47 protein-coding genes (1 of these 47 running past the window's edge) are annotated in these 57,671 nt (G+C 64.4%); 26 read left to right on the top strand and 21 right to left on the bottom strand.

What is annotated here, in order from left to right:
- The 3 genes in view from IPU70_RS13360 to acnA are tightly spaced (at most 33 nt apart) and all read right to left on the bottom strand, a layout consistent with a single transcriptional unit that may run on beyond the window.
- A protein-coding gene (locus IPU70_RS13360) for an isochorismatase family protein (protein WP_207467905.1) crosses the window boundary here: on the bottom strand, positions 1-694 show its 5' portion. Its footprint begins 35 nt before the window's first position; the window shows 694 of its 729 coding nt (coding positions 1-694); the start codon lies at positions 692-694; the stop codon falls past the left edge of the window.
- Positions 695-727: 33 nt separating this feature from the next.
- Entirely contained in the window at positions 728-2,089 is a 1,362-nt protein-coding gene (locus IPU70_RS13355) for a dihydroorotase family protein (RefSeq protein WP_207467903.1), read from the bottom strand.
- A gap of 30 nt (positions 2,090-2,119) precedes the next feature.
- Positions 2,120-4,819, bottom strand: coding sequence for an aconitate hydratase AcnA (acnA, locus tag IPU70_RS13350; protein ID WP_242702487.1), 2,700 nt, complete (start codon positions 4,817-4,819; stop codon positions 2,120-2,122).
- A gap of 297 nt (positions 4,820-5,116) precedes the next feature.
- Between acnA and IPU70_RS13345 the strand changes: the two genes are divergently transcribed.
- The 5 genes from IPU70_RS13345 to IPU70_RS13325 are packed head-to-tail and all read left to right on the top strand — an operon-like array spanning position 5,117 to position 9,333.
- Positions 5,117-5,839 carry a GntR family transcriptional regulator gene (locus tag IPU70_RS13345; protein WP_207467901.1) on the top strand — a complete coding sequence of 241 codons (723 nt, stop codon included), beginning with the start codon at positions 5,117-5,119 and terminating at the stop codon, positions 5,837-5,839.
- A 21-nt stretch (positions 5,840-5,860) separates the two neighbouring features.
- Positions 5,861-6,757: an oxaloacetate decarboxylase gene (locus tag IPU70_RS13340; protein WP_013396604.1), complete on the top strand. Its 897-nt coding sequence runs from the start codon at positions 5,861-5,863 to the stop codon at positions 6,755-6,757.
- A gap of 10 nt (positions 6,758-6,767) precedes the next feature.
- Positions 6,768-7,487: an SDR family NAD(P)-dependent oxidoreductase gene (locus IPU70_RS13335; protein WP_207467900.1), complete on the top strand. Its 720-nt coding sequence runs from the start codon at positions 6,768-6,770 to the stop codon at positions 7,485-7,487.
- Positions 7,484-8,257: an SDR family NAD(P)-dependent oxidoreductase gene (locus IPU70_RS13330; protein WP_207467899.1), complete on the top strand. Its 774-nt coding sequence runs from the start codon at positions 7,484-7,486 to the stop codon at positions 8,255-8,257. Before IPU70_RS13335 ends, IPU70_RS13330 begins: the two co-directional genes overlap by 4 nt.
- A gap of 56 nt (positions 8,258-8,313) precedes the next feature.
- A complete protein-coding gene (locus tag IPU70_RS13325; protein ID WP_207467898.1) occupies positions 8,314-9,333 on the top strand; it encodes a tripartite tricarboxylate transporter substrate binding protein in 1,020 nt (339 codons plus the stop codon).
- 52 nt (positions 9,334-9,385) lie between these two features.
- Here IPU70_RS13325 and IPU70_RS13320 read toward each other — a convergent pair whose 3' ends face one another.
- Both IPU70_RS13320 and IPU70_RS13315 read right to left on the bottom strand, forming a co-directional pair.
- The gene (locus IPU70_RS13320) at positions 9,386-11,641 is read right to left on the bottom strand and encodes a TonB-dependent siderophore receptor (RefSeq protein WP_207467896.1); all 2,256 of its coding nucleotides are present in this window, start codon (positions 11,639-11,641) and stop codon (positions 9,386-9,388) included.
- A 312-nt stretch (positions 11,642-11,953) separates the two neighbouring features.
- The gene (locus IPU70_RS13315) at positions 11,954-12,400 is read right to left on the bottom strand and encodes a hypothetical protein (protein WP_207467895.1); all 447 of its coding nucleotides are present in this window, start codon (positions 12,398-12,400) and stop codon (positions 11,954-11,956) included.
- A gap of 117 nt (positions 12,401-12,517) precedes the next feature.
- Between IPU70_RS13315 and IPU70_RS13310 the strand changes: the two genes are divergently transcribed.
- The gene (locus tag IPU70_RS13310; RefSeq protein ID WP_013396610.1) at positions 12,518-12,907 is read left to right on the top strand and encodes a hypothetical protein; all 390 of its coding nucleotides are present in this window, start codon (positions 12,518-12,520) and stop codon (positions 12,905-12,907) included.
- Positions 12,908-12,914: 7 nt separating this feature from the next.
- Here the strand turns inward: IPU70_RS13310 and IPU70_RS13305 are convergent, their stop codons facing one another.
- The 7 genes from IPU70_RS13305 to IPU70_RS13275 form a co-directional block, all read right to left on the bottom strand.
- Positions 12,915-14,777: a 7TM diverse intracellular signaling domain-containing protein gene (locus IPU70_RS13305; protein ID WP_242702486.1), complete on the bottom strand. Its 1,863-nt coding sequence runs from the start codon at positions 14,775-14,777 to the stop codon at positions 12,915-12,917.
- The gene (locus IPU70_RS13300; RefSeq protein ID WP_207467893.1) at positions 14,774-15,484 is read right to left on the bottom strand and encodes a response regulator transcription factor; all 711 of its coding nucleotides are present in this window, start codon (positions 15,482-15,484) and stop codon (positions 14,774-14,776) included. The genes IPU70_RS13305 and IPU70_RS13300 overlap by 4 nt, the downstream gene beginning before the upstream one ends.
- A 105-nt stretch (positions 15,485-15,589) precedes the next feature.
- A complete protein-coding gene (locus IPU70_RS13295) occupies positions 15,590-16,375 on the bottom strand; it encodes an EAL domain-containing protein (protein ID WP_207467892.1) in 786 nt (261 codons plus the stop codon).
- Positions 16,376-16,454: 79 nt separating this feature from the next.
- On the bottom strand, positions 16,455-16,853 hold the full coding sequence (locus tag IPU70_RS32985; RefSeq protein WP_207467891.1) for an Hpt domain-containing protein: 399 nt from the start codon (positions 16,851-16,853) through the stop codon (positions 16,455-16,457).
- 25 nt (positions 16,854-16,878) lie between these two features.
- Positions 16,879-17,508 (bottom strand): response regulator transcription factor, encoded by a 630-nt coding sequence (locus tag IPU70_RS13285; RefSeq protein WP_207467890.1) that lies wholly within the window; start codon positions 17,506-17,508, stop codon positions 16,879-16,881.
- A gap of 11 nt (positions 17,509-17,519) precedes the next feature.
- Complete coding sequence (locus IPU70_RS13280) at positions 17,520-19,199, bottom strand: ATP-binding protein (protein ID WP_207467889.1); 1,680 nt, start codon at positions 19,197-19,199, stop codon at positions 17,520-17,522.
- Positions 19,200-19,222: 23 nt separating this feature from the next.
- Positions 19,223-20,851, bottom strand: coding sequence for an ATP-binding protein (locus IPU70_RS13275; RefSeq protein ID WP_207467888.1), 1,629 nt, complete (start codon positions 20,849-20,851; stop codon positions 19,223-19,225).
- Positions 20,852-20,993: 142 nt separating this feature from the next.
- Here IPU70_RS13275 and IPU70_RS13270 point away from each other — a divergent pair, with 142 nt between their 5' ends.
- The 11 genes from IPU70_RS13270 (at position 20,994) to IPU70_RS13220 (ending at position 33,808) form a co-directional block, all read left to right on the top strand.
- Entirely contained in the window at positions 20,994-21,428 is a 435-nt protein-coding gene (locus IPU70_RS13270) for a hypothetical protein (protein ID WP_207467886.1), read from the top strand.
- Positions 21,429-21,603: 175 nt separating this feature from the next.
- On the top strand, positions 21,604-22,134 hold the full coding sequence (locus IPU70_RS13265) for a fimbrial protein (protein WP_207467884.1): 531 nt from the start codon (positions 21,604-21,606) through the stop codon (positions 22,132-22,134).
- Positions 22,135-22,245: 111 nt separating this feature from the next.
- Complete coding sequence (locus tag IPU70_RS13260) at positions 22,246-23,028, top strand: molecular chaperone (RefSeq protein WP_242702485.1); 783 nt, start codon at positions 22,246-22,248, stop codon at positions 23,026-23,028.
- Between the two features lie 17 nt (positions 23,029-23,045).
- The gene (locus IPU70_RS13255) at positions 23,046-25,550 is read left to right on the top strand and encodes a fimbria/pilus outer membrane usher protein (RefSeq protein ID WP_207467882.1); all 2,505 of its coding nucleotides are present in this window, start codon (positions 23,046-23,048) and stop codon (positions 25,548-25,550) included.
- Between the two features lie 41 nt (positions 25,551-25,591).
- A complete protein-coding gene (locus IPU70_RS13250; protein WP_207467880.1) occupies positions 25,592-26,605 on the top strand; it encodes a fimbrial protein in 1,014 nt (337 codons plus the stop codon).
- 35 nt (positions 26,606-26,640) lie between these two features.
- On the top strand, positions 26,641-27,447 hold the full coding sequence (locus tag IPU70_RS13245) for a winged helix-turn-helix domain-containing protein (protein WP_207467878.1): 807 nt from the start codon (positions 26,641-26,643) through the stop codon (positions 27,445-27,447).
- Between the two features lie 326 nt (positions 27,448-27,773).
- A complete protein-coding gene (locus tag IPU70_RS13240; protein WP_207467876.1) occupies positions 27,774-28,328 on the top strand; it encodes a fimbrial protein in 555 nt (184 codons plus the stop codon).
- Between the two features lie 13 nt (positions 28,329-28,341).
- Entirely contained in the window at positions 28,342-29,088 is a 747-nt protein-coding gene (locus IPU70_RS13235; protein ID WP_242702484.1) for a molecular chaperone, read from the top strand.
- Positions 29,089-29,169: 81 nt separating this feature from the next.
- Positions 29,170-31,800 (top strand): fimbria/pilus outer membrane usher protein, encoded by a 2,631-nt coding sequence (locus tag IPU70_RS13230; RefSeq protein WP_242702483.1) that lies wholly within the window; start codon positions 29,170-29,172, stop codon positions 31,798-31,800.
- A complete protein-coding gene (locus IPU70_RS13225; protein WP_207467872.1) occupies positions 31,797-32,576 on the top strand; it encodes a molecular chaperone in 780 nt (259 codons plus the stop codon). Before IPU70_RS13230 ends, IPU70_RS13225 begins: the two co-directional genes overlap by 4 nt.
- A gap of 35 nt (positions 32,577-32,611) precedes the next feature.
- Positions 32,612-33,808 (top strand): fimbrial protein, encoded by a 1,197-nt coding sequence (locus IPU70_RS13220; RefSeq protein WP_207467871.1) that lies wholly within the window; start codon positions 32,612-32,614, stop codon positions 33,806-33,808.
- A 107-nt stretch (positions 33,809-33,915) separates the two neighbouring features.
- On the opposite strand, the gene IPU70_RS13215 is transcribed toward IPU70_RS13220, so the two are convergent.
- Both IPU70_RS13215 and IPU70_RS13210 read right to left on the bottom strand, forming a co-directional pair.
- Positions 33,916-36,942, bottom strand: a complete 3,027-nt coding sequence (locus tag IPU70_RS13215) for a GLUG motif-containing protein (RefSeq protein ID WP_207467869.1) — start codon at positions 36,940-36,942, stop codon at positions 33,916-33,918.
- A gap of 81 nt (positions 36,943-37,023) precedes the next feature.
- Entirely contained in the window at positions 37,024-38,604 is a 1,581-nt protein-coding gene (locus IPU70_RS13210; protein ID WP_242702482.1) for a ShlB/FhaC/HecB family hemolysin secretion/activation protein, read from the bottom strand.
- A gap of 541 nt (positions 38,605-39,145) precedes the next feature.
- Here IPU70_RS13210 and IPU70_RS13205 point away from each other — a divergent pair.
- The 4 genes from IPU70_RS13205 to IPU70_RS13190 all read left to right on the top strand — a co-directional run bounded on the left by IPU70_RS13205 (position 39,146) and on the right by IPU70_RS13190 (position 45,266).
- The gene (locus IPU70_RS13205) at positions 39,146-39,844 is read left to right on the top strand and encodes a response regulator transcription factor (RefSeq protein WP_207467865.1); all 699 of its coding nucleotides are present in this window, start codon (positions 39,146-39,148) and stop codon (positions 39,842-39,844) included.
- 319 nt (positions 39,845-40,163) lie between these two features.
- Entirely contained in the window at positions 40,164-43,457 is a 3,294-nt protein-coding gene (locus IPU70_RS13200) for a hybrid sensor histidine kinase/response regulator (RefSeq protein WP_207467864.1), read from the top strand.
- A 184-nt stretch (positions 43,458-43,641) separates the two neighbouring features.
- The gene (locus IPU70_RS13195) at positions 43,642-44,103 is read left to right on the top strand and encodes a PaaI family thioesterase (RefSeq protein ID WP_207467862.1); all 462 of its coding nucleotides are present in this window, start codon (positions 43,642-43,644) and stop codon (positions 44,101-44,103) included.
- A complete protein-coding gene (locus tag IPU70_RS13190; protein ID WP_305827151.1) occupies positions 44,103-45,266 on the top strand; it encodes a CaiB/BaiF CoA-transferase family protein in 1,164 nt (387 codons plus the stop codon). Before IPU70_RS13195 ends, IPU70_RS13190 begins: the two co-directional genes overlap by 1 nt.
- Here IPU70_RS13190 and IPU70_RS13185 read toward each other — a convergent pair.
- Positions 45,243-46,034 (bottom strand): IclR family transcriptional regulator, encoded by a 792-nt coding sequence (locus IPU70_RS13185; protein WP_207467860.1) that lies wholly within the window; start codon positions 46,032-46,034, stop codon positions 45,243-45,245. The two genes, IPU70_RS13190 and IPU70_RS13185, sit on opposite strands and share 24 nt — an antisense overlap.
- Positions 46,035-46,160: 126 nt before the next feature.
- On the opposite strand from IPU70_RS13185, the gene IPU70_RS13180 reads away from it, so the two are divergent.
- Complete coding sequence (locus IPU70_RS13180) at positions 46,161-47,177, top strand: acryloyl-CoA reductase (protein ID WP_207467859.1); 1,017 nt, start codon at positions 46,161-46,163, stop codon at positions 47,175-47,177.
- Positions 47,178-47,241: 64 nt separating this feature from the next.
- Here the strand turns inward: IPU70_RS13180 and IPU70_RS13175 are convergent, their stop codons facing one another.
- The 6 genes from IPU70_RS13175 to IPU70_RS13150 form a co-directional block, all read right to left on the bottom strand.
- The gene (locus IPU70_RS13175) at positions 47,242-48,276 is read right to left on the bottom strand and encodes a tripartite tricarboxylate transporter substrate binding protein (protein ID WP_207468128.1); all 1,035 of its coding nucleotides are present in this window, start codon (positions 48,274-48,276) and stop codon (positions 47,242-47,244) included.
- Between the two features lie 62 nt (positions 48,277-48,338).
- Positions 48,339-49,106: a glucose 1-dehydrogenase gene (locus tag IPU70_RS13170; protein ID WP_207467858.1), complete on the bottom strand. Its 768-nt coding sequence runs from the start codon at positions 49,104-49,106 to the stop codon at positions 48,339-48,341.
- A 20-nt stretch (positions 49,107-49,126) separates the two neighbouring features.
- Positions 49,127-49,600, bottom strand: a complete 474-nt coding sequence (locus IPU70_RS13165) for a MaoC family dehydratase N-terminal domain-containing protein (RefSeq protein ID WP_207467857.1) — start codon at positions 49,598-49,600, stop codon at positions 49,127-49,129.
- A gap of 22 nt (positions 49,601-49,622) precedes the next feature.
- A complete protein-coding gene (locus IPU70_RS13160) occupies positions 49,623-50,777 on the bottom strand; it encodes an acyl-CoA dehydrogenase family protein (protein WP_207467856.1) in 1,155 nt (384 codons plus the stop codon).
- Positions 50,753-52,015, bottom strand: coding sequence for a CaiB/BaiF CoA-transferase family protein (locus IPU70_RS13155; protein WP_207467854.1), 1,263 nt, complete (start codon positions 52,013-52,015; stop codon positions 50,753-50,755). Before IPU70_RS13155 ends, IPU70_RS13160 begins: the two co-directional genes overlap by 25 nt.
- Positions 52,016-52,216: 201 nt before the next feature.
- On the bottom strand, positions 52,217-53,191 hold the full coding sequence (locus tag IPU70_RS13150) for a tripartite tricarboxylate transporter substrate binding protein (protein WP_207467853.1): 975 nt from the start codon (positions 53,189-53,191) through the stop codon (positions 52,217-52,219).
- A 193-nt stretch (positions 53,192-53,384) separates the two neighbouring features.
- Here IPU70_RS13150 and IPU70_RS13145 point away from each other — a divergent pair, with 193 nt between their 5' ends.
- The 4 genes from IPU70_RS13145 (at position 53,385) to IPU70_RS13130 (ending at position 57,646) form a co-directional block, all read left to right on the top strand.
- Positions 53,385-54,155, top strand: a complete 771-nt coding sequence (locus IPU70_RS13145; RefSeq protein WP_207467852.1) for an enoyl-CoA hydratase/isomerase family protein — start codon at positions 53,385-53,387, stop codon at positions 54,153-54,155.
- 49 nt (positions 54,156-54,204) lie between these two features.
- A complete protein-coding gene (locus IPU70_RS13140) occupies positions 54,205-56,223 on the top strand; it encodes an NADPH-dependent 2,4-dienoyl-CoA reductase (RefSeq protein ID WP_207467851.1) in 2,019 nt (672 codons plus the stop codon).
- 96 nt (positions 56,224-56,319) lie between these two features.
- Positions 56,320-57,129, top strand: a complete 810-nt coding sequence (locus IPU70_RS13135) for an enoyl-CoA hydratase/isomerase family protein (RefSeq protein WP_207467850.1) — start codon at positions 56,320-56,322, stop codon at positions 57,127-57,129.
- A 67-nt stretch (positions 57,130-57,196) separates the two neighbouring features.
- Positions 57,197-57,646 carry a MarR family transcriptional regulator gene (locus IPU70_RS13130; protein WP_207467849.1) on the top strand — a complete coding sequence of 150 codons (450 nt, stop codon included), beginning with the start codon at positions 57,197-57,199 and terminating at the stop codon, positions 57,644-57,646.
- The last annotated feature ends 25 nt before the right edge of the window (positions 57,647-57,671 follow it).

Raw genomic sequence — 57,671 nt, 5'->3', positions numbered from 1 at the left:
TGCGCAGGTAGTCCTGCACCTCGCGCGACGGAATCACGTCGGCGTACTTGCAGTTCAGGTCGAACAGGCTCATGGCATGGCTGGCCTGGAAGCGGTCGAACGCGGCCTCTTCGGGGATGATGACCTTGAAGTTGTACGAATAGGCGTCCACCGTGGTGGCGCGCAGGCACCCCGACGAGGTGCAGCCCACCAGGATCAGCGTGTCCACGTCGAGAAAGTTCAGGTGGCTCATGAAGATGGTGCCGAAGAAGCAGGACGGCTTCTGCTTGGTGATGCGGATGTCCTGCGGCCGCGGCGCCAGCGGCTCCACGGTCTGGGTGGCGTGGGTATTGGCCAGCACGGTCTTTTCACCGCCGCGATGGTTCTTGCCCACCTGCACGCCGCTATCCAGCAAGTCGGCGCGGCGGCCGCTTTCGGTATAGAAGACCGGAATGCTCTTGTCGCGCGCCAATTCCAGCAGCGGCACGATATGCGCGACCGCGTCCCAGGCTTCGCGGCCGCAGTGGGTGCGGTACTGCTTCAGGCCTTCCAGGATGTCTTCGGGCGTGTCGCCGCAGAAGTTGTACTGCACGTCGATGATGAACAGGGCCGGACGCTTGCCGAAGCCGCCGCGTTTGCCGTAGCCGGCTTGCGCCAGTACCTGCTTGTCGCGCTCGGTCAGAAAATCGTCCCAGATTCGCTTGGTTTCGCTCATGGTAATGCCTGCCAGAAAGAGAGTAGGTTCAGTTCAAAGACGCTTGAGATAGCGGCCGCCCGGGTTGCTGCGCGCGGCATCGGTGATGCGGCCGTCCAGCGCCACGGTGCGCCCGCGCACCAGGGTGCGCACGGGCCAGCCCTTCAGGGTCATGCCCTCGTAGGGCGAGTAGTCGGAATTGGATTCGAGCGTGGCGGGATCGACGGTGCGCTCCAGGTCCGGGTCCACCAGCACCAGGTCGGCGTCCTTGCCGATCTCGATGCTCCCCTTGCCGGGCATGCGATAAATGCGGGCGGAGTTTTCCGTGCAGACCTTCATCAGGGTTTCCAGCGGCACGCCACGGCGGTGGTAGCCCTCATGCAACAGGACCGGCAACATCAGGCCGGTGCCAGGGAAGCCGTTGCTGGCGGCCCAGATGTCCGTGTCCTTGGTGGCGCGCTTGCGCGGCACGTGATCGGTGCCGATGGTGGTGACGGAACCGTCCAGCACGCCTTCCCACATGGCGTCCACATCGCTTTGGCCGCGCACCGGCGGGTTGACCTTGGCATAGGTCCCGGCAGGCGATTCTTCATTCAGGAACAGGTAGTGCGGGCAGGTCTCGACGTAGATGGGCGGCGCGTCCGGCGTGCGGCGGTGGCGCCGCGCCTCGTCCAGCGCTTCGCGGCTGCTCAGGTGCACGATGTTGACCGCGGCGCCGGTCTTGGCCGCGAAGTAGCAGACGCGGTGCACGTTTTCCGCTTCCAGGAAGTCCGGGCTCTGTTCGTTCCAGGCCTTCAGGTCGTCGCGGCCGGCGGCGCGCAGCGGGTCCCGCAGGACCGGAATCACTTCGACGTTTTCGCAGTGCACGCCCATGATCGCGCCGGGGATCGCGGCGGTGGCGCGCAGCGCCGAATACAGCAGGCCGTCGTCAATGTCGGTAAAGCCCTTGGACAGGCCCGCCGCGCCCTTGTACATCATGTAGAGCTTGTAGGAATTCACATTGAAGCGGCGCGAGATTTCCTCCAGCGTCTCCACATGCAGATTGCTGGTGATGCCGAAATGGAAGCCGAAATCCACGCAGCTTTGCGACAGGGCGCGGTCGCGCACCTTGTCAAAGGATTCACGGATGTCCGCCGAGCGATGAAACGACAACACACTGGTGGTGCCGCCCAGCGCGGCGAAGCGCGACTCGGTTTCGAAGTCGGTCTCGGGCGAGCCAAAGCCGAAATGCACGTGCGGATCGATCAGTCCCGGCAGTACCCACAGCCCTTGGCAATCGATGGTCTCGCGAGCTTCCAGCGGCGTACCCGGCTCGGCAATGATGGCGATGCGGCCATCGATGACGCCAAGCACGCCTTCGGTCAAGCCCTGCTGCGGCAAAAACAGTCTTGCATTGGTGAGTAGCAGATCCAGCATGATGTCGTGTGTCCTGAGTGATGCGCGTTGTCAGCAATGGGCCGCATCCGCGGCCTCCGTGTCGTTCAAGAAGCCGTTGAGGACGCTGGCCGGGATGCCGCCTTCCGCCATGAGCTTGCGTTCGGCGTGCGTGAGGACCTGGGCGTAGGCCTGGAAGACGATGCGGCGCTCGCCGTCCTCGGCGATGACGGCGATGGGCTCGCCCTGGAGCACGCCCTTGGCCACGTTCTCGAAGCGCAGGATTTCCGCGCCGGTCAAACCCAGTTGGCGCCAGCCTTCGCCCGCCACGAACGCCAGCGGCAACACGCCCATGCCCACCAGATTGGCGCGATGGATGCGCTCGAAGGATTCCGCGATCACGGCGCGCACGCCCAGCAGCGCCGAGCCCTTGGCGGCCCAGTCGCGGCTGCTGCCCATGCCGTAGTCCCTGCCTCCCAGGATCACGCTGGCCTCGCCCGCGGCACGATATGCTTCTGCCGCATCGACCACCGCCATACGACGGCCGCTGGGGTAATGGCAGGTCAGGCCGCCTTCCTCGCCGGGCACCAAGGCGTTCTTGATGCGGATGTTGGCGAAGGTGGCGCGGGTCATCACATGGTGATTGCAGCGGCGCGCCACATAGGTATTGAAGTCGCGGGGCGCCACGCCCTTGTCGATCAGGTACGCGCCGGCCGGCGTGTCCACCGGGATCTCGCCGCTGGGCGAGATATGGTCGGTCGTCAGCGAATCGCCGAACGCGGCCAGCACACGGCCGCGCGCCAGGCTGGCTTCGAGATCGGCCAGCGCATCGCGGCCCGGCTCAGCCTTGAAGAAGGGAGGCTCGACCAGGTATTGCGATTCCGGATCCCAGGGGAAGCGCAGGCCCGAGGGCGCCGCCAGGTCGCGCCAGATCGCGCTGTCCAGGCTGGCGGGATCATAGACCTCGGCGAACAATGCCGGGTCCGCGGCCAGCGGCAGCAGTGCCGCTATCTCCTCCTGACTGGGCCAGACGTCGCGCAGATAGACGGGCGCGCCATCGGCACCAGGTCCCAGCGGCTCGTGCTCGAAATCCACATCGATCCTGCCGGCCAGCGCATACAGCACCACCATTGCGGGCGAGCCGATGTAGTTGGCGCGCAGCAGCTTGTGGATGCGCCCTTCGAAATTGCGGTTGCCGGACAGCACTGCCGCGGCCACCAGGCCACCTTCGGTGATGGCATCGGCCGCCGCGGCATCCAGCGGGCCGGACTTGCCGCCGCAGGTCGTGCAGCCATAGCCGATCACGTGGAAACCTTGCGCCTGCAAAGCCTGCAGGAGACCAGCGGATTCCAGGTAGCGCGTCACCGCGCGCGAACCCGGCGCCAGTGAACGCTTGACCCAGGCAGGCGGCGTCAGGCCCCGATCCAACGCCTTTTGCGCGACCAGGCCGGCGGCCAGCATCACGCTGGGATTGGAGGTGTTGGTGCAGGAAGTGATGGCCGCCAGCGTCACGGAGCCGTGGCCCGGCGTTGCGCGGCTGGGTGGATGCGCGGCCAGGGCGGCCGCGTCCACGCCGAACCCGCCTTCGGCCAGGGACATGCCCAGGCGAAGGCGGAAGTCCGCCGCGACATCGCCCACGTCCATGCGGTCCTGCGGCCGGCGCGGACCAGCCACGCTGGGACGCGCCGCCGACAAGTCGATCTCTATCACCCGGCTATAGGCCGGCGCGGCTGCGCCGGCTTCGCGCCACAGGCTGTTGGCGCGCGCATAGGCTTCGATCAACGCCAGTTGCTCCTCGCTCCGCCCGGTCATGCGGGCATAGTCCAGCGTGCGGGCGTCGATCGGGAAAAATCCGCAGGTGGCGCCGTACTCGGGCGCCATGTTGGCGATCGTTGCGCGCTCCGGCACGCCTAGCGCCTCTGCCGCGGGGCCGAAGAATTCGACCATGCAACCCACCACGCCCGCCGCGCGCAATTGCTGTGTGATCAGCAGGGCGGCGTCGGTGGTGAGCGCGGGCGCCTCGATGGCGCCACGCAGCCGCACGCCGACCACCTCCGGAATCGGAAACGTGTAGGCATGGCCCAGCAAAGCCGCCTCGGCATCGATGCCGCCCACGCCCCAGCCCAGCACGCCCAAGGCGTTGACCATCGGGGTATGAGAGTCGCCGCCGATAACGAAATCGGGGTAGGCCCAGTCGCCATCTGGCCGGGATTGGCGCGCGACCACCGGCGCCAGGTATTCCAGGTTGACCTGATGGATGATGCCGATGCCGGGCGTAATGACGCGCAGGCCCTTGTAGGCCTGCTGCGCCCATTTCAGGAACCGGTAGCGCTCGTCGTTGCGCTCGAATTCACGGCGCAGGTTGCGCTGCACCGCGCCTGCATCGCCCCAATGGTCGACCTGCAGGGAATGGTCGACGATCAGGTCCACGGGGATGCGGGTGTCCACCCGCGCCGCGTCCCCGCCCGCCTGGGCCACTGCATCACGCAACGCCGCCAGGTCCTGCAGCACCGGCAGGCCGCTGGAATCGGGCAGGATCACCCGCGCCACATGCAGCGGCAAGTCGGCGCCGGGATGTTCGCGCCAAGCCCAAAGCCTGCCGATTTCTTCCTCGGAAACGGCAGCGCCCCAGGCGCGGTGGCGCAGCAGGTTCTCCAGCAATACGCGGATGACGTAGGGATACGCGGCGATGTCGCGGCCCGCCGCAAGGGCGGCAGCGGACAGGTCCGCGTAGCGCAGCGTCCTGCCGCAACAGGGGAAAGACTGGATCATGGCAGCGGTAATCGGGAAAATCTCAACTGAGTTCATCTTACGGCTTGCGAAACAATAGTGTCAACACTACAGCAGAAACATGGAGCAGAAAAAGACTCACCAAAAACAGTTTCGTGAAGTTCTGACGCAAGTGTAGATAGATTAATCCTTCATTCAGCCCCAGGGATAACCCGTAAATTTCTCGTTAAAATAGATAAATTATCCGTACAGGCTAGGCAATCCCGGCCTGCGCTCAAAACAATCCCAACTCCAAAAGAGTTGACACTTTTTAGATCTCTTTGATAGGCTGTCAACACTATGAACACTGTCACGACCTCCATCGCCATCAAGGAAGACGCCACCGGCCCGCTGGCCGACGTGGTCTTCGACCAAGTGCTGGATGCCATCTACCAAGGCCGGCTGGCCCCGGGCAGCGTCATCAATGAAGTCGCGCTGGCCCAGGAGTTCGGCGTCAGCCGCGGCCCGGTGCGGGAGGCGGTGCGCCGCCTGCAAGGGATCCAGCTGATCACGCGCGAGCCCTACATCAAGGCGCGCGTGGTGACGCTGTCGGCGGAGTCCGCGCTGGAACTGTTCCAGATGCGCATGGCGCTGGAAGGCGTGGCCTGCAACCTGGCCACCCGCCGCATGAGCGACGCAGAAATCGCGCAGTTGCTGGTCGAGCTGGAGCAGGATCGCCAGCGCCGCCTGGAGGCCGCCAATGGCGGCGCGCCGGCGCCGCGGGTCTTCGACTTCCACGAGCGCATCGTGCGCGCCAGCGGCAACAACCGCATCATCAACGCCCTTTGCGGCGACCTATACCACCTGCTGCGCGTCTACCGCCGGCACTCCGGCACCGTGCTGGAGCGCAAGGACGACGCCTACGCCGAGCACTGGCAAATCCTGCGCGCAATCCGCGCGCGCGACGCCGAACTGGCTGAATCGCTGATGCGCTCGCACATCGAACGCGCGGCGCAACACCTTTTTGAACATCTGGCGGAAGGGGCGTCCGGCATCGCCGGGCACCCCGTCTCCGCTGCCTGACACTCTTTGGAGCAGTACGACATGAACAACCCGCGCCACCAGTTCCGGCAATTGCTGAAGAACGAACCTTTCATCGTTTCCCCCGGCGTATACGATGGATACAGCATCCGCCTGGTCGAAGCCGCGGGTTTCAAGACTGCCTGCACCAGTGGCGCGGCCGTGTCGAACGCATTGCTGGGCATCGCCGATATCGGCGTGATGGGGCTGTCGGAAAACGTCACCCACTGCCGCCACCTGGCTCGCTCCGTCTCAATCCCCCTCACGGCCGACGCCGACACCGGCTATGGCAACCCCGTGAACGTCTATCACACGGTGCAGATGTTCGAGGAAGCCGGCGTCGCCGGAATCAACCTCGAAGACCAGGTCAGCCCCAAGCGTTGCGGCCACATGCCCGGCAAGGATGTGGTGAGCGAGGCGGAAATGGTCAAGAAGATCGAGGCCGCCTGCCTGGCCCGGCGCGACGATGACTTCGTCATCATCGCCCGCACCGACTCCCTCGCGATCGAAGGCATCGAAGGCGCGGTCAAGCGCGCCCGCGCCTATGCCCGCGCCGGCGCCGACATGCTGTTTCCCGACGCCGTGCGCACCGAAGACGACATCAAGCGCCTGGTGGACGCCGCCGGCATCCCGGTCAGCGTCAATATGGGATTCGGCATCCGCAACCGCCCCACCACGCCCCTGATCCCCCTGCCGCGCCTGAAGGAAATCGGCGTCAAGCGCATCAGCCTGCCGCGCATGCTGCCGGCCGCCGCCATTTATGGCATGCGCCAGGCGCTGCAAGTGATGCAGGGCGTGATCGCCAGCGGCGAGCCCGCGGACCGCCCCGACCTGCTGGTGGGCATCGAAGACATCATGCAGTTGATGGGCTACGAGCAGATGCGCGCCATGGAAAAGCGGCTGACGACGCTGGCCGACTGAGTACCTCGCCATGACTGAGCGGAATGCGCAGGCGCATTGCGTCCTGACGGGTTCATCGTCCGGCATCGGCCTGGCGTTGGCCGAACTGCTGCTGGCGTCCGGCTGGCGGGTGACGGGCGTGGACATCGCGCCTGCCGCCATCCTGGGCCATGGGCTGTATCGCCATCTGCGTTGCGATCTGGCCGACGCCACCGCCCTGCGCGGCCTGTGCGCCCTGCTGGACGATTGCGCCCCGACCGCGCTGGCGCATTGCGCCGGCGTGGTACGCACCGGCGGCGCGCTCGATACGCGCCCGGAAGACGCGGCATTGCTGTGGCAACTGCACGGGGCCGCGCCGATGGCGCTGGTCCGCGCGCTGGCGCCGCAACTGCCGGACGGACGCGGCCGCATCGCACTGGTGTCCAGCCGCGCCGTGCTGGGGCGCGCGCAGCGCCTGGCCTATGCCGCGACCAAGTCCGCGCAGATAGGCCTGGCGCGCAGCCTGGCGGCCGAACTCATCGTCCGCGGCATTACCGTCAACGTGATCGCCCCCGGCGCGGTCGACACCCCAATGCTGCACGACCCGCAGCGCGGCGCGCCGCCACGGATGGACCTGCCGCTGGGACGCCTGATCGAAGCGCGCGAAGTCGCCGCGGCCATCGCCTTCTTCCTGGGCGAGCAGGCCGGCGCCATTACCGGACAGACGCTTTATGTCTGCGGCGGCGCCTCGCTGGGAACGATGCCGCTATGACGACGACAGCCACACCGGCACTGGATGGCAAGACCGTGATCGTGACCGGCGCGGCCGGCGGACTGGGCCAGGCGATCGCCGCGCACTGCCTGCTTGCCGGCGCCCGCGTGGCCCTGCTGGACCGGGATCTGGAATCGCTCGCGCAATGCCGCCAGACACTGGGCGCGCCGGATGCCCGCGTGCTGACGCGCGTCTGCGATGTGACCGACGCGGACGCCACCCGCGACGCCGTCGAGCATGCCGTCGCGCACTGGGGCGCCATCCACGCCCTGGTGAACAACGCCGCCACTGTCACGCCAGGCAACAAGGTCGCGGACTTGACGCTGGAACAATGGCGACAGGCGCTGGACGTAAACCTGACCGGCGCATGGCTGATGAGCAAGTACACCATCCCTCACATGGCGCGGGCCGGCGGCGGCGTGGTGCTGAACATCGCGTCGCAGCTGGGCAGCGTGGCCGCGCCAGGCCGCGGCGCCTATGGCGCCAGCAAGGCCGGCCTCATCGCACTGGCGCGCGCCATCGCGGTGGACCATGCCGCCGACGGCATCCGCGGCCTGAGCCTTTCTCCAGGCGCGGTGCTCACCAGCCGGCTTGTCGCACGCTACGGCAGCGCGCAAGCCGCCGGCGCCGCGCTGTCGGCCAAGTATCCCGCCGGACGCCTCGGCACCACCGACGAAATCGCGCAAACAGCAGTTTTCCTGATCAGCGATGCCGCCTCGTTCATCACGGGCGCGGACATACGCGCGGACGGCGGATACACCGCGCTGTAGCGCGGCCGCCGCCAACTTCACGCAAGGCTTACATCACACTACAAGGGGCTTGAACCATGAAGTACTCAACTATCTCCGCCACGCACTCGCGGCCGACCACCCGCCGCACCATGCTGGCGCTGCTCGCCAGCGCCATCGGGCTGGCCGCCGCCCCCACCTTTGCGCAGGGCACGGACAATTTCCCCAACCGCGCGGTCACCATCGTCGTGCCCTTCCCGGCCGGCGGCGCCACCGACATCACCGCGCGCCTGGTGGCCGAAGGACTCTCCAAGAAGTGGGGGCAGCCGGTCGTGGTGGAAAACAAGCCCGGCGCGGGCGGCAACGTCGGTTCGGAATACGTGGCGCGCGCCGCGCCCGACGGCTACACCCTGGTGCTGGGCGTGACGGGTTCGCACGGCATCAACACCTCGCTTTACAAGAACATGCGCTATGACCCGATCAAGGATTTCGAGGCCATCACGCAGGCCACGCTGTATCCGAACGCCATCATCGTCAACAACGACGTGCCGGCCAACACGCTGCAGGAACTGATCGCCCTGCTGAAGAAACCCGATGCGCATTACTCGTATGGCTCGGACGGCAACGGCACGGCCTCGCACCTGGGCATGGAACTGATCAAGAATCAGGGCAAGTTCGAAATCGCGCACATTCCTTACCGCGGCAGCTCGCCAATGGTGACCGACCTGCTGGGCGGTCAGATCCAGGTGGGCATCACGGGCCTGCCCGCCGTCCAGGCGTATGCCAAGAGCGGCAAGCTGAAGATCGTGGCGCTGACCACGGGCGCACGCTTTGCCAGCGCGCCCGACTACCCCACGGTGGCCGAACAGGGCTTCCCCGGCTATGCCGCGCCGCCCTGGTCCGGCTTCTTCGCCCCCAAGGGAACGCCCAAGCCGCTGGTAGAGAAAATCTCGGCCGACATGCGCGAAGTCATGGCCGATCCGAAGACCAAGGAGAAGATCGTCGCCTCCGGCAGCGAGTTCACGCCGTCCACGCCTGAACAGTTCCAGGCTTTCGTGCAGCAGGAAATCGCGAAGTGGGCCGAGGCCGTCAAGATCTCCGGCGCGCGCATCGACTGACACGCGCAGCCGGAGCGCCAGCCCCGCAGGCGCGGGGCTGGCGCGATCGGCGTCAGTTGTACCGGAACGTGGCGGTCAGCATCGCCGAACGGCCCGGCGCGACGTAGCTGAACAGACCCACGTGCGAAGCCTCGTAGATGGTCTCGTCGGTCAGGTTGTTCAGGTTCAACTGCAGGCCGAAGTTCTTGTTGAACTGATAGGCCGCCATCGCGTCATAGCGCCAGTAGGAAGGCAGCTGGTAGACGTTGGCGTCGTCGACGTAGCGCTTGCCCGTGAAGGTTGCGCCAGCGCCCACCGTCAGCTCGGGCAGGAACTTGTAGGTCGTCCACAGGCTGGCGCTCTGGCGGGCGATGAACTTCATCTGATTACCGCTGAAGTCGCTGCCGCCGCTCTGGTAGCTGGTGACCTTCGGATCCATGTAGCTATAGCCGCCCCACACCTGCCACTTGGGCGTGATGGAACCCGCCACGCCCAGTTCGATGCCGCGCACGCGGTTGCTGCCGGACAGCGTCACGTCGCCGGTGATGGGATCGGAGCTGCGCGCATCGGTCTTGCGGGTTTCGAACACTGCCGCGGTCAGCGACAGGCGCTCGTCGAACACATCCCACTTGGTGCCCACTTCAATGCTGCGGCTCTTCTCGGGCGCCAGCGCCGCGGTGCCCGCGGTCAGGCGACCGCCGGCCGCGCCATCCGCGCCGCCAGACTGGCCGGCCGTTTCGCCGGAGGGGTTGGACGAAGTGCCGTAGGACACGTAAATGCTGCCGTTGGGCGCCGGCTTGTAGACCAGGCCCAACTGGTAGTTCCACATATTGTCGGTGCGCTCGACGTTGCCGCTGGTCACGCGGTAGTTGTCATAGCGCAGGCCGGCGTTGGCCTCCCATTGCTCGCTGAACTTGACCGTGTCGAAGACGTAGGCCGCGCGCGTGATGGTCTTGGCGGCGTCGTAGCGCGGCCCCCAGCTCAGGCTGCCGGTATACGGCTGGCGGGGATTCGGGTTGTACAGGTCGTCCTGCAAGGTCCTGTCGAAGCCGCCCGACGGCACGCCATCGCGCTTGCTGATGGTTTCCGTGCTGAACTCCAGGCCGGCCACGTAGCTGTGCCGCAGCCCGCCAGCGGTGAATTCGCCGAACATGTCGGTCTGGTTGATGAAGGACCGGTTGGTCTGGTTCAGGCTGCGCAGGGCCTTGCTCATCTTCACGCCGTCCGCTTCGTTCGAGCAGGGCGCCACGCCGTAGGCGGGGTTGGGCCTGCCGCCCACGCGCGCCGCGCAGTTGTCGAAGGACGGGCGCGTCATCACGTATTCGTTGGTGGACTCGCTGTAGCGCGTGCCGTTGCGCAACTTCAGCTTGTCGCTGAACTTGTGCTCGACCATCAGGGTGGTCATGTCGGCCTGGTTCTTGCGGTAGTCGCGGCCGATCAGGCCGTAATAGTTGTCGCGGTCCACCTTGGGCGGCGTGACGCGGTCGGGGCGCGATTCGTTCTTGAACGGAATGCCCAGGTCGGGCGTATCGTCGTTCTGCAGGTGGTAGTAGCTGAGCGTGACTTGCGTCGGCGTGCCCAGGCCCCACGAGAACGAGGGCGCCACGCCCCAGCGGTCGGTTTCGACGTGGTCGCGGCCCGGAATGTCGCCGCCCTGCTTCATGAAATTCAGGCGGAACGCCGAGCTCTCGCCCAAGGCCCAGTTGCCGTCGCCGGTCAGGCGCCAGTTGTCGTCGGTGCCGACGCCGACAGTGCCTTCCGCGAAGTTCTCCAGCTTGGGGCTCTTGCTGACCAGGTTGATGCTACCGCCGGTCGACCCGCGGCCGGAATAGGCGGAGCTCGGCCCCTTCAGGATCTCGACCGACTCCAGGTTGAAGGTCTCGTGCGAGAAGCGGCCCAGGTCGCGCATGCCGTCGACCATCATGTCGGTGCTGGCCTCGTAGCCGCGCACGAACGGCCGGTCGCCGGTGGGCGTGCCGCCTTCGCCGGCGCCAAAGGTAATGCCCGGCGCGGTGCGCAGCACGTCCATCAGCGAGGTGGCCGCCCGGTCGCGCATCAGCTGTTCGGTGATAACCGTCACCGACCGCGGCGTATCCAACAAGGGCGCCGTCATCTTGGGAGAGGAGGCGATGTTGGCCTCGTAGCCGTCGCTGACCGCCTGCCCTTGCACATGGACGGGCGACAGTTCGTGCGCGGCGCCTGGCGCCAGGCTGCCCTGGGCCAGGACCAGGCCCGGCGACATCAGCGCGCCGCACATCGCGGCATAAATGGAGGCCGAAGGGTTGCCACCGGCCTTGGCATGGGCCGTCGATCTATCTGCTTTGCTCATTGGACTCTTTCAGGAACCGCCCCGCGGCGGATGCGCCATGCGCGCTCTTGGTTTTATAAGAGCGCCAATGATATTCATTCCTATTTTTACATTCAACAAACAGTCAGCTTTTATTCAGAAAAATGTCAATTTCATGGAATTTAGCGGCCGGGGCAGCCGCCAAAGCGGCGTAATAACAACACTCCAGCTACGGAAACTGCTTTCAGCGCGCAGCCATCGCCGCGCATCCGCTGGCTTCAGACGGTAAAAAGCCCCTTGCTCCGATGGCCTGTCATCGGAACAAGGGGCCGGCCGGCCAGACGGAACGTCCAGCTACAGCGAATACCGGTATTCGCAGTTCAGCGTGGCCTTCAGCGGGGTATCCGCCTGCACACCCGACGCCGAGCGCGGCCGCGCGGACGTCAGCTTGGCCAGGAACTTGCCGGCGACGTCGCCGTTCTCGCGCTTCGTTACCGCGACGCTGGACGGCAGGGCGTACAGCGTCAACGGCACGTCCTTGCCCGTCACCACCAGGGTGAACACCGACTGCGGGAAGTCTTCCGCCAGGTAACTGTCGTTCTTGCTCGAATTGAACGACAGGCCGCCGTCGGCATAACGCAGCTTCAGATCCAGCTCCTCCGAAGACGGCGAAGGAATCGAGCCTTCCAGCGCGACCTTGCCGCTATCCGAGACACAGCGCAGCTCCGCCGGCGCCGATCCCGCATGGGCCACGCCCGCCAGCAACAAGCCAGACAACAACCAGATTCCGCGCACTGCCATGAAACTCTCCTTGGTGGCGGCTCTGTCCGGAGCCGAGGCGCAATATTAGACCGCGCGGCCGGGCGCTGGCGCGACATGGGCTAGCATGGAGGGGCTGTCCATCGGAAGGAGCTTGCCATGCCATCAATGAGACAACTCGGCCGCGCGGCCGTGCTCGCCGCGCTGCTGCCCTGCGCGGCCTACGCTGAAACCGTCGTGCTGCAGGTGGCGCGGGCCACCGCCGGGGCCGACCCGCAAACCTCCGCCAGGACGGTGGATGTCGAACTCAAGCCCGAAAGCCGCCAGGCCCTGGCCGACTTCACGCGAGACCGCGTGGGCAAGCGCATCCAGCTGCGCTCGGGCGGCGTGCTCCTGTCCTCGGCCACGCTGCAGAGTCCGCTGGAAGGCGACAGCTTCCGCATCACGGCGGGCGAACACGGCTTCGCCGGCAAGTCCGCCGAAGAGATCGCCCAGAGCATCATGAAAAGCGGCGGACTGACGGTGGACGACGAAAACACCGCCAAATAGGCTCGCCTCAAGCCTGAGCGGCCCGCAGCTCCAGCGTGGCGGTCAGCACGGTCTGTCCCGGACGCGACGCCACGTCGAGCGCGCCCCCTACCCTGGCGATACGGGTGTGCATGCTGCGCATGCCCACGCTGATACCGGCCCGCAACACTGCAGCCACGTCAAAGCCGACGCCGTCATCCTCGATGCGCAGCTCCAGGAGGTCGGATTCAGACTGCCGCAGCTCCAGCTCCACGCGGCGGGCACGGCTGTGCTTGAGCATATTCACCAGCGACTCCTCCACCAGCCGCGTCAGCGCCATGCATTGCAGGGCGCTGGGCGGCGTACGCCATAGTTCAGGCACCCGCCAGTTGGCACTGATGTCCAGTTCGTCGAACAGCTGCATGAAGCGGTGGCGCAAGGGCGCGATCCATTCCCGCGGCGTGGCCGGCACCTTGACGCCCGCGCTGGAGCCGCTGTCTATGGTCTGGCGCAGATCATCGCGCAGCAGCTTGAGCATCGACAGAAACTGCTGGCTCTGCAAGGGTTCATTGGCCTGCTCCACCATGGCCATCATACGGACCAGGGAGCCCCCCAGACCATCGTGCAGATCGTGCGCAATCTGCAGCCTATCCTGCAGCCGGGCGTTCGCGAGCGCCAGGCCGTGCTCGCGCTCCAGCGTCGTGGCAAGTTCAGTGCGCGCCTGCTCGATGCCATCGGCCAACTCCTGGTTGAAACGCTCGATGCGGCGCACACTGCGCGCATGGCGCAACCCCAGCACCGCGGACATGCACAGCGTGACCACGACGCTGGTGAACGGCGTGTATGAACTCTGGCTGTCGGAGAGCTTTAACAGCCGCAGCAGATCATGGACGCTGGCGGCAAGAAAGATCAGCAGGCACACCGCCAGCATGCCGTGCTCCGGCCGGCGGGTCCGCCACGCATGCACTTGGAACTGCAGGCAATTGGCGAAGAAAATCGCCGACACGATCAGCACGACCGCCAACTGCACCTCGGCCAGATACACCTGCGGCGTGAAAGCTTCGAGCCCCAGCAATACGACTGCCAGCATCCACAGCGCCTTTTCGATGCGCGGCAATGACTGCCCGCCGAAGCGCCACGTAAAGATGCAAAAGCACACCACGTACAACACCAGGACCATGATGTTGGCCCGGGCCAGCATCATGCTGTTCGGGAACGGCCAGGGACTGGTCATCAGCACATTGGCGATGAACAGCACCCAGAACAAGGCCATGAGCGCGTACCAGCCATAGGTGCGTTGCTCGCGGCGCATGAGCCAGATGCAGAAGCACAGCCCACCCATGACGGCCGAAACGATCAGGTTTAGCGTGAACAGGGTGCGATTGCGCCACCACAGATCTTCGTACTGCTGCAATACCTGCCATTGGCCGCCCAGATGGACGGCCCCCAGGCCCGGTGACTGCCCCGCCACGCCGACCACCCGGATCCACAGCGCATTCTCGCCCGGACGCACCAACGCGTCGGGAATCAACCAGTAGCGCGGCATGTTCCAACTGCGCGAAAGAGGTTCGGTCAGTTGCAGATCGCTCCAGATGCGTTCGTCATTGATGTAGACCTCGCCCGCCATGATGATTGATTCCAGCGCCAATGCCACCTGCCCGGTGGCCCCGCCGGCGCAATCGCGCCGCCAGCCTATCCGATACCAGGCCGTACCGCTGTATCCCGGCCAGCGGGCGCTCCAGTCATCGGGCAACTCGACCGTCTGCCACGGCGCCGTCTCGGGCCGCCGGCCATCATCGCCGCCCTTCGCGACCTGTATGGACAGCACTTGCGCCGTGCAGGCGCCAGCGGGCTCCTGGGCCCATGCCGGCGCCAGACACAGCGCCAGCCACAGGACGGCCAGCCACTTCAATCGAGCAAGCCGCGCGTGCGCGCCGCGTGTATGGCCCGCGTCCGCGAAGAAACGGCGAGCTTGCGGTAGATGTGCTTGACGTGGCATTCGACGGTATAGCGCGACAGGTGCAGTTCCTCGGCGATCTCGCGGTTGCCCAGCCCCTCGGAGACCAGGCGCAAGATCTGACTTTCGCGCGGGCTCAGGGTTTCGCCCGAATCAGCGGACTCGGCCGGGTCGCCCGCTGCCGCATCGGACGGCTCTACCCGCCTGGGGCGCAGCTCTTCGATGATGCGACGGGCCACGAAGGGATCGATCGGCGCCCCACCCCGCAGCACGCTGCGGATGGACAAGGACACCTCCAGGTCGTCGCGCTCCTTGAGCACATAGCCCGTGGCGCCCGCGCGCAACGCGGCAAGGATTGCGTCCTCTGTGCTCCATGCCGAAATCACCAGGATCGCCAGGCTGGGATCTTCCGCGTGCATCTCGGCGATCAGATCCGTGCCGTTGCCGTCAGGCAGGCCCAGATCGACCAGCGCCAGCGCGAACGGCTGGCTGGCAAGCCGCTCGCGCGCCTGCGCCAAGGTGGCGGCGTACACCAGCGCCTCCGGCGCGTAGCCAAGCTGCAGCAACAGGCCTTCCAGCCGGCGGCAGATCAGGGGCTCGTCCTCCACCAGCAGCACCGGGGCAGGCAGGGTCGACTCGGAAGCAAGCATGTGGGCGGTCATCGGATGAAAGCGGGCGGAATTGCCCAGCCTGAACTATGTCTCAGCCGGGTGAAACCGCATATCCCTGGAAATGGGTATTTTCACAGGAATTCGGCCCTGGCGCCGCTACCGCCTGCAGCTTTCGAGAAACTCGGAAAGCAGAATGGGCGGAGACAGCACATAGCCCTGCCCATGGCTGCACCCCATGGACTGGAGCAGGGCGATATCCGGCGCGTTTTCAATGCCTTCGGCAATCACGCGCAGACCGAGCCGCTCTCCCAGCAGCACCGACAGCCGCGTGATTTCGCGCGCCTTCCTGTCGCGGCGGATGCGACGCACGAAACGGCCGTCGATCTTCAGTTCGGCGATGGGCAGCGCGTTCAAGAGCTGCAAGGACGCATACCCGGTTCCGAAATCATCCATGCTGACCTGGCAGCCCGCCTTCGCGAATTTCTTCAGCGACTTGCGCAACGGTTCGATACGGGTAATAGGCTGGTCCTCGGTCAACTCGATGCGAAACCGCGTCAACGGGATGTTCGCGGCTCCCGCATGGCGCGCCAGGGCATCGATCGCGTCCTGGCTGGACAAGGTCGAAGCCGAGGCGTTGATCGCCAGGGGCACGTCGATTCCCTGCGCGCTCAGCGCGGCCGAAGCAGCGACCGCCAAGCGGCATATTTGTTCGAAAAAAGGCAGATCCACGCCAAGGCGATGAACGGCGGGAACAAATTCGGCCGGTCCGACCTCACCCCTGACAGGGTGAGTCCAACGGGCCAGGCATTCCGCGGCGACCATTTCGCCATTCAGCAGATTGAACTGCGGCTGCAGCACGACGCTCAAGCCGTCGCCGCGCCGTGCCATCAACATGACTTCCTCGTCGCCAAGCTGCTGGCTTTGCGCTATGGCGCGTTTCATACATCATTCCTGGTGGGCTTGGGGCGAAATTACATCTCGCCACTCTACGGCGCTTTGGGAACGAAAAATGTAGGATGATTCAGAATGTGCGCCTCACGCGCGCCAGGATTGCGCTCAAGTTTTGGACAACCGGCACATAGTCGTCCAACAGTTCCGCACGCGCCTGGCCGCCTTCCCTGGCAAGCATCCCTTCGACGCGCAGGCAAAGCTCAACCAAGGCGCCACAGCCCAGCAATTGCGCGGTGTTCAGGATTCGATGCGCATTGCGCTTGACCTCCGTCCATCGCTCCTGCTCGATCGCCAGCAGCAAGGCATCGACGTCCTCCCCATGGTTCTGATCCAGGCTTCGAGCCAGCTCCGCGGCGATATCCAGATCGTTGCCGACCTTGGAAAGCAGCTCGCCGCGCAGCGCCGCCACGGCCTGGGCCTGCGCGTCTTCATGCACGGGATGATTGGCTGGAGCCGATGGATTGTTCACGCGGGAATACGCCGTATTGAGATATTTACATCGAAATTTTCGACTTTCTTGCAAAATCGACCAATTCAACCAGAGAGCCGATCTGCAATTTGTTCATTATCCTGGTCTTGTGCGTGCTCACCGTTTTGTTGCTGATGAACAGCGCGTCGCCGATTTCCTTGTTGCTCAAACCCTGCGCCAGCATCTGGGTGACGACCATTTCCTTATTGGAGAGCAGGTCGAGTTTTTTCTGGTAGGCGTCCACCAGATCCGCGTTGCCGGCCGCCTTGGCCGAGTTCGGAAATACGCTATAGCCCGCCAGCACGGATTCGATGCAGCGGACCAGTTCCTTGATTTCCAGACGCTTGCTGGCGTAGCCACAGGCGCCGAGTTCCGCCACGCGCGACGCGAAGACCGAGGGATCATGCGCCGACACCACCAATATCCGCAAGTCCGGATTAACGGCAAGAATCCGGGAAATCGCCTCCAGACCGCCCATTTTTGGCATATCCAGATCAAGCACGATCAAATCCGGGCGCTCGCTCTTGGCCAGCGCCAACGTGTCGACCCCGTTATCCGCCTCCAGTATCCGGCTTGCGCTGGGCAACAGCGCAATCTGCGTCCTCAGGACCAGACGAAACGCAGGATGATCATCAACAATCAGGACAGTCGACATCTCGTCCTCCTTCAGTGAATCGTAGTCCCACGAGCCGGCGGTCGCCTGCCGTGCGCGAGGATGAAGGATTGCAGCGTCTGCAAATCCACAGGCTTTATCAGCACGGCGTTCATGCTGGTCCGCGCGCCGGAAGCCAGATCGAGTTCAAGTTCGCTCGCGGTATAGCCCAGCACCGGCGTTGCCGCATTGAGGCCGCCGCCGGCCCTCAGGGCAGCCGTGAAGGCGGCGCCGTCCATGACGGGCATGACGCAGTCGCAGATGATCAGATCGAACTCCAGCCGCTGCGCCAATGCCAGGCCAGCCGCGCCGTTCTGCGCGAATTGCGCGGAATGCTTCAACATTCGCAGCTGATGCTTGAGCAGCAGCCGGTTGGCTTCATGGTCGTCGATGACGAGTATGCGCAGGCCGCCGGCGTCGGCCGTCGCGAGCGCAGGAGCCGTCGCCACCGCAGCGTGTGCGGAAGGCGGCAGCGCCAACGGCAACCGCACCGAGATCCTTGCGCCCTGCCCAGCGGCGCTAGACACTTCCATGGATCCGCCCATCAAGCGCGCGAGCTCGCTACATATGGACAGCCCCAATCCGATGCCTGCGCCCTGCTCCCTGAGCGCAGGCTCAAAGTGCGGCGCAGCCAGCCTGGCCTGAACATCCGCGGCGATCCCGGGACCGGTGTCCGCCACGCAAAGCGTGATCCACTGGATCTCCTCCGTCAACCGCGCGGCTTGCAGCGCGACATCGATGCGGCCATGGTCCGTAAAGCGGACCGCATTGGACAACAGGTTATCCAGCAGTTGCTTGAGACGGATCGGATCCGAAAAATGGCGCTCCGCGAGCTCACCCTCGATGTCCAGCGACAACTCCAGGCCCTTCGCTTCCGCGGCGGCCCTGAATGGCGCCAACGCGTCGGCCGCCAGCGCGCGCAGATCGACATTCTTGCGCCGCAGCTGGAAATGGCCGGTCTCCAGCTTGGAGATATCGATCAAGCCGCTGATCAGGGACAACAGCGATTGGGCCGACTGGCGCGACACCGCAAGCTTCTCACGCGTGTCGCCGGACAGGCCGCCGCGCCCCAGGATCAGCTCGAGCATGCCGATGATCGCATTCAAGGGAGTGCGGATTTCATGGCTGATGAACGCAAGGTACGTCGACTTCATCAAATTGGCCCTCTCCATGCCCAACCTGGTTTCGGACACTTGCCGCAGCATGTCGGGAAATCCGCGAAAACGCGCGTTGCCCCCAATCAAGCCGATGACGGCGCCGTCCGCCCCGCGCAAGGGTGCGGCCCACGCCGCCACCCCGGATGCGGGATCATGCTTGAAAGCATGCTCGCGCACCAGCGTTTCGCCGCTGGCCAGCACCTGGCGATAGTCGCGGATGATCTCTTCCAGATGGGGAGGCTGATCGCTTCCAGGGGCCGGCGCGGTCAAAGACTCCAGCGCGGCATGCAGGGGACGGCTCCAGCCCTCACGGCGGCAAGTGGCCCCGTACTCCTTGAGCGAGTCATTGCGCGTCACGAGGTTGAGGTCGAGATCCCGGATGAAAAGGGCGACAGGCAGCTCATCCGCCAAGCGCGCCAGTCCGGCCAGTTCGCCGCGCGGCATACTGGCGCCACGGATGCGCAAGACGATCCAGACCAGCGCGGTGATCAGCGCCGCTGCCAACGCCATGTTCAGGAACACGGAAAGCGTGAGCATGACGCTAGCCTCGCGATGGACCACTATGCCGCTCCGTCGCACGCAAGCCCGCTTGGGGTGCGTGCCTCTGGCAGGCAGAAGGCCAGCGCCTGTTGCAGGTCCCTCAGGCTGGCAGGCTTCACCAATACCTCGACCATTCCCGCGCGCCGGCCCCCCTCCCGATCCTCGATGCGCACGTCGGCCGTGTAGCCCAACACGGGAACAGTGGCGCTTTCGCCGGCACCCGCACGCAGCATCTGAATGAACCCGGCACCATCCATGTCCCGCAACGCGCTATCGCAAATAATCAGGTCGAACCGGCTTTCCCTGGCCAGCGCCAAACCCTGCTCGCCGTGCTCCACCAGCTGGACCTCATGGCCGAGCAGTTCCAATTGGCTTTTCAGCAACAGGCGGTTGGCGGCGTAGCTTTCGACAACCAGCATCCGCAGCCCGGTGAAGGGCCGTTGCACCAATTCGGACTCAGCCTCCTGCGCCACGTCGCTCAATTCTCCGGAGCCAAGCGCCAACGGCACGCGGACATGGACATGGGTACCCTCGCCGACAGCGCTGGAGATGTGGATGGTTCCGCCTATGCGGTGCACCATCTGCTGGCAATAGTGCAAGCCCAGGCCGGCGCCATCGGGAGAAGCGCTCAGACCCGCTTCATAGCGGGACTCCGTCAGCTTCTGTTGTATGTACGGCTCGATGCCGCTGCCGGTATCGATGACGGACAGCGTGACCCATTGCTGGCCATTCGCCACTGGCGCGCCGTCCAGGTGTATCCGGACCCCGCCGCGCGCCGTATAGCGTATGGCGTTGGACAGGAAATTGTTGAGCAGCTGATTCACCCCTTGCACATCTATCAAATGACTGGCCGCTACTTCCGGGGCCACCTCCAACGTCAGGCTGATGCCTTTCTCATAGGCGCTGGGCGCGAACAGCGCAATCACGTCCGCAGCAACCCTGCGCAGTGAAATGGGTGCGCTCGTGCACAAGAGGTCGCCCGTCTCCATGCTGTGGATATCGACGATGGACGGCAGCAACTGAAGCAGCGACTGGGCAGAGGATCGCACGGTCGCCAGCATCTCTTTCGACTGGCGGGGCATCGCGAGGTCGAGCGCAGCCATCTCCAGCAGCCCCGCCATGACGTTCAGGGGATTGCGCACATCGCGGCTGACCGCCGCGAGGAATCGGGTCTTCATGTCGTTGATGCGCTCTGCCCTGCGATGCGCACTTGCCGAATCGTCCAGCGATTGACCATGGCCGAGAAAATACATGCCCACAGACAACATGCCTATGACTTGATCGTCGGCGCCCCGCAGCGGAAAAACCCATGCCTGGTGTGCCGCCTTGATGCCAACAGCCTCTACCTCGTGGGTGAAGTCATACGCTCTCGGCTCGCCGCTGGCCACCGCGGCCTGGAACTCGCTCACCATGATGGCAAAGTTGGGCGCCATCGGGATCCGGTCCTTCTCGTCATCGGACAGGAAGGCCATGTCGAGGTACTCCGGCTTGCCCCAGCCATTCTTGACGGCGATGTCGGCAAAGCGCTGCAGGCCCGCGCTGGGCCCGACCAGTCGCAGCGATTTTTCCCGCACGCCCATGTCCACGGGCGCCGCGGCGATAAGACTGGCGACCTGCTTCAGACGCCGCAGCGGGTCGCGGTCTTTCATCAAGGCGCGTCGCATTACCAGAGCGGCCGACAAAAGCCCAAGAAATAGAACTCCGTTCAATACCCAGGACCAGGTTTCGGCCGATGCCAACTGTTGTTGCAAGGACCCGGCAATGATAGGCGCGCCAAACGCAAATAGGACTATGAGAATCGCGGCCGCTACAACCGGCAGCCGGGTGCGGACGACGCCGCTGCGCTGCATAGCGCTCGCAAGAACTTCCGGCTTCATTCTGGGGAGTGTCGGTGGTCGTGCCTGTGGCGGGATTTGGTATGCGCTGCGCAGCCGCGATTTTATCGCAGAAGGCATATTGCAAGCCCTTTGCACACATCTGCGGCCCAACAAAATCCACGAAACGTTGCTTTCAAATCACGGCCCAAATCAGTCCAATAAGCACCAATTAAATCGCCTCATTCGGACAACATTGGCAATTATTGGCAAGAATTGCCAATCGTCTTTTTCATATGAAATTTCATACAACAAGAAGGGAGGATTCATACATTTCACAAATCCTGATTCTTTTAACTTTCGTTTGCCGACGAAATGCAGCATGCGGGATCCGGAGGAGCAGACGAATTGATTATCTGGACGCATCTTTTCGTCAATATCCGAATTGAATGTTGATAACAACCGGATCAAACGGAAGTTAATTCCTGAAAACCGATAGACAGCATTTCGAAAGTCGGCCGCCATCTGTTTTCAATCGTCTCCAGGCGGCGTTTTTGATTATTAATCGACTCAGGATATTTACTTCCATGAACAAGAACACCATTGCCAAGTTTGCCCTGCTCGCCACGGCGGCCGTTGTTTCCCAAACAGCCCTGGCCGAAGACGGGCGCATCAATTTCGTCGGCGAAATCGTCGATGCGCCGTGCGACATCTCCCCCCAAGCAACCAACCTGACCGTCCCACTTGGAAAAGTGTCTAGAACCACCCTGGACGGCGCCGTCGGCAAGTACTCGACGCCCGCGCAATTCGAACTCCAGCTGGCCAACTGCAGCGCCACGGCCAAGGGTGCAAGCGTGACGTTTACCGGCACGGCAGACACCATCAATACGGACACGCTGGCCATCGGCATCGGCGAACTTGGCAGCGCCACCGGCGTGGCCGTCGAACTACGCGACGCCGCACAGAAAAAAATCAAGTTGGGAGCGGAGTCCCCCGACTACACGCTGCGCGCAGGCACCAACAATCTGAAGTTTGGCGCCGTCTACGTCTCGACCGCCAACACGGTCACCGTCGGCCCCGCCAACGCCACTGCGCAGTTCACGGTGAACTACAAGTAGGCCACTTTGCCAGACCGCCGGCCCCTCTGGAAAGGGGCTGGCCGCCAGCATCCTCGCAGCACGCGGTTCTTCGGGAACCGGCTGGCTTGCGAGCAAAACATCGAGACTCTCATGCTGAAAGACATCGCGCAACGGTTCGTCCTCAAGGCGCGGCCCTTCATGATTTTCGCCCTAGCGGCCACGCTGGCCCACGCCAATGCGGCAGCCGGCGTGCTGGTCGGAGGCACCCGCGTCATTTTCAACGAGAAGGACCGCGAGTCCTCCATTCCCGTCAAGAACACGGGCGTGTCTCCTTACGTCGTGCAGGCCTGGATCGATGCCGGCGAAGGCAATACCAAGGCGCCGTTCGTGGCCAGCCCGCCGCTATCGCGCTTGGATTCGGGCCAGGAAAACATGCTGCGCATACTGCGCCTGGCCGGCAATCTGCCACTCGATCGCGAATCAGTGTTCTGGCTGAACGTCAAGGAGATCCCGGAAAAGAGCCAGGACGAAAACGTGCTGCAGATCGCGGTGCGCACCCGCATCAAACTGTTCTACCGGCCCTCGGGCCTGGCAGGCAAACCTGGCGAACAGCGTCAGCAACTGCAATGGGCTGTCGCCTCCGGCGGCAGGGGTGCCGTGCTGAAGATCGCCAATCCGTCCGCCTATCACGTCACCTTCGCCACGCTGACGATCAACGGCGGCCAACAAGAAATCAACGGCGGAATGGTGTCGCCTGGCGGTGTGCTCGAGTACCCCTTGTCCGGGCTATCCGCGCCCCGGGACGTGGACGTCGTGTTCACGACCATCAACGACTACGGCGCCGAGACCCCCGAGGAAAAAGTCCGCGTGCCCAGCGCGCAAGTCCCGGTCCACGTCAAGGCCGAGCCCGTCGCGCCTGCCACAAGCCGTTAATGCCCGGAGCTAATGCAATGATTGGCGTATCGCAGGGCCGCATGCCCCCTACCGCGGCATTGGCATCGCTGTTGCTGGGTCTCGCCTCATTCTCGGGCCAGGCCGCCGAACCGACGGGTACCGTTTTCAATCAGGAATTCCTGGGCACAGGCGGAGACCAGCCGCAGGCAGACCTGTCCATCTTCAGTTTCGGCAATAGCGTGCTGCCTGGCGAGTACCTGGCCGACGTGTTCGTCAACGATCAGTCCATGGGCAGGAGCAGAATCCTCATCGAGACCCAGGAAGGCCAGAAGCAGCCCTCGGTCTGCCTGACCCGTAGCCAACTGGAGACCTGGGGCGTCAACATGGCCGCATTGCCCGAATCCGCTGGCGCGGATGGCGCCTGCGTGGACCTGCCCGCCCTGGTGCAAGACGCAGCCGTGAGCTTCGACGGCGGCAAGCAACGGTTGCATCTGAGCATTCCGCAAGCCGCGCTCAAGCGCTCGGCGCGGGATTCGGTCGATCCGTCACGCTGGGACAAGGGCATTACCTCGGGTCTGCTGGATTATCAGCTCAACATGTCGCGCCAGGGCGGGGAAAATTCGTCCAGCCGCGGCGCCGAATCGCCCTACATGGCCTACGCTGGATTGCGCGGAGGCTTGAACTTCGGCGACTGGCGCCTGCGCCACGCCTCCAACTACAACCGCGGCTCCAACGGACGCGGAGAATGGCAGTCGCTGGAAACCAATCTGCAGCGCGACTTGCGCTCGATCAACGGTCAACTGCTGCTCGGCGACGGCTATACGCCAGGCAATTTTTTTGACAGCGTGCCGTTCCGCGGCGTGCAAGTCTATTCGGACGACTCCATGCTGCCGGACAGCATGCAAGGCTACGCGCCGACCATACGCGGCATTGCCCAGACCAACGCCCTCGTCACCGTCAGACAAAACGGCTACATCGTGTACAACGCCTATGTCGCGCCCGGCGCCTTCGTGCTGGACGACCTGTACCCCTCCTCCTCCGGTGGCGATCTGGAAGTCACCATCACGGAATCGGATGGCCGTCAGAACCGGTACGTGCAGGCCTATGCCTCCGTGCCCACGTTGTTGCGCGAAGGCACCTGGCGCTACAGCGCCACCGCCGGACGTTACCGCAACGCCTACGGTTCCAACGAACGCGAGCCCACCTTCCTTCAGGGAACGGCAGCGCGCGGCCTGGTCCAGGAGTTCTCGTTGTATGGCGGTGTCACTGCGGCCAGCATCTATCAATCCGGCGTGGTTGGCGTGGGCAAAAACCTGCGCAGTTTCGGTGCGGTCTCTCTGGACCTGACGCATGCGCGCACCTCCACCGAGCGCTTGAAAACCCAGGGTCAATCCATACGCTTCCTGTATGCCAAATCCCTCGAAGAATCCGGAACCAACTTCAGCCTCGCCGGCTACCGCTATTCCACCAGCGGCTACCGAACCTTTCGCGAATCGACCGGCATCGACGATTTCGAGCGCGGCAGCAGGATACCCAGCCGTCGTAACGAACTACGGTTCGACGTGAATCAGTCGCTGGGCTCATGGGGATCGATCTACGCGACGGCGCGTCAGCAGTCGTACTGGCAGACGAATCAGAAGGAGCGGATGATCCAGGTCGCCTACGCCGGCTCCTACAGACAGGTCAGCTACAACGTCATGGTCGACATGAACACCGGTGTCAACAGTTCGAGAAACCGCCGGGTCATGCTGTCGCTATCGATTCCGCTGGGTGCCTCGCGCAGCAGCGCCACCTATTCCCTGACCACCGGCAACAATGGCGAGACCAGTCACGCAGCCGCGGTTTCCGGCTCCGCGCTCGAAGACAACCAGCTCACCTACCACCTTACGGCCACCACTTCCAACCAGAACGGCGCCAACAGCACCGGCGACGCCAGCTACCTTTCCAGGATTGGCCGCTTCGACCTGGGCGCGTCGCAGGGACGGAATTTCAACCAGATCAACGCAGGCCTGTCAGGCGGCATCGTCGTGCATGCCGGAGGCGTAACGCTTGGCCAACCCCTGGGCGAAACCGTGGCGCTGGTGCGCGCACCGTCGGCCGACAATGTGCGCTTCGAATCGCATCCCGGCGTCAGCACCAACGCCAGCGGCTACGCCATCGTGCCGAGCCTGAGCCCGTATCGCTCCAATCGCCTGGCAATGCGCACCGCCGACCTAGGCGACACCATCGAAGTCAGGAACGCGGCGGTGAATCTGGTGCCCACCCGCGGCGCGGTGATACAGGCAGGGTTTGAGACGGTAGTGGGCTATCGCTTGATGATGACGCTGACCCGCAAGGACAACAGCGTGGTGCCGTTCGGCGCGCGCATCGACAACGAGGCGGGCGAGGAGATCGGCATCGTGGGGCCGGACGGCCAAGCCTTCGTGACCGGAGCACGGCAGTCAGGAACGATGCGCATCGTCTGGGGCCGTGGCGCCAGCGACAGTTGCGGCGTGTCGTACCGCCTGCCTGAAGAAGACCGTCCCACTCCCATACGCGAAGTTAGCTACACGTGCCTGTAAGGCGTGCTCCAGAAAATTGCATGCGATAGGAAGAAGCAAGAATGAAAAACACTCGGGCCGTCAAAGGACGACAGAAAGCCGCAATGCTGGCGCTCTCGTGCCTGGCGTTGATGCTGGGCGCGTATGCGCCGCAGAGCCAAGCGGCATGCACCCTGGGACCAGGGATCGCTCAGAATGTGATCAATATCAACCTCGGCAACATACTCGTGCCACCGGGCAGGGGACAAAGCAAAGTCGACCCCATCGCCGACAGAAAATACCCCATCAGTCATAAGGACGGCGCGCTCCTCAGATGCAGTGACGGCGGCGGAAAGGCGATGGGATCCATTCACATGGGCTCACGGGTGGACGACACCTCCATCTACCGGACAAACATCCCAGGCATCGGCATCCGTATCGGGCTGCGTCCAGGCGACCATGTCGGGAGCTTCTATTTCCCTTACAGCTGGGGCCTGGATCACGCAGGCACGGAAGGCACTATCGGCCCCAAAGGCTGGATTCACGTCCAACTTTTCAAGATCAGCCCCACCACCGGCAACGGCGCTCTCGAAGCAGGACTTTACGCCAGCTTGTACGCGCAAGACGCGCCAGGAGAGGCCTTGCGCGTGCGGATCGACGGCAGGACAACCTCGATCATCACTCCTTCGTGCACCGCCGCTCCCACTCCTCCCGTCCGGCTGGGCAAGGTCTGGAAAAACCTGTTCAGCTCGGTCGGCAGCACGGCGGCGGAACAGAGCTTCAACATCAAGCTGAATTGCCGCGAAGCCAAGCCGGAACTGAATTCCGTGTACCTGCGCATGGACGCCAAGCCCGACGCTTCGGGCACGCCGGGCGTGATCGCCCTGAGCCCCGATGCCAATGCCGCGACCGGGGTCGGCATCCAGATCCTGGACAAGGACCGCCAGCCGGTCGCCTATGGCCAAAGCGCCCTGGTGGGCGTCTCCAAGGACGGCGTCTATGACGTGCCTTTCCATGCCCGCTATTACCAGACCGCAAGCCAGGTGACCGCGGGTGTCGCAAACGGCACGGCAACCTTCACGCTTGAATACAAATGAGCCCCTTCGAATCCACGAACCACAGGCCATCGATCATGAAGAAAACCGCTTTCAACCACACCGTCCATGTCTGCGTCGATGCGATAGAACCGGCCGCGGCGCTGGTGCAGGGGTTGGGCGATCGCGCCCAGATGGTATGCCTGACTCAGTCCGCCGCCAGATTGCAGGAGCAGCTTGCCGAACCCGGCCTGCACTATGTCGTCATGCACGGCAGCGCGGAATGGCTGGCCTCGATGATGTACGCACGCCGCGGCCCCTACGTCGCCGGGCTGGTATTGATGATCACCGCCCATGACTCCTCCAATACCAGGGCGGAACTGATATGCGCCGGCGCCGACGCCTGCCTGTCCTCGGACGCGGGCATCGACGAATTGCTGGCGGCGCTGAGCAGCCTGGAACGCCTGTCGTCGGCGCTGCGCACGCGCCTGCAGCGCGAAGCCATGCCCGCGCCGGAGGCGCAGGCCCAGGCACGACAGCGGCGGGCCCTGGCGGGGACCGTCGCGAGCGTCCGCGTCACGCCGGTTCGCGAGTGGGCGCTGGTCGAGGCTGAGAAGACGCTGCGCGCGCCGGACAGCGCCGGCATGATTGCGCTGAGCAACAAGGAATACGCACTGTTGTCGTGCCTGAGCGGCCACGACTTCCAGTACCGCAGCATTGCCGACCTGCACCGCGAGGTCTGGCCGGATGCCGCAGGCCGCCCCGTGCATCTGCAGCGCGCCATCGTCTCCAGCGTGGTCGGCCGCTTGCGCCGCCGGGCGCGGCTGGCGGGAATCGAACTGCCGCTGCGCACGAGCTATGGGCAGGGCTATACCTTTGTTCATCCGCTGAGCAACGCAAACTAGCAGCGGCCGGCCAACGCGACGCCGCAACGGCGACGATCGTTTCCTGCCCGACAAAATTTCGTATTCCTCAGACGCGGAAATCGATGTCTTCCGACTAAATTTCCCGGCCCTGCCCCATACAGTACCCGTACTCGCCGGCATGCGCAGATTCGCGCATGTCGCCGGCGGGTACGAACCGCCTGGATGCCGACGTAAAGCGGTGTCCGGTCTTAAAGAAATCCCGACAGATCGTTCCAACTCCAACGCCCAAGGACCCCCGTCCGGCCTGCGTCGGGGTCGATTCCGATCGCCCTCGGGAAAGCCAAGCCTCTAAGGAAATACACAACATGAAACGCAGTATCGTCGCCTCCCTCCTGGCATCCGGAGCGCTGTTCTCCATGCTCGCCCCGGTCCCCGCCCACGCTGTCGATGGCGTCATCAACTTCATGGGCGTGATCCGCGCTCCCGGTTGCGACATCAACGGCAACACGCCCGGCCTGGGCAACACGCAAACGGTCCAACTGGGCACGCCCACGCCGGAGGAAGTCACTCTGGGCAACGCCGTCGAGGCCGAGTTCCAGCTGAATCTGGCGGGTGGCGCAGGCTGCACCGACGGCCGCAAGGTTCGCATCATGTTCGATCCGACCAACGGCACGCCCGCGGGCAACCTGGCGCTGCTGGACGGCGACCGTGCCCCCAACGTCGAAATTCAGATCCGCAACAACGGCGCTGGCAATACCACGCTCATCCCCATCGGCGGCTCGGAAACCACCCCCCAGGTCGCCACGATCACCGGCGGCACGGCGCAACTGAAGTACGCCGCCAAGTACGTCCCCGTCGGCGGTTCGGCAGGCGCGGGTTCGGGTGCTTCGAGCATCAAGTACCTGCTGTCCTACAACTAAGCGCGAGCCGGTCATGGCGTCTGTAGCACGCATCGTTTCATCCCTGGCGGCCGCTTGCGCCATGACCCTGTGCGCCTGGGCCGCTCCGGCCCAGGCGGGGCTTGTGCTGCAAAGCACCCGCCTGGTCGTTTCACCGGATACCCGGGACGTGACATTGGCCATCCGCAATGCGGGCAGCGGTCCTGTCCTGGCCCAGAGCTGGCTCGACGACGGCAGCGCGGACACCCCGCCCGCCGATATGCGCGTGCCTTTCGTCCTGGCACCCGCTGTCGTGCGCGTGGACCCGGACAGCGGCGCGGTACTGCGGCTTTCTTATACCCGCGAGCCCTTGCCCACGGACCGCGAAAGCCTCTTCTATCTGAACATCCTGGAAACGCCGCCGCGCGACCCCAATGACACCAATGTGCTGATTTTCCAGTTCCGGTCCCGCATCAAAGTGTTCTTCAGGCCAACCTCGCTGCGCCCCCATGTGCAGGCCGCGCCGGGTCTGTTGACCTGGAAGCTTCAGCCTGGCCCGCGGGGCGGGCAGGCGCTGGAAGTCACCAACCCGACCCCCTACTACGTTTCCTTTGCGAGCATCGATCTGGTCGCGAGCGGCAAGCGCACCGAACTTTCCGGTGGCATGGTCGCGCCGTTCGACAAGACGCGCTTCGACATACCGTCGCACGCAAGCAGGCCGACAGGAAAGGTGACGGTCCAGTACGAAGTCATCACCGATTACGGCGGCGCCAACAAGGCCGAAAAAGTCGTTTCCGAATAAAGACCTGGCGCGGCTTGCGCCGGCGCACCATAGAACTGACACGTCCCAATGGAATATCCACACGCAAGGGCTTGGGCCCGCTTGCCAGACCCCGCTCGTCTCTCGAGACGGCGCGCGACACCCTCCAGATCCGCGCCCGGCGTCTGGGCCGCCCTGCTGGCGGCGGCAGCCTGGACCGCGCCGGTACACGGCAAGCAAGCGTTCTTCGATCCGCAGATGATGTTCCACGGCGCGGGCGGAACGGCCATCGACACCGCCCGCTTCGAACGCGGCAATTTCATGGAACCGGGCTTGCATCGGCTGGACGTGTACATCAACGGCCAGTGGCGTGGCCTGGAAGAAGTTCTGTTCCGCCAACAAGCTGGCAACGATGGCGCCACGGCCTGTTACGACAGCGCCCTGCTGCAGCGCCTGGGCCTGGACGTGGAAAAGGCCGCGCGCGGTGACGGCATGCTCGCTCTGAGCGATGAGACAGCCTGCGGCGAACTTGCGCGCTACGTGCCCGGCGCACAGGTAAAACTGGAAGTGGCCGAGCAGAAGCTATACCTGACCGTGCCCAAGTACTACCTGCGTCTTTCCAGCGCTGGCGCCTACGTGGACCCGTCGAACTGGGAAAGTGGCGTAACGGCGGCGCTGCTGAATTACAACAGCAACATCTTCACGTCGGAAAGCAGAGACACCCGGACCACGCGCGGCTATGCCGGCCTGAACGCCGGCCTCAACGTGGGCGCATTTCGCCTGCGCCACTATGGCAGCGCCACCTGGTCTCCCGGACATGGCGCCAGCTATCAGCGCGGCTATACCTACCTGAAGACCGACGTGCCGGCATGGAAGTCGCAGCTGCTGCTGGGCGAGAGTTCCACCGACGGCGACCTGTTCGAATCCGTGTCGTTCCGCGGCGTGCAGCTCGCCAGCGATGAACGCATGCTGCCCAGCTCGCTGCGTTCCTATACGCCGGTCGTGCGTGGCACCGCCAACAGCAACGCTCAGGTGTCGGTGTACCAACGCGGCTACCTCGTGTACGAAACCACGGTGGCGCCCGGCCCCTTCGCGATCGAGGACCTGCAAGCCGCGGGATATGGCGGCGACCTGGACGTGCGCATCGTCGAGGCGGACGGCAGTTCGCGCAGCTTCGTCGTTCCCTTCGCCACCACGGTCCAGCTGCTGCGGCCTGGCGCCACCCGCTACAGCCTGACGGCGGGACGGGCGATAGACCTGGGCATGGGCAGCAGCTCGCAATACGTGATACAGGGCACGCTCAAGCGCGGATTGGGAGACATGTACACGGGCTACGGTGGCCTGGCGTTCACAGGACACTATGGCTCCGCGCTGGCGGGCGCCGCGGTGAATACCCAGATAGGAGCGTTCGCGGCGGACGTCACGCTATCCCGCGCCGACTTACCGGACGAAGGCACCCGCACCGGCGCCAGCTACCGTCTGTCGTACAGCAAGAACCTGCCCAACAGCGGCACCAACTTTTCGTTGCTGGCCTACCGCTATTCCACCAGCGGCTTCGTAGGCCTGCGCGAAAGCATCGCACTGCAAGGCACGCCGCAGCGCTACCGTTGGTACGGCGACGTGGGTCGCACGCGCGGCCGGCTCGATGCCAACATCAGCCAGCAATTGGGCGCGGACGGCGGCAACATCTATCTGTCCGGCTCCGCCATCCAATACTGGCAAGGCCACGGCAATACCGTCAACTTCGCGCTGGGCTATAGCAACCGCTGGCGCGATCTCACCTATTCCCTGGGGGTGCAGCGCATGCAGAACCTCGGCACCCGGGACTCCTATACGGGCGGCGGCCGCGACACTTCCACCCTGGTCACGGTGAATTTCTCCATTCCGCTGGGCCCGGCCGTGCGCGGCGCCCCCACGCTCAGCACCTACTACAGCGGGGATTCCCGCGCAGGCTCCAACATCACGACTTCGGTTGCCGGCAGTATGGGCGAGTCAGACCGGGGCACGTACTCCGTGTCGGCTTCGCACGCCAGCAGCGAGAACGCCAACTCTGCAAGCGCGAACATCGGCTACAGACTGCCGCAAGCCTGGGTCGCCGCAGGCGTCTCGCAAGGATCCGGCTACCGCCAGGCATCACTGAACGCGTCCGGCGGCGTGCTCGCCCATGCCGGCGGCGTGACGTTCTCGCAGACGCTGGGGGAAACGGTGGCGCTGGTGCGCGCCGACCACGCCGCAGGCGCGCAGATCGGATACGGCGGCGACAGGCTGGACGGCCGGGGCTATGGCGTCGTCGCCAGCCTGAGCCCGTACCAGCTCAACACCATCGACATCGATCCTCTCGGCATCCCGGACGACGTGGAGCTGCAGGCCAGTTCCCGCAACGTGGCGCCCCGCGCCGGCGCGGTCGTGCTGTTGTCCTACCCCACCCGCGTGGCGCGTCCCGTGTTGATCACCGGCCGCCAAGCCGACGGCGCTGTGCTGCCGTTCGGCGCGGAAGTCATCGACGCCGACGACGGCAAGTCGGTGGGCGCGGTGGGTCAGGGCAGCCGCATCGTCATGCGCGTGGAAAAGGACCAGGGCCGCATCACCGTGCAATGGGGACCCGGGGCGCAGCAGCGCTGCGCCATCGACTATGTCCTGCCCGAACGCGCACCGCAACGCGCCCGGGGCTACGACGAGCTCTCCCTGACCTGCGAATCGATTCCGGCGGACGCGGTCAAGTCCGCCCCCCCCGGCCCGCTGGCGCAGCGATGACAGGGCTGAGATCGGGCGGCGCGATTGCCCGCAAGAGCGCCGCAGGCCTTGCCGCCTGCCTGCTGATGACCGGCATGGCCGCCTCGGCGCAGGCCGGCCTGACCGTGATCGGAACGCGCTTCGTCTATCCGGCGCAAGCCAAGTCACTGACGATACGCACCGGCAACTCGGAGGATGCGCCCATCCTGGTACAGGCTTGGTTGGACCAGGAGCGCGCGCAAACGCGCACCGACCCCAGCGAGTTGCCCGTCCCCTTCGTGCTGACGCCTCCCGTCTACCGGCTGGACCCGGGTGAACGCAAGGCACTGGAACTGCGCTACACGGGCGAGCCCCTGGCGACAGACCGCGAGTCGGTGTTCTGGATCAATTTCCTCGAGATCCCGTCGCAACCGGCAGCACAACGCAATCGGCTGCAACTGTCTTTCAGGCTGCGGATGAAGGTGCTATTCCGGCCGCCGGGGCTGAAAGGCAGTCCTCAGGAGGCGCCCGCGCAAATCACGTGGAAATACCAGGCGACAGGCAACACCGACGAGTCTTGGCAGCTGGAAGCTCGCAACCCGACTCCCTTTTTTGTCTCGCTGGCACGGATCGAGCTTCCCGCCAGGGACGGTCCGCTGCGCATGGACGGATTGACGCTGGCGCCCTACGCCACATCCCTATACACGCTGCCCGCAGGGCACAAACCCCAGGCGGGGACCGCCACGCTGAGCTACGAGGCCGCCGGCGATGCCGGTGACCTGGTGCGAGGCGCCGCGACGCTCTCGGCCGCAGATTGAGCCAGGGCTGGTCCCGGCATCCAGGAGAAAATCGTATGTGCAGACACAAGAAAACAGGCGCCCGTCCACGACGCGCGCCCAAGCCTTCTGGCCGGCCCGCCACGGTGTTGCTGGCCGTCCTGATGGCGTTGCAGAGCGCCCCGTCCCGCGGCGAGATGAACATGACCCATCCGGCCATCAAATGCACCCAGTCGAACCAGGGCGGGGGCCCGTGGCGCGAGGTGAAGCCGCTGACCAGTTCATCCCAGGTCGGCGACGTCCTCTTCGAACGCGGTGCCGGACTTTTCAACAGCTTCCAGTTCGGTTCCGGCATATCCGTCAACGTGCTCCACGAGTTGGTGGCGGCGGCACAGTGGGGACCCAATGTCGGCGTGACGTCCGACGGCACGGCGCGGACCAATGTGCCCGGCATCGGACTGCAGATATCCGTCATGGGCGCGGACGGGGTAGAAAGAAGAATCCGGCCGAGCGCGGCGCCCGCCGTCACCGACAAGCGTCCCGTCTACTACGACACCTCCGGCTCGCCATCGCAGACGAACTCAACCGTTACCGAGTACATCCAGCGCCTTGTGCTGACCGACGCCCCAGCCAACCTGCCCAGCGGGGAATTGAAGGTGACGGGGGTGGATCCCAACATCACCCTGATGCTCTATACGGTCAACTACCAACAGGGCATGGTGGGATACGGCGATCTCATCCTGAACTTTCCCTCGTGGTCGCCCGCCATTCCCAACGTCTGCGGCAGCCAGCCCTTTACCTATCAGGGCACGGGCATCATCGGACTGGGAGGAGGCTCCGGCGTGATCGTGCCCAACAAGTGCGAGGTAGGCGCCTACCGGACGATTCCGGTGGCGTTGGGGGAGTGGCCGATCTCGACCTTCGACGCGCCTGGAGCCACCTCGCCGTCCAAGGAGTTCTCCATCGCGCTCAGCCAATGCAGCGCCGCAGCCAAGCCGACCATCACCTTTGCCGACAAGAACGGCCAGAACCCGGACCCGCAGGTGCTGAACTTGAAGCCGGGTCCTGAGACGGCTCAAGGCATAGGTATCGCCATGGTCAACGATCTCAGCAATGCGCCGATCAGATACGGCACCGCCTACGACATGCGGCGCATCGGCGACCAGGCGGTGTTGCCGCTGCGAGCGCACTACATCCGCACGGCGCCCAGCAATGGCACGGTCGCAGGCGGCATCGCCGATGGCAGCGCCGAATTCACCTTCGAGTTCCCCTGAAACCCGCCGCGGGCCGCGACGTCGGAAGGCTATCCATCCGACGTCGCGACAGCCATGAAAAAGGCCATGGACGTTTCCGTCCATGGCCTATTTTCATGCCCTGCTGATTAGTACTCGACGATTCCGTAGTTCAGGCCGACAGGCTGCACCAGAGACGCCAGTCCAGACGCGCTGCTGGAAGTCAGGAGTCCATAGTTCAAGCCAACCAGGCCCCCGTAGGTCTGGCCATAGCCGTTCAAGAAGTTCACTTTCCCGCTGGCGCTGGAATAGGAAACGAGGCCCTGGTTGTACCCCACGATGCCACCGAGATAAGCGTAGCGGTCGCCGCTCACCGCGCCCCCGCCAGACGACTGCAAGACCTCTCCGGTATCGCCGTTCTCGCCCACCACGCCGCCAATGCGGCCATAGGCGCCGCCGCGGACATTGCCGCTGGCCGTGGCCGAAGTAATCACGCCGTGGTTGGAACCAACCAGCCCACCCACCGCGCCGCTCTGCCCGGCCGTCACGTCACCGCTGGCGTTGACCACCCGCAGCGCGCCAGCGTTGTAGCCGACCAGGCCGCCCGAATGTCCGGAGCTGCCGCCCGTGACCTGGCCGCGCGCAACCGAGGCTTCGATGGTGTCGATGTTGTAGCCCACCAGGCCGCCCACCTTGCCCCCGGCGCGGTGATAGCCGGCATTTACGTTGCCGCTCGCCTCTCCGGTATCGATGAGACCGGCATTGACGCCAGCCAGGCCGCCCACATTGACGCCGTAGTAGTCCGTCACGGCGCCGCTGGCCTTGACGTTGAGCAGGGATCCGCCGCTGAGGTTTTGTCCCACCGCTCCCCCGGTGGCATTGCCGGTCGAACCCGTGACGGCGCCATAGGCGATCGAATCGGAGATTTTCCCGCTGCTCAGGCCCGCCAGACCGCCTGTGTTGCCGCTGGAGCCGCCCTGGACGCGGCCTGCCGTGAACGAGCGTTCAATGTCTCCGCCGATGTTGTTGCCGGCCAGGCCGCCAACATTGGCCCCGGTTCCGGAACCCGTCGTATCCATCAGACTCGACGAATCCTCGATCAAGCCGCGGTTCACGCCAACCAATCCACCCATGCCGCCCAGATCGCCGCCCAGGATGGTTCCCGAAACCGCGTTACGCGCCGTACTGCGGGTGATCGTGCCCCGGGTCAGGCGTGAATTCAGGTTTTCGCCCACCAGTCCGCCAATGGCAACCGTCTGGGATCCGGCCCGCACCGTGCCGGCGACCGTCGCTCGATCGATGCTGCCGCCGGCATTGGTGCCAACCAGTCCGCCCATCACGTTGCTGCGATACGAACTGCCGGTAAGGTTCACCAGGCTCGTCGATACGTTCTGGATCGAACCGGTGTTGCGTCCCACTAGAGCGCCGATAGACATGGGCGCTCCGCCGCCGGAAGGAACGTTGACCCGCAGCGATGCCAGTTTCAGATTGCTGATGTCGCCGGAGGACGCGGCGAACAGACCCACATGGGGGCCCGATCCGGTGATATAGAAGCTGCTCAGCGTGTTGCCCAGGCCGTCGAAGGTACCCGAGAAGATGCCGTTGGCGCCGCCCAAGGATTGGATCGTGGACGTTCCGGTCAGATTGACACCCAGGACATACAGCCCGGCGAGGTTACTGTCGATGCCCTGTAATTGAGCGGCGTTCTGGATTACCGAGTAGCGCTGCCCATTGGCGTGGAACGACGCACCCGCGCCCGACAGCGTGACCGTGGCGTCGTCGCCCAGGACATAGCCTTGCGGCGCATCCAGGGACAGCGCGCCGTTGACGCCGCTGACCACGGTCTTGCCGTTAAGCATGACCTTGCCGGCGGCAGACATGCCGATCGCGGCGTTCTGGCCGCTCGCGGTCAGCGTCCCATTGGCGGCGACATCGCGCGCGGAAACCAGCTTGAGGGAATTGCCACTGCTCCATGCCATCGCGCCACCGAGCGCCACGTCGCCGGAAGTGCTTTCCAGTACGATATTCGTGGCTGCCAGACTGCTGCTCAGAGTGCTGGTGTTCACCGTGACGTTGGGCGATGTGGCGGTATCCTGCACGCCGACTTCTCCGGACACGATGCGCCAGGTTCCGGTCTCGCCGTTCGAGGCTTTCGTGTCGACCTCGGTGCCCAGGCGCACTGCGACCTGCTGCCCGCGCACTTCCACCGTGCCGCCGTTTCCAGGCGTGGCCAGCGCGCCGGCGTTCATCCTTCCTGCCGCCACCACTACACCGTCGGAGCCGCCGTCCAACGTGATCTTTCCGCTTTGCCCCTGCAAAGTCTTGGCTTCGATGATGCCCTGGCTGTTGACCACCGTCCGCAACGCGGCGCCGGCGGCTTTCGCGGTCATCAGAACCTGGCCGCCGTCAGCCTTCAACAGGCCGCCGTTCTCCGCCAGGGCGGAGAGTGCGGATCCATTCACCTGCAGGTCGAGCATCCCGTTGCCATCGAAGTTCACACGGAAGTCGTTGCCCGCGCCCAACGCGACGCGACCCAACCGCGCCTGGATCACCCCCTGATTGCTCACCTTGGCGCCCAGCAGCGCAACGCTGCCCCGGTCCGCGGCGGAAATGGTCCCCTGATTCAGCACGGACGCATCGGAGCCGCCGACAAAGCGATAGGTGCCCGCGTTGAAATCAGCGTCGGACAGCAGCTTGGTCGATGCCACCAGACCGCCCACGTTGACCTCGGCGCTCTTGCCGAAGACGATGCCGTTGGGGTTGACCAGGAAGACCTGGCCGTTCGCGTCCATCCGCCCCAGGATCGAGCTGGGCGACAGACCATTCACTCTATTCAGCGCAATGCTGCTGCCGTCGGGCTGGTTAAAGCTGACGCGTTCGTCCGCGCCTATGCTGAAACTGTTCCAGTCGATAATCAGCTTTTTCGTGTGCTGATTGATCGATACCTGCTTCTGGTCCAGCGTGGTGTGGATATTGCCTATGCCATTGCCGGCCGCGATGGTACCGCCCGTAGGGGCCGCATGTACGGAGGACAGGCCTGCCAGGCCGATCAATGCCAACACCGCAACGCTGCCACGCCGGCCGCCCCCCGCCTTACCGCAACGGCGCACCGACTCGCGTGCCACGTTCCAGCATTGTCTGGCTTCGCTCCATACCAATGCGTATATCTTGTTCATGCTTGCCTCAAAAGAATGGCGGATCCGACGGAATGACGGACTAAGCCGGTTAAGAAAACTTTCCCCGCGCTGCGCGTAGCTTCAGAAATAACGGGACGCCTGAATCCAGAAGCGAGGCTCCTGGTCGGCTTGCGTGGCCGGCAACCGGCGGCCCATCGGCCAAGCCACGGTCAGAGCCACTTGATGTCTGGAGCCGAACTGCGTGACGCCGAGGCCCGCGGCGCCCAGATCGATACGGTTGCCCTCTGAAGTCCAGCCGTATTTGTTGATGCGCACGCTGCCCTGGTCCGCGAATGCGCTCAGTTGCCAACCGGGAGCCAGCAGGTAACGCAATTCCGCGCTGGCCTGCCAGCCTTCATCGCCGCTGGCAGCTCCCAGCGGATAGGCGCGCACGCCGTAGGGGCCGCCCAGGCTGAACTTCTCCGAACTGTCCAGGTTCTTTGAAGCCCATTGCGCATCCACCCGGCCAAACAGCTGGAATCTTCCAGCGAGGTTCTGCAATCGGCTGGCGGACAGGTTGGTCCTGGCGAACCAGCCGGCCGTGCGCGTGGTCTGGCTGTCCGCGTACTCGGCTTGCGCGTCGCCCAGGCGCAATTGGCCACGGCCGTAGGCCAGATGCACGACAGTCTGTCCGCCGCCGAGCCACCCGTCTTCGCTACTGCCCGCCAAGGCTGCGGTCCATAGCCCAACGCGCTTGCGGCTGGTCAGTTCGAACAGGTCCATGCTGTCGGCCAGACGTTTGTGCTCGTACTGCAACTGCAGGCGCAGGCCGGCGCCGCGGCTGCGCACCAGCGGCTGCTGAATGAACACGGTCGAGACGTCGGCGCGGCCATGCGCCTCCAACAACTCGAAGTCCTTGCCCAGCTCGTAGTTCATGCGCGACATGCCGACGCCGAGGTGCGTGGACCAAGGGCCAAGCGGCAGCTGATAGGCCGCGTTGTAGTAGCGCTGTGCGCGATCGCTGCTCAACAGCCGCAGGTTGAGCTGGTCGCCCAGGCCCAGGGGACTGTTGACGCCGACGCTGCCGCTCAACCGGTACTCGCCGGTGTAGTAGCCGCCGAAATTGTCCGCATCCACACTGCCAAAGACGAGGGGCCCCGGGTCCGCGTCGACAAGCAGACAGGTAGTGCCTACCTGGGCGCCAGGCCGCAGCGTGCCTTTCACCGTCACGCCAGGCAGGTCGCTCAGCAACAGCAGCGCATGCTCCAGCTCGCGCGCCTGCACGGCCTCGCCCGGCCGCAGCGTGGCAAGCGGCTGCTCCAGCACCGCATTGCGGACCCTTGAACGGTTTTCCAGGCTGATCTCGCCATAGCTGCCCTCCAGCACCGCGATGCGGATAATGCCGGCGTCAACGTCCTGCGGTGGAAGGTAGGCGCGGGCCAGCACATAGCCCTTATCGTTGTAGTAGGCCGTGATGCGATCGGCAGCTGCGCGCAAGCCCGCAAGCGTCAGTTCCGCGCCTGTCAGATCGGCCAGCAGCGCCATCAGTACAGCTTCGTCGATGGCGTGATTGCCTTCCACGCGGAACTGCTTGACGACGACGGACAGGCCGCTGTCCTCCACGTCCGACTCGATCGCGGGCCGCTGCTGCGCAGGCAACTCTACGTCGGGAGCCGTCGTGGCGGCGGGCATGGCGGGCAACGCCGATTCCAGGTCGCGCATGGCGCGTCCCGCATCCGGGACCTGGGCCCAGGCGGCCCCCGCGGCGACCGCGCACAGGGCCAGTCCGCCGCGGCACATCGCAGCCCCGCTCGCGTACAGATTCCTATGCCAGCCGCCAACATGGCCTTGCCGCCTCTTTCCGGGTTGCCCGCCTTCCATTCCTCATCCTTTGCCGTCTTTCGGCCTGGGGAATACTCTTCCTCCCAGGCATTCGCCGTTTGCCTGCTCATGGCAGGTGGCGTTCATGTGGCGGGCAGAATACGCAGCGGGCGGGCGGCGGGCTTTGGGGGGAATACGAAACAGGGCTCGTATAACTACGATTTGACGTTCGGCGGCATGAGGCAGATCTAGGCGCTGGTCATTTTCGTACTTGTCCTATTCTTGGCGCCGCCAGCCAACGGTAGTATGTCGATGAACGGCATCAAGAGGCCTGCCGCGCCCACGTGACGCTTTATGCATAGGCCAAAGCTTTCGAGCCGCGAGCGGCCTTCGGCACGCTGACGGTTCCTTGGGCGGATCTTGGTTGAACGGGATAGAGAAAATGTGTCATAGCCGCATCCGGGTCATCGTCGCCGACGATCATCCCATCGTATCCTTGGGCGTAAGCCATGAGCTCGCCCGCGATCCCACCATCGAGGTCATCGGCTGTGCCCGCGACTCCACGGATCTGATGACGCTGCTGGAAGCGCAGCCTTGCGACGTGGTGGTCTCTGATTACACGATGCCCGGCGGCAAGCATGGCGATGGCCTGGGACTCATAGGCTTGCTACGCCGGCGCTTCCCACAGTTGCACGTCGCCGTGCTCACCATGGTCGATCATCCCACGCTGCTGCGAGCTCTGCTGACCGAGAAGAAACTCTGCATACTGAGCAAGGCCGACTCCACCCGCCACATTATCGAAGCGATACACGCCATGATGCGGGGTCGGACTTACTACTCTCCAACCATCAAGGACATGATCATCCGCGAATCGCTTTCCCCGGCGCAGCCGCGGCTCACGCGCCGCGAAGCGGAAATCGTCCGCCTGTTCTGCGCTGGCACCACCATCACCGAGATCTCGCGGATTTCGAGCCGCAGCGTACAGACGATCAGTTCGCAGAAACGCAGCGCGATGCGAAAGCTGGGCATAGCACGCGATGCGGATCTGATCCGTTATGGCAACACAGCCTCACTCGATCAGTTCTTGCTTCCGGAGACTTTCGCCAGCCCCCTTGACGATGCGTACGGACTGGGGTCCTGAGCGCCCTGGCTGCTCTTGAGGACGCGGCCAGATCCGTCTCTTGTGCAATGTCGACAACGCAGAACATCGCACCGCCAAACACTATCCGTTTGATCCATGTCAAACGGCCTGCCACGCCTGCGTGGCCGGCTGACGATGAAGAATGTTGAAGTAGTGACCAACAACCCACAGCGCCAGCATGTCCGTCGTGGCATATCGGTGCCGATCCGCTTCCCCCACACATCCCGTGATCCGCTTTCGCTACCGCCTGAGCCCCTCCCGGCTCGACACAGTGACGCGCTTTCGCCGCTATCAGCGCTGGCAGAGCCTGGGCGCAGGCATGCTGATAACCGCTGCAGTGCTGCTGACTTTCGGCCTGGAAGCGAAGTCCACTGCCGACAAGCACCTGGAGTATGTCCGCCAGTCCTTCATGGCCGAACACGCGGTGCTCATGAGAGAAATCCACACGCGCGAGAACGCTTTCCTGATCGCACTTGCGGGCGCGGAGCTGATGTGGCGGGAAGCAGGATCTTTCGACGCCGAACAGATCCAGAAGTACCGCAGCCAAGGGGAGGAGCTGTTGCTGGAGTCTGACCAGGACTCCCGGTCGCGGTGGATACTCGGGTCGGGCAGCGGCCGTGTCGCGAATACGGCAATAGGCAAGTTCTTGGGCGTAGCTGAACAGATCGGCCGCATGCCATCTGGCGCCGCCGCAGTCCGCGAGCGGGCGGCGGCGTCCTTCTTCTTTGGTGTCAACGGCAGCATCGCCGGCATCGTACCCGCTCCCGAAGAGGCCATCCGCGACAGGATCCTGGTGGACCGCGACCGGTATCTGGCGCTGCTGACCGGCGAAATCAGCCGCCGCATGCTGATCGCCACGGACGCGGGCACGGATACCTGGCGCGCCTTGCGCTGGATCCCTCCCTCCGCCAATCCGATCACGGGCAAGCAGGTACTCCGCATCGGCGGAACCATCCTGGAGAAGGGTGTGCCCGTCGCCGTGCTGGTGTCGGAGTATCCGCCCTTGCGACCCGGCGCATCGCAAGCGGCGAATCGGCTGGCAGGCGATTTCGCCATCATGTCCGCAGGCGGCCAACTCATCGCCGCGATGCAGGAGCCGGAATCCGACGCCATACAGAACGCGACGTCTGCCGCCGATCTCGCCGTCTTTCCAGCCGGAGCGCGCCAGGAAAGAACCCGCTCGGGACAGTTTTCGATTTCAGAGGGCCTGGGCCATACGGGTTGGATGCTGGTTTTCACCATGGATTGGAGCAGCATAGTCGCCGCGATAGGCGCGCAGCTGACCACGGCCACCGCCACGACGGCGGCGACGCTGGCGCTCATATGGGCTTTGCTCCTTTATTTCGAATTGCGGGTAGTACGGCCGCTGATGGACCGCTCCAGGCTGGCGTTGGAAAGCGAGCATCTCAACCGTACGCTTATCGAAACCGCACCCGTCGGTCTGGGCCTGATAGACGCCGCCAGCGGCAGTCCGCTGCTGCACAGCCCGACCATGGAGAAAATGACCTCGCGGGTAGGTGCGGGGAAATTCAGCCTGTCGGCGGAACTCGCCAACCGCTACCGGCGCCGCGCGGGCGAGGCTGCCGGCAAGCGCGACACGGATGTGATTGAGGAAGAGCTCTCGTTCGTGGCCCGCGACGGCCATCCCATCACCCTGTCGGTCAGCATGGCGGGCGCGCGCTACCGGGGCTCGAACGTCGTTGTGGCCGCGTTCATCGACGTCACCGAAAAATACCTGCTGGCGCAGCGCCTGCGCGAGGCGAAGGCCGCCGCCGACCGCGGCAATGCCGCCAAGTCGGCCTTCCTGGCCGCGATGAGCCACGAGATCCGTACGCCGCTGCATGCCATCCTGGGCCACCTGGAACTGCTTTCCCGCTCGGCCCTGGCTCCCGCTCAACGCACCCGGCTCGAAACGGTGCGTGCGTCGTCCGGCCTGCTGCTCGCCACGATCAGCGATGTCCTGGACTTCTCCAAGATCGAGGCCGGCGAACTCTCCCTGGAACGCACCGAGTTCGACCTGACCGAAATCGCATCGCGCGCCTTGTCCATGTTCGCACCCCAGGCCCAAGCCAAGGGATTGGACTTGCTGGGCGACCTGGGTTCCGCCCTGCAGATCCCCATGCAAGGAGACGCCACCCGGTTGGAACAGGTAATCCACAACCTGCTCTCCAATGCCATCAAGTTCACCGACCAGGGCAAGGTCGTACTGCGCGTCCGGACCGACTCGGCCGGCATCGCCATCGAGGTCGAGGACACCGGCATAGGCATGACCGAAGAACAGACGCAGAGTGTTTTCCGCGCCTTCAGCCAGGGCGACGCGACCATAGGCAGACGCTACGGCGGTACCGGCCTGGGACTGACCTTGTGCTGCCGGCTGGTGGACGCGATGGGCGGCTCCCTGTCGGTGCGCAGCGAACCTGGAGGCGGCAGCCTGTTTGCGTTCACCCTGCAACCAGGTATCGATGCCAGTGAAAACGACAGGCCATGGTTCGCCGGCGAACAGGTGTTGCTGCTGGCTGCGCGCGACAACTGCCGCCACCATCTGGAAACCGTCCTGCGCACCTGGGGACTGCGCGTCCACGCCCGCCGCCACCCGTCCGAGCTGGACGCGGACGCGCTGAACGAAGCGACGGTCCTCATCATCTGGGGGAACAAAGCGGACTGGCACCCCCAGGACGAAGACAGACTGCTGGACCAGTCTTCGTGGGTGATCGACTGCGGCATGCTGGGACCTGCCACGCCGCAGGACACAGGGCGCAAACTCAGCGTGTCCATGTACCGACTGCAGGGCCTGGCCTGGGCCCTGCGGCACGCACTGCAAGATACACCCCTGGCCACGGCGACGCCTGCGGCGGCACCGGCGCCGCCGCATCCAGGACGCTCGTTGCGGGTACTGGTGGCCGAAGACAACGCCGCCAATCGCGGCCTGTTCGAAGAGCAGTTCAAACTGCTGGGCTGCGAAGTCGATCTGGCGGAGGGCGGCGCGCAGGCTTGCGCGCTGCTGGCATCGCGCCGCTATGACGTGCTGGTGACCGATCTGGCGATGCCCGGCATGGACGGCTATGCGCTGGCCCGCCAAGCCCGCTCTATCCGGCCAGACATGCCCGTCATAGCCGCCACCGCCTGCGTGACCGAACACGAGCGGCAGCGCAGTGCCGAAGCCGGCATCGCACTGGTGCTGACCAAGCCTCTGCCGCTAGCCGAACTCGAACTCGCCTTGCTGGACGTGTGCGGACAAGCCGCGCCCGGCTTGCAGCGGTCCACGACCACTTCCGGCGGCCCGCAGGCCTTGACCGGCGGACGCGCCTTTCCACCCGCGTTGCTGCGCACCTTCGAGCAATCCTGCGCACAGTCCCTGGACACCATCAAGCGAGCCGCCAGGGATGAGGATAGCGACAGCCTGCGCGGCGAACTGCACGCCTTGCGCGGCATGCTGGCCATCTTCCGCCTGCCTGCGCTGGCCGCGCAATGCGCCCAGCTCGATGCGCGCCTGAACCAGTTGGCAGTCCGCGGCTCGGCGGAGGCGGTATCGGGCATCTGCGACGATGTGCTCGCAGCCGTGAAGAACGCCGTCGAGACAGCCGACGGCCAGCGGCCTACGGAACAGGCATGAACGTCCTTTCCGCACCGCGCGCTCAGGCGATGCCGGACGCCGGTACGCAAGGCTCGGGATTTCCGGCCTTGACACTCCATTTTCCCCGCCAGTATATTTATGAATGACGTTCATAATAGTGAACAATCAGCACTCTGACTAACGCGGCCGAAGGCCGCCAGGCAGAACAGCCACATGAGGCCTTATGAGTCCCACCGCATTCACCGAGGCAAGCCGCATCGTCAACCGCAGTCCCTTGAACCGATGGTTGGGCATGTCCGTACTGCGAGCCGATGACGACGGCATCACGCTCGGCATCCGCTGGCGCGAGGAACTCATTTCGAACCCGGACATCCGCTCGACACATGGCGGCATACTTGCGACGCTGATCGATGCCGCCGGCGACTATGCGGTCGCCCTGAAAGTGGGTGTTGCCGTCCCCACGATCGACATGCATGTGGACTTCCACCGCATGGCCAAGCCCGGCGACCTGCGGGCCGAAGGCCAGGTCATACACCTGGGCAGACGTTTCGCGACGGCGCATGCCCGCGTGCTGGACGCGGAGGGCAATCTCATCGCCAGCGGCCGCGCGCTCTACCTCGTGCCGGCGCCTGTCGGCGCGGCGCCCGGCGGCGAGACAACCCCGGCCAGTCAGGGAGAGGCATGATGGGTCCGCTCAAGGGAATCAAGGTCATCGAGTTCGCGGGCATAGGTCCCTGCCCGATGACCGCAATGCTGCTCGCGGACCTGGGCGCTACCGTGCTGCGCATAGACCGGCCGGAACCCCCATCGCTGGGCATCGAGCGCCCGCTCAGGTTCAACTTGCTGTTACGCAACCGCAAAGCCATCGCCCTGGACCTCAAGAGCGCCACGGCACGGGACCTGGTGCTGCGTCTCGTCGAAAGCGCCGACGCCTTGCTCGAGGGCTTCCGGCCCGGTGTGATGGAACGCCTGGGACTGGGGCCCGACTCCTGCCTGACTCGCAATCCGCGTCTGGTCTACGGCCGGATGACGGGTTGGGGCCAGACCGGGCCGCTGGCCCAGGTGGCCGGCCATGATCTCAATTACATCGGTCTGACCGGCGTGTTGCACGCCATGGGCCGCGAAGGCCAGCCTCCGACCCCGCCCCTGAATCTGGTGGGAGACTTCGGCGGCGGCGCGTTGTACCTGGCCCTGGGCGTACTCGCCGCCATCATCGAAGCGGTCCGGTCAGGACAGGGGCAGGTCGTCGATGCCGCCATCGTGGACGGCACGGCATCGCTCGCGACCTCCCTGTACGGCCTGCATGCGGCCGGGCTTTGGAACGACAAGCGTGGCCACAACATGCTGGATTCAGGCGCTTATTTCTATGACGTCTACGAGTGCGCCGATGGTAGGTGGATTTCCGTCGCGCCGCTGGAACGCAAGTTCCACGACAAGCTGCTCGAACTCATGGGCCTGGACCGTGAATCACTCGGCCGCCAAGCCGACCGCGACGGATGGCCGCTAGCCAGGTCCATCTTCGCCGACGCCTTCAGGAAGAAGACGCAGGCGCAGTGGTGCGAACTGCTCGGTACGACGGACGTATGCGTCGCACCGGTGCTATCGCTGGACCAGGCCGCCGAGCACCCTCATATGCGGGAGCGGGAGGTCTTGATCGAGGTCGACGGCGTCATGCAGCCGGCGCCTGCCCCGCGCTTCTCGCGCACGGCCCCGGAAAAGCCGACGCCGCCCGAGGCCGCCAGCGCCAGCACGATGGACGTGGCGCTGGCGGGATGGTTATCGCCCACCGAACAGACGCAATGGCGTAGTCAGCTGGAGGGGGCCTCAGTTGCCGGGCATATGCCGTAAGGTTGCGGACGCATCCGCGGCCACTTCCTGCAGCAACTGCCGCAAGGCCGGCAGCGACTGCACGAAACGGTCGCTGGGCGCCGCAATCATCAAGGCGTAGCTGGCCGTGCCGTCAGCCTTGACGATCGGCGCGGCGATGCCAGACGCGCCTGCAACCGCTTCACCCATGCTCACCGCAATTCCGCTAGCACGTATTTCCTGCAGCTGGGACTCGAAAGCCTCCTTGTCCGGCAGAGGCTTGCCAGTCATGGACTTGAGTTTTGCAGTCTTGAGGTATTTCTTTTGCCAAGCCTGGTCCTGAAACGCGAACAGCAGCTTGCCCGCGGCCGACACGTGCAACGGCCGCTTCGTGCCGATCGGCACCGAGTACCGGACCGGCTGCTTGCTATCGATGCCATCGATATAGGTAACCGTTTTCGCTTCCTTGTCGATCAGCGCCAGGAACACGCTTTCCTCACAACGCGCCGCCAGCTCCTCGACATAGGGCCGCAGGATCTTGGTGACACCCGCGCTGGCCAGCACCTCGGCCGACAACTGGAAGATGGATGGCCCCAGTTCGTAGCGTCCGGCCGCATGCATCAGGTACTTATGGGCCACCAAGGGCCGCAACAACAAGAGCAGGCTGCTCTTGGGCGCCTCGAGTTCGCTGCTCAGTTCCGCGAGCGTGGCGCCACCTGCACCGCGCGCCAGCACCTCAAAGATGCCGAGAATCCGCAGCAGGGAACGGGGCTCGGAAGTGGCGGGACTCGTTTCGGATCGGGTTTTCATGAATGGGTCAGATCAGCCTGGAGCAATGTGTATGCACTGCGTTCATATTCTCGAATGATACCTGTAAAAACGGCGCCACTTGAACCGGCGCAATGATCAAAAAGCAGCAAGAACAAGGAGACCCCAATGCAATCAGCACCCAAGGGCTGCGCGCCAGGCCAAGGCGCATTCCGCGCATACCAGATCCGGCGCGACGGCCCAATGACCTCCGGCCTAGCGTGCCTGGCCCTGGCCGATCTATCGCCGGGGGATGTGGTCATACGCACGGCGTACGCCGGCGTCAATTACAAGGATGCGCTGGCCACGACCGAGCACGGCAACGTCATCCGGAAGTTCCCGCGCGTCGCGGGCAGTGACGCCTCGGGATGGATCGTGGCATCCGGCGACCGCAGGTTCCGTGAAGGGGATGAAGTCGCCGTGCTTGGACGGGGCTTCGGCGTGGACCACGACGGCGGATTCTCGGAGTACTTGCGTGTCCCCGCGGACTGGGTCATCAAGCTACCCGGCGGGCTCGCATTGCGCGACGCCGCCACGCTCGGGATCGCCGGTTATACCGCCGCGCTCGCTGTCCACCTGCTGCAGGAGGCCCGCTGCCAGCCCGAACGGGGCGAAATCCTTGTCAATGGCGCGACCGGCGCTGTCTCGAGCATGGCCATCGAAATGCTGGCGCGGCTGCAATATCGGGTCGCAGCGGTCAGCGCCAAGCCTGGCCGCGCGGCCTATCTGCAAGCCCTGGGGGCCCAGGCCGTTCTAGGCGCCACGGATCTGGTCGACCAAGGCAGGCCGCTGGAGCCGGCCCGTTGGGCTGGCGCGCTGGATGCCCTGGGAGGCAAGCCGCTGGACCTGATGCTCCGGTCCACCATGCCGCGGGGATGCGTGGCGAGTTTCGGCAACGTGGCCGGCAACGAATTGTCCACCAGCGTGCTGCCCTTCATCCTGCGCGGTGTGCGCCTCATCGGTGTCAACCTGACCTACTACCTGGATCTGGAAGCCGAGCTTTGGGCTCGCCTCGCTGGCGACCTCAGACCGCAGCACACGCTGGAACAGGTGAAGACCATTACGCTCGATGAGCTTGCCCAACAACTTCAGCGCATGCTGGACGGTCGATCCTGGGGTAGGACCATCGTGGCATTTCCGGCCTGATCTCCGGTAACGACCGCAGGCCGCAACGTCCAGTGCGTTGCGGCCCGCTGCAATTGGCCTGACGTCAATCCAGCGTTACGCCGGCCTTCTTGATGACCTTGGCCAAGGCGTCAATCTCCTTGTTCAGGAACGCTCCATACTCCTGAGGTGTGGACGACGAGGCCTGCGCGCTCTGGTTGGCGAAATACGCCTGCACTTCCTTGTCCGCCAAGGCCTTTTCAATTGCGCCATTGAGTTTGACGACGATAGCCGGCGGCGTTGCGGCTGGCGCCATCACCCCGGACCATGCCGACATCTCCAGGCCTTTGGCCACCGTTGCATCCAACGTGGGCACATCCGGCAGGGTATCCAGCGGCGCCTTCGTCGCAACCGCCAGCGCCTTCAGGCGTCCCGACTTGACTGCGGGAATGGCGCCCGCCGAAGTCGCGAAGTAATAATCAACCATGCCAGCCATCAGGTCGACCAGAGCGGGCGCCTCGCCCTTGTAAGGGATATGCATGCCCTTGATGCCAACGGCATCCTCGAACGACAGCGCGGCCAGATGAGTCACATTGCCGTTGCCCGCCGACGCGTAGTTGAGCTTCCCGGGATTCGCCTTGGCGTAGGCCACCAGCTCCTCCACGGTCTTGAATGGCGACTTTGCCGGCACCACCAGCACAATCGGCAGGCTGGCCGTGAGCGCGACTGGCACAAGGTCCTTGCTCACGTCGTAGGACAGCCGTTTGCTGTAAAGCGCGGGACTCGACGCAATGGATGAGGTGTTGTACAGCAAGGTATAGCCGTCGCCCGCCGCCCGGCTGACTTCCTCGGCAGCAATGTTGCCGTTGGCGCCGGGCTTGTTATCGATCAACACGTTCGCACCCAGCGTGGCAGCCATGTGTTTCGCCAGCGCGCGCGCGATCGCATCGGTCCCCCCGCCGGCGGAAAATCCCAGAACGACCTTGATGGGTTTGGAAGGATAGTTTTCCTGGGCCATGGCGTCGGGCGCCGCCATGCCCGTCACGATCGCCAGAACAGCCGAGCCCGTGACGCCGGCCAGCCATGCGTATCCGCGACGGCGGCCGCCGGCCGCCCTGCGGGATTGCTTGCAGTGAATCATGCTTGTCTCCTGTTCCTGCCTTTCGGCCATGGGCGCTGCGCGCCCTGTTTTGCTGGCGGAATCTAGCCCGCCATGGTCAATCCGCCCGACACCGAAACAACCTGGCCGGTGATGAATGCCGCGTCGTCCGACGCCATGAAACACACCGCGCCAACCACATCGCCGGGCTGGCCAAGCCGACCGAACGGGATGGCCTTCTCCAGCGCGTTACGCAGCTTGGCGCCGCTTTCGCCTTCGCCAGCGAAATCACGGAAGAGCGGAGTGTCAGTCGGACCCGGGCAGACCACATTGACGTTGATCTGCTTGCGCGCAACCTCGCGCGCCATGGTCTTGGTGAACGCAATGATCCCGCCCTTGCAGGCCGAATACACCGATTCTCCGGAAGAACCGACGCGGCCGGCGTCGGACGCGATATTGACGATGCGCCCCTTGCCGCGGACGACCATGCCCTTGAGCACCGCGTGATGCAGGTTGATGGGGCCCTTCAGATTGATGTTGATGATCTTGTCCCACAGTTCCGGGTCCGTATCGAGGAACCGCGCGGCATGGTCCCAGCCCGCATTGTTGACCAGCACATCGACCGGGCCCTGCTCGCCCTCGACCCGAGCGACGGCGGCGACGATTCCGGCGTAGTCGGTGATGTCCACGCGATACGCGGATGCCTGGCCGCCTTTTTCCCGGAGGCGCGCGGCGACCTGCTCCGCCCCTTCGGCGTTCAAGTCGAATATGGCGACCTTGGCGCCTTCCTCGGCAAAGCGTTCGCACAGCGCGGCACCGATGCCTCCGCTGCCGCCCGTGACGATCACAACCTTTTCTTTCAGGCCCTTCATGGTTTATCTCCTGGCTAGTCTTAGTTACGGCACTTGATCATGCGCAGGGGGGTGTAAGTCATAACGACCGTGCCATCCTGCTTGACCACTTTGTTGAAGGTACGCACCAGGCCCCGCCCCGGGCGGCTGTTGGACAGGCGCGCTTCTATCACCTCGCACTCGACGTGGATGGTGTCGCCGACGAAAGCCGGGCCTTTCATATCCAGTTCCATGTTCAGAAAGGCGTAGCCCGTCTTCTGCATGGTCGATTGAGTCAACAACCCTTCCGAGATGCCATACACGAACGATCCAGGCGCGAAGCGGCCCTTGATGTCGGATTCGTTCTTGACGAATTCCATGTCGGTGAACAACACCTCGGTCATATGTATGCAGTTGATGAAGGCGCATACGTCCGCATCCTGGATAGTGCGTCCCAGCGTCTTGAACTTGCGTCCGACCGGCAGGTCTTCGAAGTACATGCCCAGGCCTACGGTTTCGATCTCTTCGCGGTTCATCGCGGTCTCCTTGTGTGTGTCTTTACTTGCGGGCTGGACGGCCCAACAGACTGTTAGAAATGATGTTGCGTTGGATCTGGTTGGTGCCCTCGATGATCTGCAACACCTTGGCATCCCTGAAATAGCGGTTGATCGGATACTCCGACGAGATTCCCGCCGCACCGAACAGCTGCACGGCATCGGTCGCGACCTTCATGGCCGTGTCGCTGGCAAAGCATTTCGCCATCGCCGCCACCGGGGCCAGGGCCGCCGCCGGCGCGCCGCCATCCACCAGCGAGGCAGCGCGGTAGACCAGTTGGCGCGCGGCTTCAGTCTGCATCGCCATGTCGGCCAGCATCCAGCGCACGCCCTGGAATTCACTGACTTGTTGGCCGAATGCCGTGCGATTGGTGACGAATTCGATTGCGTGGTCCAGTGCGCCCTGGGCCAGGCCAACGCCGCGCGCCCCGATCAGCGGACGGCTGGCGTTGAACGCCTCCATTACCGCCCTGAATCCACCGCCCAGCATGTTCGCGTCTGGCACAAGCACGTTATCGAGAAACAATGGGCAGGACGGCACGCCGCGCGCGCCCATTTTTTCTTCCTTGCGCCCGACCTGCAGGCCGGGCGTACCTCTCTCGACGATGAACAGGCTGATTCCGTCTTTGCCGTCTTCGCGGTACTTTGCCGCCACCAGGATGAAGTCCGCGATGTCCGAATTGGTGCACCAGATCTTGGCGCCGTTCAGCAGGAAGCCACCGTCGACTTTCTCGGCGCGGGTCTTGATGCCGCTGACGTCCGAACCGCTTTGGGCCTCGGTGGTGGAGAAGGCGCCGCGCAGGTCGCCACTGGCCAGGCCGGGCAGCAGCCGCGCCTTCTGCTCCTCCGTACCGCCATGCAGGATGGCGCCGAACGGCACCCACTGGACCAGCAGCAGGTAGGCGGTGTTGTAGCAAACGCGACCGAACTCTTCGATTGCCAGGCATGCCGACAACATGCTGCCCGCCCCGCCATACTGCTCGGGGAACGGGAGAGTGAACAGTCCAAGCTCTTTGAGCAGGGCATACATGTCATGGGGATACTCGGCGCTGCTGTCGATCTCGTTGGCTCGCGGCGCGACCTTTTCTCGCGCCACGCGCCTGATGAGATCCTGTATCTGCAGCTGGTCGTCGTTCAAAGCGTATTGGCTGTCGTGCATGGGATGTTCCTGATCTCGATGATTCGTGTTGCTTCCAGCGCCTCGATGTCGGCGCCGGACTTGTTGAGCAGCGATGCGAGCACCTCGGCGGTATGTTGTCCGCGCAATGGAGGGGGATACCGGTACTCCACCGGCGTGCCGGACAAACGGATCGGATTCGCGACCATGCCCACCGTCGTGCCCCCAGGGTGAGGCATGTCCACGCGCAGGCCGCGATGTATTACCTGCGGATGCTCGAATACCTGCGCATAGTTGTTGATGGAGCCGTTCGGGACTTCAGAGTTGGCAAGCAGGGCCAGCCAATGTCTGGACGGCTGCGTCCTGAACAGCTCTTCCAACGCGCCCACCAGGGCGGCGCGGTTGATGTTGCGGCCGGGCATGTCCGCGAAACGCGGATCGCGGAGCATTTCAGGCATGCCTATCAGTTCGCACAATCTGCGGAACTGGCCGTCGTTGCCGCAGCCAATGATGATGTGCCCGTCTGCCGTGGGAAAGGTTTGGTAAGGCGCGAGGTTAGGATGCTCGTTGCCCCAGCGGCGTGGAATCGCCCCACTGGCGAAATAGCTGGCTATCTGGTTGGCCCCGAAATTGACGACCGTATCCAGCAGCGCGACGTCGATATGCTGGCCAACGCCGGTCGCGTGCCGGCTCTCGATGGCCGAAAGTATGCCTATGGTGGCGTTCAAGCCGGTCAGCACGTCGGCGACGGCAATGGCCGATTTCATCGGACCGCCACCCGGCTTGTCGTCGCGCTCGCCGGTGATGCTCATCAGCCCGCCTTCGCCCTGGAAAATGAAGTCGTAGCCCGGCAAGTGCGCGCACGGCCCGTCCTGCCCATAGCCTGTGATGGAGCAATAGACCAGGCGCGGATTCACTTCGCGCAAGTGGGTGTACGACAGACCGTACCGGGCCAGGTCCCCGACCTTGTAGTTTTCCACCAGCACGTCGCACTGGCGCGCGAGTTCGCGCACCAGTTCCTGCCCCTGCACGGTCGAGATGTCGATGGCGACGGAGCGCTTGTTGCGATTGGCGGACGTGAAGTAGGCCGAGTCGCCCACGCGCTCGCCGCCGTCATTCTCAATCCAGGGCGGCCCCCAGTGTCGGGTGTCGTCACCCAGCACCGGGCGCTCCACCTTGATGACATCGGCCCCCAGGTCGGCCAGCATCTGCGTGCACCAGGGCCCGGCCAGCACGCGGGTCAGGTCCAGCACGCGCAAGTGAGAGAGAGATCCTGCCATATGCCCAGCCTCAGATGTAAAATCGTTCATATTTATGAATGATGTTTATTATTTTATATTCCACGGTGCTGATGGACAATCAAATTCTGGTTCTTTTCTGCCCATATATATCAATATCATGATACATATGGGCGTATTGCTGGGCCAAAACGGCAAGAACAGGGAATGATTTCCTTCAGCCCGACCAACCGGCGCGCGGCATCAATCCAGCTTAATGCCCGAGGTTTGCACCACTTCTTTCCAGCGATCGATTTCGGCTTGCAGGAAGCTCCGGAACTCCTGCGGCGAGGTCGCCTTGGGCACCGCCCCCTGCGCCGCCAATTGGGCGCTCACCTTGGGGTCGCTCAACGCCTTCGCGTAGGCCTGGTTCAAGCGGGCGATGACTTCCGGCGGCGTTCCCGCAGGCGCCATCAAGGCTTGCCAGGCGCCCATCTGGAAGCCGGGCAGGATCGCCTCCGACGCAGTGGGCACATCGGGCAGCAGGCGCGACCGGTCCTTGCCAGTCACCACGAGCGCCTTGACCCGTCCGTCCCGGACGTAGGGATAGGCCGAATTGATAGGGTCTGCAAACAGGTCGAGACGCCCGGCGATGAAGTCGGGGAATGCCCCCGCCCCGCCTTTGTAGGGAATGTGCGTAGCCTCGATTCCCGCCGCCTGCAGCAGCACGAACATGGCCAGATGCGTCAAATTTCCCGTGCCTGACGAGCCGTAATTCAGCTTGCCGGGATGTTTCTGCGCATAGACCTTCAGGTCCTGCACGTTCGCCACGCCCAGGAGGTTGCTGGCCATTACCAGCAAGGGCTGATCGATCAGCAAGGAAACCGGGGCCAGATTCTTGTCCAGGTTGTATGAGACTTTCTGGCCGAATGCAGCCGTGAAGCCCAGCGCGGATGTGCTGTGCAAGAGCGTGTAGCCGTCGGGCGCCGCCTGGGCCACGGCTTCGGCGCCGATATTGCCATTGGCTCCCGGACGGTTCTCAACCACCACGGGCACTCCCAGTTCGCCCGACACCTGGGCGGCCAACAGGCGTGCTACCTGGTCAGTAGCGCCGCCCGGCGCGAACGGAACGATTACCCGGATGGGCTTGGCGGGAAAGGCCGGCTGAGCGCCAGCCGCACCGGTACCAAGGATCAGACTGCTGGCGAGCGCGGCCGCCAGTGTGCGCAACAGTTTCATGGTTGTCTCCTCCGCATGCCGGCTCCCAGACCGGGCACATTCCCGCCTGTCGCCATGCGTCTTCTCTTTCGTTCACTTATATGAACGATGTTCATAATTATATGTTCGTGATCTCGCAAAAGGCAATTTTTCCTTTACAACCGCTCCGCATTTAAATCATGATGTTGATATAAATTCAAAACTGGAGACATACATGACCGTTGCGACAGAGTTTCGCGATCAAGTGGCCGTGATCAAGCTGAACCGTCCGCAGGCCCTCAATGCACTGAACGAGCAAATGCTCGCCGACCTGCGCACAGCGGTGGACGACGCGGAGGCTTGCGGCTGCCGCGCCATGGTGTTTACCGGCGCGGGCGACAAAGCGCTGTGCGCCGGCGCGGACATCGCGCAACTCCAGGCCCGCGCGCCCGCTACGCATCGCGCGAACCTCGGCCAGGCGCAGGCCCTCTTCAATCGCATCCAGCAATCAGCCCTGCCCAGCGTGGCGGTCATACACGGATTTGCGTTCGGCGGCGGACTGGAACTGGCGCTTGCCTGCACCTTCCGCATCGCCACGGCCGAGGCCAGGATGGCATTGCCCGAGGTCAAGCTTGGCCTCATCCCTGGTTATGGCGGCACCCAACGCCTGCCCCGCCTGATAGGCGAGGCCCGCGCGGCGGAACTGATTCTCTCCGGCCGGGCCGTCGACGCCGAGGAAGCCCTGCTTATCGGCCTGATCAACCGCATCATGGACGGCGGCGATCCGGCGGACTTGGGACGCGCCTTCCTGGAACCCATGATCAGGCACAGCAAGGTCGCGACCGCCATGGCGCGCGAAGCCATGCGCCGCGGCCTGGACGGCACGCTGGCGCCTGGGCTGGCCATAGAAGCCGACATGTTCGCGCTCTGCGTGCGGTCGCACGACGCGAGCGAGGGCATGGCCGCCTTCCTGGCCAAGCGGCCTGCCCGGTTCACCGATAGCTGACACGCGTCCGCCCCGCCCATCCCCAGCCTTCCGAAAATCCGGGCAAATCATGCACACCTACCCCAACCTGCTTGAACCCTATGACTTCGGCTTTCTCGCCTTGCGCAACCGGATGATCATGGGCGCCATGCACACCCGAATCGAGACCCTGGATAAGCCATTGGCACGACAGGTGCAGTTCTTCCGTGAACGCGCGCGCGGCGAAGTCGGCCTGATACTCACCGGGGGATACGCGCCGAACCTGGCAGGCCGGATGGAGGAAGACGCGCCCGTGCTCGAGCACCCGGAGCAGTTGGCGCCGCATATGGCCATCACGCGGGCCGTGCACGAGGAAGGCGGCAGGATCGTGCTGCAGATCCTGCATGCTGGACGCTATGCCAAGCACCCCTTGTGCGTCGGTCCCACAGCGCTACGCGCGCCCATCAATCGCCATACGCCTCGCGCGTTGACGCCGGAAGGCATTGCTCAGACCGTGCAGGCGATAGCCCATACCGCGCGGCTCGCCCAAGAGGCGGGCTACGACGGCGTGGAGATCATGGGCTCCGAAGGCTATCTGCTCAATGAGTTCACGAGCCCATGCACCAACCTGCGCGGCGACGCCTACGGCGGCAGCTTCGAGAATCGCATCCGCTTTCCCATTGAATCCGTAGCGGCCGTGCGCGCCGCCGTCGGCGCCCGCTTCCTGCTCATCTACCGGATCTCGGCCATAGACCTGGTGCCAGACGGGCTTACGGGCGCCGAGACCGCGCAGCTTGCGCAGCGCCTGCAGCAAGCCGGCGTCGACATGCTCAATACTGGCGTCGGTTGGCACGAGTCGTCCATCCCCACTATTGCGGCGTCCGTCCCGCGAGCTGCCTGGGGGTTCGCCGTCCGCAACATCAAGCGCGCGGTTTCCATTCCCGTCATTGCTTCCAACCGCATCAGCACGCCCGAAGTCGGCGAGCGCCTGCTGACTGGCGGCACCGCCGACTTCGTGTCAATGGCGAGGCCTCTGCTTGCCGATCCCGAATTCGCCGCCAAGACGCGCCAGGGCCGCGCCGACCTCATCAATAGCTGTATCGCCTGCAACCAGGCGTGCCTGGACCGTATCTTCACCGAGCGCGCAGCATCGTGTCTGGTCAACCCCCGCGCCGGGCGCGAACTCGACTACCCGGCGGGCCGGGCCGCGACGCCGCGCCACATCGCGGTGGCGGGCGGCGGTGCCGCCGGCATGGCCTTCGCCGTCTACGCGGCCGAACGTGGCCACAAGGTTGTGCTGTACGAGGCGGGACAGGACCTGGGCGGCTTGCTGAACCTGGCCCGCCGCATACCGGGAAAAACCGAATTCAATGAAACGCTGCGGTACTTCCAGGCGAGGCTCGCGGAACTCGGTGTGACCGTCGCGCTGGGCTGCCGGGTCACTGCCGCAGAATTGCAAGCGGGAGGATATGACGCCGTCGTCGTGGCCACGGGCGTGACGCCGCGCTTGCCCGACATTGACGGCATCGGTCATCCGAAAGTCGCCTTCTACGACGAAGTCCTGTCGGGACGTCGCCGCGTCGGCGCTCGCGTGGCCCTCATCGGCGCCGGGGGGATTGCCTTCGATATCGCGGAATTCCTCCTGGGCGACACAGAGGAATCGCTGTCACCCGAACGGTTCCGGCAGCACTGGGGCATCGACGCATCCTTGGAAAACCCCGGCGGCATGAAGCACATTTCGCCACGCGCGCCGCGGCGGGTCATCCACATGCTGCAGCGCAGCCCCGACAAGCCGGGCGCGCGCCTGGGTAAAAGCACCGGCTGGATCCTCAAGACCCGCCTGAAGCGCGCTGGCGTTCAGATGATTTCCGGCGCCAGCTATCACCGCATCGACGACCTTGGCCTGACCTACTCCAGTCATGGCGTCACGGAAATACTTCCGGTGGATGACGTCATCGTATGCGCGGGCCAGATAGCGCAGGACGAACTGAGCCGGGCCCTGGCCGGCTCCGGCGTGCGCGTGGAAACCATAGGAGGCGCGCGGCACGCGGCTGAACTCGATGCCGCGCGCGCCATCGAGGAGGCGCTGAGGCTGGCCCATGCCTTCTGACCGAAATCTCGCTGTTCGCGGGAATCCCTCCCGCCACGACTCCGCCGCCGGCTATCGCCGCGGCTTCTTATCCCCTCACTACAGGAATTGCCGACCATGAACGACCGTTATGCCTCCTACACCCGGCTCAAGTTCGACCGGCCGCACCCCCGCGTACTGCGCATCACCCTGGCCTCGCCGCTCAAGATGGGCGCCATGGACGCAGCCATGCACCGCGAAGTTTCCCAGATCTGGCGGGACGTGGATGCCGACCCCACGGTCTCGGCCATTCTGCTGACCGGAGAAGGCCGCACCTTCTCCGCCGGCGGCGATCTCAATCATGAACGCCATGGCGCCGACGACTACGACACCCGCATGCAGACGATGAAGGAAGCGCGCGACATCGTCTACGGCATGATCAATTGCTCCAAGCCCATCGTGAGCGCAGCGCGCGGCTGGGCCGTTGGCGCCGGCCTCGCGTGCGTGGTCCTCGCCGACATTTCCATCGCATCCAAGGACGCCCGCTTCTCCGACGGACACATGAAAATCGGCGTGGCCGCCGGCGACCACGCCACCATCATCTGGCCGCTGCTGTGCGGCATGGCCAAGGCAAAATACTATCTGCTCACCGCGGACAGCTTCACGGGCGAAGAAGCCGAGCGCATGAATCTCATCTCTCTCGCGCTGGACGACTCGGAGGTCGAAGCCAAAGCCGTCGAGCTCGCATCCCGGCTGGCCGATGGCGCGCCTGGCGCCATCCGCTGGACCAAGCACGCGCTGAACAACTGGCTGCGGCAGGCCGGCCCGATCTTCGACGCGTCGCTGGCGATGGAGTTCATCGGCATGGCCAGCCCGGAAGGCAAGGAGGGCATGGATGCCTTCCTGCAGAAGCGGCCGCCCCAGTTCCCGGTCGAAACCCTCTTCTAGGAAGCGTGCCCGGCAAGGCCATGAGGTAATCTCGCTTTCATTCATCTGTTGCAAGGGCGACAACATCGTGGCAAACAAATCAGGCGCCGAGATCCACAATCGGTTGTTCTTCCGTCTGTTCCAACTGGGCAACTCCCTGCAGCGCCAAGCGAGCAACGAGCTCGGCATCAGCACCGTGCAGTGGGCCGTGCTGGGCGCGCTGACTCGACCCCAGGCGGCAGACGGCATGACCTTCGGCGAACTGGCCGACTATCTCGTGGTCAGCCGGCAAAGCCTGGACGGCGTGCTCAAGCGCCTGGAACGCGAAGGCCATGTGCGCCGGGTTCCCGACAAGAATGACCGGCGCGCGCGCGTCGTCATTCTGTTGCCGGCCGGCCAGCGCTTCTGGGACGAGATCCAGCCCAACATCTACGAGTTTTACCGGCAAGCGATGAAGAGCTTTCAATTCGACGATAGCGTGACCTTCCTGCATTACCTGAATCGGCTGCAGCACGACATCGCCGAGGTAGAACTCTGACGCCTGTCTATCGCATAGGAAACCC

The sequence above is a fragment of the Achromobacter sp. SD115 genome, from assembly GCF_017355315.1.
Lineage (GTDB): Bacteria > Pseudomonadota > Gammaproteobacteria > Burkholderiales > Burkholderiaceae_B > Achromobacter > Achromobacter xylosoxidans_B.
Note: the sequence above shows the minus strand (reverse complement) of the source record. Positions and strands in the feature narration are given on the sequence as shown.

Excerpts from the sequence above, each read along its gene's own strand:
- IPU70_RS13355 (WP_207467903.1), bottom strand. The coding sequence starts at position 2,089 with ATGCTGGATCTGCTACTCACCAATGCAAGACTGTTTTTGCCGCAGCAG.
- acnA (WP_242702487.1), bottom strand. The coding sequence starts at position 4,819 with ATGATCCAGTCTTTCCCCTGTTGCGGCAGGACGCTGCGCTACGCGGAC.
- IPU70_RS13345 (WP_207467901.1), top strand. The coding sequence starts at position 5,117 with ATGAACACTGTCACGACCTCCATCGCCATCAAGGAAGACGCCACCGGC.
- IPU70_RS13340 (WP_013396604.1), top strand. The coding sequence starts at position 5,861 with ATGAACAACCCGCGCCACCAGTTCCGGCAATTGCTGAAGAACGAACCT.
- IPU70_RS13335 (WP_207467900.1), top strand. The coding sequence starts at position 6,768 with ATGACTGAGCGGAATGCGCAGGCGCATTGCGTCCTGACGGGTTCATCG.
- IPU70_RS13330 (WP_207467899.1), top strand. The coding sequence starts at position 7,484 with ATGACGACGACAGCCACACCGGCACTGGATGGCAAGACCGTGATCGTG.
- IPU70_RS13325 (WP_207467898.1), top strand. The coding sequence starts at position 8,314 with ATGAAGTACTCAACTATCTCCGCCACGCACTCGCGGCCGACCACCCGC.
- IPU70_RS13320 (WP_207467896.1), bottom strand. The coding sequence starts at position 11,641 with ATGAGCAAAGCAGATAGATCGACGGCCCATGCCAAGGCCGGTGGCAAC.
- IPU70_RS13315 (WP_207467895.1), bottom strand. The coding sequence starts at position 12,400 with ATGGCAGTGCGCGGAATCTGGTTGTTGTCTGGCTTGTTGCTGGCGGGC.
- IPU70_RS13310 (WP_013396610.1), top strand. The coding sequence starts at position 12,518 with ATGCCATCAATGAGACAACTCGGCCGCGCGGCCGTGCTCGCCGCGCTG.
- IPU70_RS13300 (WP_207467893.1), bottom strand. The coding sequence starts at position 15,484 with ATGACCGCCCACATGCTTGCTTCCGAGTCGACCCTGCCTGCCCCGGTG.
- IPU70_RS13295 (WP_207467892.1), bottom strand. The coding sequence starts at position 16,375 with ATGAAACGCGCCATAGCGCAAAGCCAGCAGCTTGGCGACGAGGAAGTC.
- IPU70_RS13285 (WP_207467890.1), bottom strand. The coding sequence starts at position 17,508 with ATGTCGACTGTCCTGATTGTTGATGATCATCCTGCGTTTCGTCTGGTC.
- IPU70_RS13280 (WP_207467889.1), bottom strand. The coding sequence starts at position 19,199 with ATGCTCACGCTTTCCGTGTTCCTGAACATGGCGTTGGCAGCGGCGCTG.
- IPU70_RS13275 (WP_207467888.1), bottom strand. The coding sequence starts at position 20,851 with ATGAAAGACCGCGACCCGCTGCGGCGTCTGAAGCAGGTCGCCAGTCTT.
- IPU70_RS13270 (WP_207467886.1), top strand. The coding sequence starts at position 20,994 with ATGAGAATCGCGGCCGCTACAACCGGCAGCCGGGTGCGGACGACGCCG.
- IPU70_RS13265 (WP_207467884.1), top strand. The coding sequence starts at position 21,604 with ATGAACAAGAACACCATTGCCAAGTTTGCCCTGCTCGCCACGGCGGCC.
- IPU70_RS13260 (WP_242702485.1), top strand. The coding sequence starts at position 22,246 with ATGCTGAAAGACATCGCGCAACGGTTCGTCCTCAAGGCGCGGCCCTTC.
- IPU70_RS13255 (WP_207467882.1), top strand. The coding sequence starts at position 23,046 with ATGATTGGCGTATCGCAGGGCCGCATGCCCCCTACCGCGGCATTGGCA.
- IPU70_RS13250 (WP_207467880.1), top strand. The coding sequence starts at position 25,592 with ATGAAAAACACTCGGGCCGTCAAAGGACGACAGAAAGCCGCAATGCTG.
- IPU70_RS13245 (WP_207467878.1), top strand. The coding sequence starts at position 26,641 with ATGAAGAAAACCGCTTTCAACCACACCGTCCATGTCTGCGTCGATGCG.
- IPU70_RS13240 (WP_207467876.1), top strand. The coding sequence starts at position 27,774 with ATGAAACGCAGTATCGTCGCCTCCCTCCTGGCATCCGGAGCGCTGTTC.
- IPU70_RS13235 (WP_242702484.1), top strand. The coding sequence starts at position 28,342 with ATGGCGTCTGTAGCACGCATCGTTTCATCCCTGGCGGCCGCTTGCGCC.
- IPU70_RS13225 (WP_207467872.1), top strand. The coding sequence starts at position 31,797 with ATGACAGGGCTGAGATCGGGCGGCGCGATTGCCCGCAAGAGCGCCGCA.
- IPU70_RS13220 (WP_207467871.1), top strand. The coding sequence starts at position 32,612 with ATGTGCAGACACAAGAAAACAGGCGCCCGTCCACGACGCGCGCCCAAG.
- IPU70_RS13215 (WP_207467869.1), bottom strand. The coding sequence starts at position 36,942 with ATGAACAAGATATACGCATTGGTATGGAGCGAAGCCAGACAATGCTGG.
- IPU70_RS13210 (WP_242702482.1), bottom strand. The coding sequence starts at position 38,604 with ATGCGCGACCTGGAATCGGCGTTGCCCGCCATGCCCGCCGCCACGACG.
- IPU70_RS13205 (WP_207467865.1), top strand. The coding sequence starts at position 39,146 with ATGTGTCATAGCCGCATCCGGGTCATCGTCGCCGACGATCATCCCATC.
- IPU70_RS13200 (WP_207467864.1), top strand. The coding sequence starts at position 40,164 with ATGCTGATAACCGCTGCAGTGCTGCTGACTTTCGGCCTGGAAGCGAAG.
- IPU70_RS13195 (WP_207467862.1), top strand. The coding sequence starts at position 43,642 with ATGAGTCCCACCGCATTCACCGAGGCAAGCCGCATCGTCAACCGCAGT.
- IPU70_RS13190 (WP_305827151.1), top strand. The coding sequence starts at position 44,103 with ATGGGTCCGCTCAAGGGAATCAAGGTCATCGAGTTCGCGGGCATAGGT.
- IPU70_RS13185 (WP_207467860.1), bottom strand. The coding sequence starts at position 46,034 with ATGAAAACCCGATCCGAAACGAGTCCCGCCACTTCCGAGCCCCGTTCC.
- IPU70_RS13180 (WP_207467859.1), top strand. The coding sequence starts at position 46,161 with ATGCAATCAGCACCCAAGGGCTGCGCGCCAGGCCAAGGCGCATTCCGC.
- IPU70_RS13175 (WP_207468128.1), bottom strand. The coding sequence starts at position 48,276 with ATGATTCACTGCAAGCAATCCCGCAGGGCGGCCGGCGGCCGCCGTCGC.
- IPU70_RS13170 (WP_207467858.1), bottom strand. The coding sequence starts at position 49,106 with ATGAAGGGCCTGAAAGAAAAGGTTGTGATCGTCACGGGCGGCAGCGGA.
- IPU70_RS13165 (WP_207467857.1), bottom strand. The coding sequence starts at position 49,600 with ATGAACCGCGAAGAGATCGAAACCGTAGGCCTGGGCATGTACTTCGAA.
- IPU70_RS13160 (WP_207467856.1), bottom strand. The coding sequence starts at position 50,777 with ATGCACGACAGCCAATACGCTTTGAACGACGACCAGCTGCAGATACAG.
- IPU70_RS13155 (WP_207467854.1), bottom strand. The coding sequence starts at position 52,015 with ATGGCAGGATCTCTCTCTCACTTGCGCGTGCTGGACCTGACCCGCGTG.
- IPU70_RS13150 (WP_207467853.1), bottom strand. The coding sequence starts at position 53,191 with ATGAAACTGTTGCGCACACTGGCGGCCGCGCTCGCCAGCAGTCTGATC.
- IPU70_RS13145 (WP_207467852.1), top strand. The coding sequence starts at position 53,385 with ATGACCGTTGCGACAGAGTTTCGCGATCAAGTGGCCGTGATCAAGCTG.
- IPU70_RS13140 (WP_207467851.1), top strand. The coding sequence starts at position 54,205 with ATGCACACCTACCCCAACCTGCTTGAACCCTATGACTTCGGCTTTCTC.
- IPU70_RS13135 (WP_207467850.1), top strand. The coding sequence starts at position 56,320 with ATGAACGACCGTTATGCCTCCTACACCCGGCTCAAGTTCGACCGGCCG.